Raw genomic sequence first — 57296 nt, 5'->3', positions numbered from 1 at the left:
GGATCTGGGCGTCCGCCTCGCGCTCGACGATTTCGGTACCGGCTATTCATCGCTCGGCTATCTGCAATCGGCGCCGTTCGACAAGATCAAGATCGACCAGAGCTTCGTTCGCGACGCCACCGTGCCCGGGTCGCGCAACGGCGCGATCATCGCCGCGATCGTCGCGCTGGCCGAGGCGCTCGAGATGGAAACAACGGCCGAGGGTATCGAATCGCTCGACCAGCTCGAGCTGATCCGCAAGCTGAACGTCAGCCACGTTCAGGGTTATGTCTACAGCAAGCCCGTCCCGCAGGCCGAGCTGATGGAGCATGCCGAAGTGGGATCGTGGACGATCAAGCCGTCGGGCCCCGCGCGCCAGCGCAACGACCGCTTCTCGCTGTTCCGCAAAGTCGGGGCGATCCACGACAATCATCGCTATGCCGTCGTCATCCGCAACCTGTCGACGACCGGCGCCTTTATCGAGGGCATATTGGACGTGCCCGTCGGTACGCGCTTCGTGATCGATTTCGGCGAGGGACAACTCGTCACCGCGACAGTCCGCCGCTCGGCAAAGCATCAGCAGGGCATCGAGTTCGAACAGACAATGGTCAGCGACGGCAATGGCGGGCTGTGCACGCGCCACCGTGTCTCGCCCTATCTGATCGCTGCGGCGGCGCAGCAGACGAGCGGGCTGGCGCTGCCCACCTTCACGACGACGGGCGATTGGAAAGCGGCCTGACGCCGGAACCCGTCGCCGCCTGCCCCGTTCTGTCTTCGACCCCAATCGACGGAGACATACATGACCGAGACCAAGATCTTCGCGCGGCTGAAGGCCGACCATGACCGCCATCGCGAACTGCTCGACCGGATCGACGCGACCCATGGTGACAGCGACGAGCGCCGTGCGCTGTTCGAGGCGTTTCGCGTCGAAGTGACAGCGCATGCGGCGTCCGAAGAAATGTCGCTCTATGCAACGATGCTTGCGAACCCCGACCTGCGCGACGAGGCGCAGCACAGCGTCGCCGAACATAAGGAGATCGAGGATTTCCTCACCGAATTATACGAGATGGATTTTTCGTCGAGCGGCTGGCTGACGCGCTTCCGCACGATGAAGGACCGCTATCTCCACCATATCGACGAGGAAGAGGAGGAAATGTTCCCGGCGGCTGAAAAGGAGCTTTCCGACGCGCGCAAGAAGGAACTGATCAAGATCTTCGAAAAGGAAAAGCCGAAGGAAAAGGCCAAGGCGGCCGAAGAGGAACCCTCAAGCGAAGAGGCGCGCGATTAGTCGCCGCCCTCGACTTTTGGCGCGGCGCTCGCCATAGGCGCGCGCCATGGCCGACAGATTCGCTTTTCAGATCAGCGCGACCGACGGCGCCGCTCGCACCGGTGTGATCCGCATGCAGCGCGGCGAGATTCGCACCCCCGCCTTCATGCCCGTCGGCACCGCTGCGACGGTGAAGGCGATGCGTCCCGCCGAGGTGCGTGCCACCGGCGCCGACATCATCCTCGGCAACACCTATCATTTGATGCTGCGCCCGACCGCCGAGCGGATGGCGCGGCTGGGCGGCCTCCATAACTTCATGGGTTGGGACCGGCCGATCCTGACCGACAGCGGCGGCTATCAGGTGATGAGCCTGTCGGCGCTGACCAAGCAGAGCGAAGAGGGGGTCGCGTTCAAGAGCCATCTCGACGGCTCGCGCCACATGCTCACACCTGAACGCTCGATGGAGATTCAGCGCCTGCTTGGCAGCGACATCGTGATGGCATTCGACGAATGCCCGCCCAGCGGCGTCGACGCGAAGCGCGCCGAGGCGAGCATGGAACGCTCGATGCGCTGGGCCGCGCGCAGCCGGGCCGGGTTCGATGCGGGCGAGGAGCATGCGGCCCGGTCGGCGCTGTTCGGCATCCAGCAGGGCTCGCTCGACGAAAAGCTCCGCGCGCGCTCGGCCGCGGCGCTCGCCGACATCGGCTTCGACGGCTATGCGATCGGCGGGCTGGCGGTGGGTGAGGGGCAAGAGGCGATGTTCGGCGTGCTCGACTATGCGCCGGGCCAGCTTCCCGCCGACAGGCCGCGCTATCTGATGGGGGTCGGCAAGCCCGACGATCTGGTCGGCGCGGTCGCGCGCGGGGTCGACATGTTCGATTGCGTGCTGCCGACACGCTCGGGACGCAACGGGCAGGCCTTTACGCGCGACGGCCCGATCAACATCCGCAACGCGAAATTCGCCGAGGAACAGGCGCCGCTCGACGCCGATTGTCATTGCCCGGTCTGCACGACCTGGTCGCGCGCCTATCTGCACCACCTCGTCCGTTCGGGCGAGATGCTCGGCGCGATGCTGATGACGCAGCATAATCTGCATTATTACCAGGATTTGATGCAGGGCATGCGCGACGCGATCGCTGCGGGGACTTTCGCGGCGTTCCAGCAGGGCTTCGACGCGCGCTACCGGCGCTGAAAATCAATCGAGTTTGCTCAGCAAATCCAGCAAGTTTTGGGGGATCGACTCATCGACGGTCGATTCATAGGCGCGGCGCAGGGCGCCATTAACGTCCTGCCCCTTGGCGGAAGGTTTTTTGACCGCGTCCTTTCCGGAGGCTTCGCTGCGTTGCGAACCGGTTTTAGACGACATTATCGAAGCATCCGCTGAACATGGGGCCTTTTGCTAACCGCGCATACACCAAAGCGCAATGGCGCGTTTGTTCCTTGGCCATGAAACTATTTTAGCGGTAAATCGTTCCCAAAGGTTGAAATATATCGGATGGTGACGGGGAGGCATGGGGATTGTCCCTTTTCCGGACGCGTCGGCCGCCGATTTTGGGACTATCAGGAGGTAAAATATGTCATTGGGTCAGTCGGTTGCGCCGCATCTTCCCTATCTGCGGCGTTATGGCCGGTCCATTTCCGGAAGCCAGCAGAATGGCGATGCGCTGGTCGCCCGGCTGCTCGAAACGCTGGTGGCCGATCCGGGCGCGATCGATACCGGTGCCGACCTGCGCATCCAGCTTTACCGGATGGTGCACGACAATTTCGGATTGATGGCCGAACAGGCGGCCGCGAACGACGCCGGGGCGCTGACCGACATCGCGATCGCCGACGCGCGGCTCCGCCGCATTCCCTCGCTGGCGCGGCAGGCGCTGCTGCTCACCGCGGTCGAGGGCTTCAGCGCCGAGGACACCGGGCGTATCATCGGCCGCGATGCCGAGGCGGTGCGCTCGCTGATCGCCGACGCGACCGACGAGATCGATCGCCAGACGCGCGCGCGCATCCTGATCATCGAGGACGAACCGATCATCGCGATGGACATCGAAATGATCGTCCGCGACTTGGGCCATGACGTCGTCGCCGTCGCGACGACGCACCGCGAGGCGGTCGACGAGGCGCAGAAACACCAGCCGGGCCTCGTGCTCGCCGACATCCAGCTCGCCGACAACAGCTCGGGGATCGAGGCGGTGCAGGAAATCCTGACCGACCTCAAAGTGCCGGTCATCTTCGTTACCGCCTTTCCCGAACGGCTGCTCACCGGCGACCGGCCCGAACCCGCCTTCCTGCTCACCAAACCGTACCAGCCCGCGACGCTGCGCGCAGCGATCTCGCAGGTATTGTTCTTCGACGAAAGCACGATCCCGGCCTGAATATCGGGCGAGGGGTTGATACCGCCAAGGCGGCGCGCGATAGCGGCGGTTGATGACCGCACCAGACGCTTTCGCGCGCCAGTCCGCGCTTGACCGGCTCACAGCCAACGCGCCTTTCCTCGCACGGCTCGCCGAGCTCAATCCCGATGATGTGACGCGCTTCCTTGCGGACGGAACCGACGCGGCGCTGGCCGACGTCGCGCCGCCGCCGGCGGGCGAGGACATCATGCGCGTGCTGCGGCAATGGCGCGGGCGGATGGCGCTGCTGCTTGCGCTCGGCGACCTGTCGGGCGAGCATGATGTCGCGACGACGACGCGGCTCTTGTCCGATTTCGCCGATGCGGCATGCGATGCCGCGCTCGCCGCCGCCTTTGCCGAACGCGTGCCCGATGAGGAACCGCGCGGGCTGGCGGTAATCGCGCTGGGCAAGCTCGGCAGTCACGAACTCAATTATTCGTCGGACATCGATCCGATCCTGATCTTCGACCCCGAAACGCTGCCGCGCCGTTCGCGCGACGACCCCGACGAGGCCGCGGTGCGGATTGCGCGGCGCATGGTCGAGATATTGTCAGCGCGCACCGCCGACGGCCATGTGCTGCGCGTCGACCTGCGCCTGCGTCCGCATCCCGAGGTGACGCCGATCGTGCTCCCCGAAAGCGCGGCGATTTCCTATTATGAATCCGAGGCGCTGGCGTGGGAGCAGGCGGCGTTTATCCGTTCGCGCGCCTCGGCGGGCGATCGCGCGCTCGGTGAGGATTTCCTCGCCGCAATCCAGCCCTTCATCTGGCGCCGCAGCCTCGATTTCCGGCAACTCAAGGAAATCGGCGCGATGAGCGACCGCATCCGCGACCATTTCGCGCAGGGGCAGGCGTTCGGCCCGGGCTTCGATTTGAAGCGCGGTCGCGGCGGGATTCGCGAGATCGAGTTTTTCGCGCAGGTCCACCAGCTCATCTACGGCGGGCGCGACCCGTCGCTGCGCGCGCCGGCGACGGTCGACGCGCTCGCCGCGCTCGCGGCGGCGGGGCGGATCGAGCCCGAGGTCGCGGCACGGCTGTCGGGCCATTACGCGACGCTTCGCCGTATTGAGCATCGGCTGCAGATGGTCGAGGACCAGCAGACGCACAGCCTGCCGACGCAAGCGGCGGCGCTCGATTGTGTCGCGCGGCTCGATGGCGAGGCGGACGGCGCGGCGCTGCTCGCGGCGCTCGAGCCCGTCGTCGCCGACGTCGGCAGCTGTTACGACCGGCTCGTCGCCGAGCGTGCCGCGACGACGGGCCTCCCCCGCGACGAGGGTGGGCTAGCGTCCGAATTGATGGCCGCAGGCTTCGATCCGCCCGACGCCGCGCTGCGCACGATCGCCGAATGGCGCGGCGGCAAGCTGCGCGCGCTGCGCAGCCCCGCAGCGCAGGGCGCGCTCGAGACGGTGCTGCCCGAACTGGTCAAGGCTTTGGGCGCTGCCCCCGATCCGCAAGCGACATTGCTCCGTTTCGACAAACTTGTTGGCGGGCTGCCGAGCGCGGTGGGCTTCTTTCACCTCCTCGCGGCGCAGCCCGAACTCGCCCGGATCGCAACGCGCACCCTGTCGCTCGCCCCGACGCTGGCCGACGCGCTTGGCGCGCGGGTCGAGTTGATCGAGGGGTTGATCGACAAGCGCGCGTTCGAGGCGCCGGCGACGAAGGCCGGCCTGCTCGCCGAATGGGCGCCGGGGTTGGCCGGGCTCGACTATGAGCGGCTGCTCGACCGCGTGCGCGACCGCGTCGGCGAGCGGCGCTTTGCCTATGGCGTGCAGCTGATCGCCGGCGCGAATGACCCGCTCGCCATCGCGTGCGGCTATTCCGAACTCGCCGAGGCGGCGTTGCAGGTGCTCGCCGATGCGACGGTCGCCGAATTCGTCGCGGCGCATGGCCGCATCGCGGACAGCGAGCTTGTCGTCCTGGCGCTCGGGCGCCTCGGGGGCAGGGCGCTGACGCACGCGTCGGACCTCGACCTCATCTATCTCTTCACCGGCGATCATCTCGCCGAATCGGACGGGCCGCGTTCGCTCGGCGCGACCACCTATTACAATCGCCTCGCGCAGCGTCTGACCGCGGCGATGTCGGTGCCGACCGCCGCCGGAAAGCTCTACGACGTCGACACGCGCCTCCGGCCGCAGGGCGCGCAGGGGCCGCTCGTCGTGACACTCGACAGCTTCGAGCGCTATCAGCGCGAGGAGGCGTGGACGTGGGAGCATATGGCGCTGCTCCGTGCGCGGCCGGTCTATGGTTCGGACGCCACGAAGCGCGAGGTCGAGCGCATCATCGCCGACCTGCTCGCAGCTCCGCGCAACCTCGCAAAACTGGCTGCCGACGCCGCCGAAATGCGCGACAAGATCGCCGCGCACAAACCGCCTAGAGGGGCGCTCGACGTCAAGGGCGGGCCGGGCGGTCTCGTCGACCTCGAATTCGCGATGCAGGTGTCGCAGCTTGCGAGCGGTCGGTGCCACGACCCGAGTATCGCGGCGGCGCTCGCGTGCATGAAGGCTGCGGGGCTTGTGCCGCCCGAAGTAATCGACGCGCACGGACTGCTTGCGCGCATGCTCGTCATGTTGCGCCTCACGGCGCCCGAAGGCGAGCCGCCGACGGCGGCGGCGCGGCAGTTGGTGGCAAGCCAGTGCGGCGAGCCCGGCTGGCCGCAGCTGCTTGCCGCGCACGATATGGCGCGGCAGGAGATCGCGAACTGGTGGGCATCGATTCGGCCCGCCGCCCCGGCGCAGCAGGAGATAAAGACATGAGCGCACCCGCGATCGGCGATCCGATTCCCAATGTGAAGCTTCTCGACGCCGACGGCGCGGCGATCGACCTTGCCGCGATGAAGGGCGCGCCGCTTATCGTCTATTTCTATCCCAAGGCCGACACTCCCGGCTGCACGACCGAGGCACAGGACTTCACCCGCCTAGCGCCCGAATTTGCACATCTCGACGCGCAGGTGCTGGCGGTATCGCGCGATGCGCCGGCGAAGCTCTGCAAGTTCCGCGACAAATACGGGCTCACCGTCCGCCTCGCGTCGGACGAGGATGGCGCGGTGTGCGAGGCATTCGGGACGTGGGTCGAAAAGCAGAATTACGGCCGCACCTATATGGGCATCGAACGGTCTACTTTCCTCTTCGGCCGCGACGGCAAGCTGGCGAAAGAGTGGCGCAAGGTGCGCGTGAAAGGCCATGCCGACGCTGTGCTGGAGGCCGCCAAGGCGCTCTGATGCCGACGCTGGCCGAAGCCGCGCGCGGGGTCCTGCTGACGGCGGACCCGCACGACAAACGCCGCGCGGCGCGGAGCCTAGCGCGCGCTTGGCGGCGCGGCGAGATCGAACATCGCTGCGATACGGCGATGCCCGACCGTCCGGCATGGCCCGCCGAGCCGGTGCTGCTTGCGCCCAACCAGATGCCCAAGCGCCGCAAGGGCGGGTCGGAGCGCGGCCGCATCGCGCTGCTCCATGCGCTCGCGCATATCGAGTTCGTCGCGATCGACCTCGCGGTCGATCTGGTCGGCCGGTTCGGCGGCGAATTTCCGCGCGGCTTCGTCGACGACTGGATCGGCGTCGCGGCCGACGAGGCGATGCATTTCGCGCTACTCGACCGGCGGCTGCGCCAGCTCGGCAGCTTCTATGGCGATCTGCCCGCGCATGCGGGATTGTGGGAAGCGGCTCAGCTCACCGCCGACGACGCGCTCGCGCGCCTTGCGATCGTCCCGATGGTGCTCGAAGCGCGCGGCCTCGACGTGACGCCGATGACCGTCGAGCGCTTCCGGGGTGCCGGCGACGAAGCTTCTGCGAAGATTTTATCGCGTATTTACAACGACGAAATCCGGCATGTGAGCGCCGGCACAGTCTGGTTCCGGCAAAAGTGCGATGAAATGGGATTCAACGCCGTCGAAACGTGGCACAGCCTAGTAAAATCGCGCTTTCGCGGCAGTTTGAAGCCGCCGTTCAACGACTCGGCGCGCGGGCGTGCCGGTTTAACGCAAGAATTCTACGCTGTTATTGCTTCGTAAGGATTGGAACAGCACACAGGCTTCCGCGGGGGATGAGCAATCATCCAAACCAAGAAAACCGGCGCCAAAGCCTATTTCCGGGCTTTGGCGACATGGCAAACGCGGGGTCGTTGTTTTGACTAACACTCTTCTGGCGCAAAAGTTGCACCAAGTCGCAATAATTTGCGCGGCAGCATGTTTCGGACTGGCCGCACCGGCCGTCCACGCTGCGGACACCAGCGCCGATGCTGGCATTGTCGCTCCTGACGAACCCGATGACGACAGCTTCGACGCTGGCGTTCCCTCGGCGAGCGAAGACAGCGAAGCCCGCGCGATCTTTCAGGCGTGGAAGCGCCTCGACACCGGCCTGACCGCCTCGATCGGCGTTGCCGTTCCGTCGCGCCGTCCGATCGACCAGATGTCGCTCTCGTCCTCCTACGGCATGCGCGTCCACCCCGTCACCGGCAAGGTCGCGCGCCACAATGGCATCGACATTCCGGCGCCGCGCGGCACCCCGATCTACGCCACCGCCGACGGCATCGTCGGCCGCGCCCAGCGCCTCGGCGGCTATGGCAATTATGTCGAAGTCGAACATGGCAACGCGATCCAGACGCGTTACGGCCATATGTCCTCCTACATCGTGCGCTCCGGGCAGCAGGTGAAGAAGGGCGATATCCTCGGTTACGTCGGTTCGACCGGCCGTTCGACCGGCAACCACCTCCATTATGAAGTTCGCATCGAAGGCGCACCGGTCAATCCGATGCCCTTCGTCCGTTCGGACCAGATGGCGATCGCCGCGATCACCGGCAAGAATGTCGCGATGGGCGGTCCCGAATAACAGCTTTCCTGGGTCGGAGAGGAAGGGGCGCCAGGCGGGATACCGTCGAGGCGCCCTTTTTATTTGAACCGGAGGATACTATCTAGTCCTCATGGCCACGCAGCTTTCCGATATCACCCTTTCGCCCGCCGCCGCGGCGCGCGTCCGCTGGATTGCCGACCGCAAGGGGGAGGCCGACGCGGCGCTGCGCCTCGCGGTCGACGGCGGGGGCTGCTCGGGCTTCACCTATCGCTTCGGCCTTGCCGAAAGCATCGACGCCGATGACATCGTCGCCGAAACCGACGGGGTGAAGCTGGTCGTCGATCCCGTGAGTATCGACCTCGTACGCGGTTGCATCGTCGATTTTGTCGATTCGCTCGGCGGATCCTCGTTTAAGGTCGAAAATCCCAATGCCGCCTCGGGTTGCGGCTGCGGGTCCAGCTTCTCGATCTGACGCCTTTCCCCGCCGGCTGCTTGCTGGCATAGCTGCGGCCATGAAAATTGCGACCTTTAACATCAACGGGATCAAGGCCCGTTTGCCGCGCCTCGTTGAATGGCTCGAAGAGACACAGCCCGATGTCGCCTGCCTGCAGGAACTGAAATCGAGCGACGAGACGATGCCGACGAAGGAGATCGAGGCGGCGGGCTACGGCTTCCTCTATCACGGGCAAAAGGGCTTCAACGGTGTCGCGATCCTCGCCAAAGGCATGCAGCCGGTCGAGGTGCAGCGTGGGCTGGCGGGCGAGGACGAGGATGAGCAGTCGCGTTATCTCGAGGCCGACGTCCATGGCCTGCGCGTCGGGTGCATCTATCTGCCCAACGGCAATCCGCAGCCGGGACCGAAGTTCGATTACAAGTTGCGCTGGATGGCGCGGCTGCGTGAACGCGCGAAGTTCCTGCTCGCGTCCGAAATCCCGACGATCCTGACCGGCGATTACAACGTCATCCCGCACGACGACGATGTGTGGGACCCGCGCGCGATGGCGACAGACGCGCTGATGCAGCCCGATTCGCGCGATGCCTGGTTCCGCCTGCTCGGCGACGGCTGGACCGACGCGATCCGCAGCCGCCATCCGGCGGGCGGGGTGTGGACCTTCTGGGATTATCAGGCGGGCGGCTGGCAGCGCGACCATGGTTTCCGCATCGATCACCTGCTGCTGAGCCCCGCGCTCGCCGACCGGCTGGTCGATGCGGGCGTCGACAAGGATCATCGCGGGCGCGAGAAGGCGAGCGACCATGCGCCGACCTGGGCAGTTTTGTCGTAGATTTTTCCACTGACGTGGAAAGGCGGCACCGAAGCGACCATTACGCGTCGGGATACAGCGTCTTCATCACCCGCTTGGGATCGAGTGCATAATGATGCGCGACCGCGCTCGCGATCACGCTTTCTAGGCTTCGCGTCGGCTTGAGGTCGCGGCCCTCATAGCGCGCAGCGGCAGCGAGCCCCGGCCAGTCGGCCGACACCTTGCCGCCCGCTTCGAGTCCGCCGCCGAGCAGCATCGCGGTCGATGCGGTGCCATGGTCGGTGCCGCCGGTGCCGTTGACCTCGACCGTGCGGCCGAATTCGGTTGCGACGATGACAAGTGTGTCGCTCCACGCCGGGCCGAGTCCCGTTTGCAGCGCGCCGATCAGCTGGTCGAGCCCGCGCAATTGCGCCGCGAGACGATTTCGCTGGCCGCTGTGCGTGTCCCAGCCGCCGGTTTCGACCATCATCACGCGCGCACCGTCGGCGGGGAGCATCAGCGACGCCGCAAGCGTGCCGAGTTCGGCGCCGTTGCGGCCGTTGTTGCCGCCGATGTCGCTCGCGAGTTCCTGCGTCTTCACCGCGCTGTCCCACAGCGGGTGGAGTAGAGGGTCGTCGGCGTACATCGCGGTCAGCCGTGCGATCAGGTCGGCGTCGGCCTGCGGCAGGCGGCTCGGCGCATAGGTGCCAACCTGCACCGTCCCGCGCAGCGCGAGCGGAACCGCGGGTGCGATCGCAATCGCGTCACGCTCGGCTGCAGGGAGCAGCGTGAGCAGTCGCCCCACCCAACCGTCGTCCCGGCCATAGGGGCGCGACCCGCCGCCCTCGAGCATATTCTGCCCGTCGAAATGCGACCGGTCGCGATAGGCCGTCGCGACGGCGTGCGCGAAATGCGCCTGCTTGCCGGTGTAAAGGCTTGCGGTCTGCGCAAGCGACGGATGCAGCGTGAACATGCCATCGAGCTTTGCGCCGCCCGCCGTCTCGTCGGCGATTGCGCGGCGCGCGGCAGCGAAGGCAGAATCGCCCGTCGGCGCAACGGTTGCGAGCCCGTCGGCGGCGCCGCGCTGGATGATGAAAACGAGCCGCTTCGGCGTGCCCGCGGCGGCATAGGCGAAGCCGGGCAGAGCGCCCGCAGCGGCGACGGTGATTCCCGACAGGAGGATCGAGCGGCGTGAAAGGATCATCGACTATCTCCGCAAAAAGGCCGGGCTGGCGAACAGCATCGCGAGACCTTGTCCGGGGCTGTCGGCGCGGGCGATGGCTTGAGCAGTGTCCGGGGCGAGGGCGTCGGCGAGGACGAGCGGGGCGAGTTGGCGCGCGTCTGCCCGGTCGCCAATTCGTCCCGCAATCCGGCTCGCGAGTTCGACGCGCTGCATCAGCGCCGCCGATCCAGCCCAGGTGGCGACCGTATCGTCATAGCCCTTGGGCGAACCGGGACGCCAGACCGGCTGGCCGAGCTGAGTGAACATTGCCACGATATTCTGGCGTTGACCGAGCCCCGGGACCTTCAATGCGCGCAGCATCGACACCGTCCAGTCCCACGGCGATTTGAACATCGTCGGTGCGGCGTTCCATGGCTCGGGCGAGGCGATCAGCGTGCGATAGAGCGAAGACAGGTCGCCGCCAGTTTGTTCGAAATCCTTTGCCAGACGGTCGACGAGCGTCGCGGGCGGTTCGTCACCGGTGAAGTGCCGCGCGAGCTTGATCGAGACATGGCGCGCGGTCGCGGGATGAACGGCGAGGTCGCGCAGTACCGCTTCGGCCTGTTTTGCGCCGGGCTGGTCATAGCGTTTGCCGAGGATCGTGAGCGCCCCCGGCTGATGGAGCCGGTCGACAAAGACCGTCGCGCCCGGCCGCGCGCCGGCGGGCATCAGTCGCTGTCCCGCGCCGCGGCCGAGCCCGGCGACGGTCAGCCCGGTGAGCGCCTTGGCGAAATTCGTCACATCGACCTGCGTATAGCCGGCGCGCACGCCGAGCGTGTGCAGCTCCATGATCTCGCGTGCCAGATTTTCGTTGAGCCCCGGCGCCTGCCGTTTGCCGCGATTACGCACGCGCGCCGCAAACGGACTGTCGGGGCCGAAGCTTTGCGCCTGGTCGAGGAAGAGCAGCATCGCGGGGTGGTGGACCGCGGCGGTCAAGAGATCGGCAAATTTGCCCATGACATGCGGACGGATTGCTTCATTCTCGTAATTGCCGGCGAAGCCGACGACGGTCTGCTTGTCCGCCGAGATCGCAAAATGATTGGACCAGAAATGGACGAGGCGTTCGGCGAAGGGGGTTTGCGTCGCGACCGCGGCGGCGAGGCGCGCGCTCGCGGCTTCGCCATAATGGCGGCGGAATCCCGCACGTGACATGCGGCGCATCGCCTCGACCGCATCGCCGTCGTCGTCGCGCATTTCCCCATTCTTCGCTTCACGGCGCATCGCTTGCCGCTCATCGCGATATTCAGCATAGGCGGTCGCGATCGCTTCGCGCCCCGCCAGGTCCGCGATCGCCGCAGGGGCGGGATCATAGTCGCCGATCTGGCGGATCAGCCAATCTTTCGGATCGTCCGCCGCCGGATCGTCGAAGCGGCGACCGAGCCCGAAGCGATTGGCGGCAAGATACTGGACTGCCATGACAAACCTTTCCGTGCCCCCAAACGCACGATGACGGCCATTTGTCGCAAAGCTGTCCCAGCGATCAAAGGGCCTTGTCGTAGATTTGATACACGCGGTTGACTTTGGCTTCGATCGCCTCGGCGACCGCATTCATCCCCTGATTGTCGTCGAGCACCCAGCCGATGTCGCCCTGTCTGGCGTCATAGTCGCGTACCGCGTCGCGGCGGATGAACTCGATCATCATGAAGGCGAGCGTGCTCGCCATGCGGCTGTTCTGGAGTTTTTTCGCGACGCCCATCAACGGAACACGCAAGATGCGGCTCTTGGGCTTGCGCAGCCACCAGAGCAGCCGTGCCCAGTTGAAGGGCAGCAGCGATCCGTCCATGTCGATCAAGAGCTGGTTGATGTTCGGCAGCACGATCATGAAAGCGACCGGTTCGCCGTCGACTTCGGCGACGCGGATCAGATCCTCGAACACGATATCCTTCAGCTTCTTGCCGACATAGGCGATCTCGCTGTCGGTCAGCGGCACGAACCCCCAATTGTCCGACCAGGCGTCGTTGAGCAGGCCCATGATCAGCTTTGCCTCGGCATCGAATCGCCGCTTGTCGACCTTGCGAATACGGATCCGCGCATTTTTCTCGCCCGCCGCGACGATGCGGTTGACCAGCGGCGGGAAACCGTCCGCGATGGCGACCGAATAGTTGAGGAGCTGCTTGACGGGCGCATAACCCGCATTCTCGATCCAGCCGCGATAAAGCGGGCTGTTGTGCCCGAGCATGATCGTCGGCGGCGTCTCGAACCCCTCGATCAGCAGCCCGGGCTCGTCCCAGATCGAAATCGATAGCGGGCCAAGCGCGCGCGTCATGCCTTGCCCGCGCAGCCAATCCTCGGCCGCGGCGATCAGCGCATGGGCACTTTCCTCATCCTCGGCTTCGAGCAATCCCCAGTTGCCGGTGCCCGGCCCCATGCCCTGTTCGGCGGGCTGGGCGAGCGCGAGTTCGTCGATATGCGCCGATATGCGCCCGATCGTGCGGCCGTCCTGCCGCGCGAGGAAAAATTGCGCCTTGCCATGTTCGAACCACGGATTCTTGCCCGGGGTGAGCAGGCCGTAAACCTCGCCCTTCAGCGGCGGCACCCACGCCGGATCGCCGCGGTTGAGTCGAAAGGCGAGCTCGACGAACTCGCGCAAATCATTCTTGTCCTTGACCGGGTGGATCGTGATCGGGCCGTGATTATGGGCGCTCATGCTGGTTTCCTGAAAGGGGCGTCCTATATTTGTCGCGAGGCATTAGGGCATAGATGGGGCGCTGGCGACCCGCTTTCGGCCATTTTGCTGCCATGAAAATATGATGAAGAGCCGCCTATGTTAGCGATGAACACCCTTGTCGACCGGCTGTCGGCGCCCGCGGCGGCACCGGTCCCCCCGTCGGCGGATGCCGGCAAGATGCCGAAGTCCGCGATCGCGGATGACATGGCGATGATCCGCGCTGCGTCGGAGCTGACGCGCGATCTCGTGCAGCCTTCGCCGCGCATCTATTGGACCGATTTTCTCGCTTCGACCTTCATCGGTTATGCGGGCATCGCGGCGGCGATCCTTGCACCTTCGATCGTGTGGACGCTCGTCGCGGCGGTGATCGCGGTCGTCGCGCTCTATCGCGCGGGGAGCTTCATTCACGAGCTGACGCATATCCGCAAGAATGCGCTGCCGGGTTTCCGCCTCGCGTGGAATATCCTCGTCGGCGTGCCGCTGCTCATCCCCTCCTTCATGTATGAGGGGATACACAGCCTGCACCACAACCGCACCAAATATGGCACGGTCGAGGATCCCGAATATCTGCCGCTCGCGCTGATGAAGCCTTGGACGGTGCCGCTGTTTGTCGTCGCCGCGGCCTTCGCGCCGCTCGCGCTCGTCTTCCGCTATGGCGTGCTCACCCCGCTCTCGGTTCTGATCCCGCCGCTGCGCCGCGTGGTCGTCGAACGCTATTCGGGGATGATCATCAACCCGCTGTTCCGCCGCAAGCCGCCCGAGGGCGAATTCCGCCGCCAGTGGGCGTGGCAGGAAGGCGGCGCCTGGGCGTGGGCGAGCCTGCTGATCGCTGCGGGCGTTTTCGGCTGGGTGCCCTTGCGCGCACTGGTCATCTTCGGCGCCATCGCGTCGGCGACGCTCGTGCTCAACCAGATCCGCACGCTCGTCGCGCATCTCTGGGAAAATGACGGCGAAGTGCTGACGGTGACCGGCCAGTTCCTCGACAGCGTCAACGTGCCGCCGCCGGGTCTGCTCCCCGAATTGTGGGCGCCGGTCGGACTGCGCTACCACGCGCTGCACCACCTGTTGCCGGGCGTTCCCTATCATTCGCTCGCCGAGGCGCACCGCCGCCTGAAGGACGCGTTGCCGTCGGACTCGCAATATCATGGCGCGAATTACGACAGCTTGCCGAAGCTGGTGATAAATCTGGTTGCGGGGTCGGCGCGGGGCTCGGCCGCCTGATATTTGGCTTGCGGGCGGCGTGTCGGCTCAGGGGACAACGGACGCTTCGCAATATTCGTCATCCCGGACTTGATCCGGGATCCATTCCTTCAACGCTGCGGATAGATCCCGGATCAATTCCGGGATGACGATACAAAGGACGGCGAAAAGCCTCCCTATTCCTCGGTCCTGATCAAAATCATCTCGCCGATCAGCGCGAACAATATGAACGGACCCCATGCCGCGAGGAAGGGCGAATAGGCGCCGAGATCGCCCATTGCGAGCGCGAAATTGTCGGCGACGAAATAGGCGAAGCCGAGCCCCATGCCGATGATCGCGCGTACGAACAGCTTGCCCGAGCGTGCGAGCCCGAACGCCGCGACTGCACCCAATAGCGGCATCAATATCGCCGAGAGCGGCCCCGAAATCTTGTGCCAGAGCACGCCCTTCAGCGCGCCGACGGGGCGGCCCGCGGCCTCGAGGTCGGCGATCGCCGAACGGAGCTGGAGGAAGGGCAGTTCGTCGCCGTCGACCTGCGCGAGCGTGAACTGGTCGGGGCGTACATTTTTCGCCGCGACGATCGTGCCCAGCGGTTCGACGGTGCCCGAGCGGCGGATGAAGCGCCGCGCATTCGTCAGTTCCCAGCCGCCGCCCGCGACCGCGCGCGCGCTGTCCGCCGACAGCATCGACGACAGCACCCCGCCGGTGCGCTCGTAAATCGTGACATAGCCGAGGGTGATCGCCGGGCCGCTGGTATCGACCGTCGTCGCGTTGATCAGGTCGTCGCCGTCGCGAACCCAGATATTGGTGCGGATACCGCTGTCCTTGGGGACCTTTTTATATTCGACCTTCTGCCAGGCGCTCAGCGCCGCGGTCGAACGCGTGACGATGCGTTCGTTGAACGCAAAGCTGATGCCGGCAACGAGCAGCGCGGCGAGGAACAGCGGCGCGAGCACCTGATGCGCCGACATGCCTGACGCCTTCATCGCGATCACCTCGCTGTTCTGGTTGAGCGTCACCATCGTCAATATCGTGCCGAGCAGTACCGAAAAAGGCAGAAAGGTCTCGATGATCTGCGGCAGCCGCATCCCGACATAGCGCCACACGTCGGCATCGCTGTTGCCGGCGACGCCCAGGATCTTGCCGCTTTCGCCGAGCAGGTCGAGCGTCTGGAGGATCAGTACAAGCGCGAAGAGGATCGAGAAGGAGCGGACGAGGAACAGGCGGCCGACATAGATCGCCATCGTGCGCGACGGGAAAAAATGGAGTTGGTGCATCAGGTAAGCCGCTGCTTGCGCTGGAAGACGGCGAGGGCCGCACGGATTTTTTGCGCCGCCTTGGCGGCGACGCGTTCGAGCGCGCCGATCGGCTGGCCGCCGGGAACGTGCGCGATCGTATAATACATCCAGATCGCGAGCGCGGCGAAGAGGAGATAGGGCACCCAGAGCGCGATCAGCGGATCGATCGTCCCGCGCGCGCCCAGATCCTCGGCATATTGGTTGATCTTGTGCTGGGTGACGAGCAGCACGATCGACAGGAAGACGCCGAGCGACGAGGTCGATCGTTTCGGGGGCACCGCGAGCGCGACGGCGATCAGCGGGATCAGGAACATCGACATCACCTCGACGATGCGGAAGTGGAAATTCGCTCGCGATTCAAGCCGCGTCTGTTCGGGCTGGCTGCTGTCCTTGCCCGCGACGAACAGTTCGGGGATCGTCATCTCGCGGTCGGCGCCGCCGCGCAGGCGGAACGCCTCGATCTTGGGGAGCGGGATCGGCAGATCGTGATTGTCGAAGGTCAGCACGCGCGGCACTGAGAATTTGGGCGATTCATGGATCAGCACGCCCTGCGACAAGCGCAGGATGATCGTGTTGGGGTCGTCGGTCGCGAGGAACTGCCCGCGCGCCGCGGTCGCCGACACGCGCTGCCCGTCGCGCTGGTCGCCGCGCACGAAGATGCCGCGCAGGGATCGCCCGTCGTTATAGCTTTCCTCGATGCGTAGCGTCATGCGGTCGCCCAATTTGGTGAATTCACCGACCTTGATCGACGCCCCGAGCGCGCCCGAACGCAATTCGAACTGCAGCCCTTCATAGGCGTAGCGCGCGACGGGCTGGATGAAGCCGACGATCGCCAGATTGAGCGCCGCAAGCGCGATCGCATAGGCGAATGGAATACGCATTAGCCGCCCGAAACTCATGCCGACGCCCTTGAGCACGTCGAGCTCGCTCGACGTCGCAAGCCTGCGGAAAGCAAGGAGAATCCCGAGCATCAGGCCGATCGGAATACCGAGCGAGAGATATTCGGGGATCAGGTTGGCGAGCATGCGCCACACGACGCTGACCGGGCCGCCCTCGGTCGCGACGAAGTCGAAGAGGCGCAGCATTTTTTCGAGCACGAGCAGCATCGCCGACAGGACGAGCGTGCCGAGCATCGGGAAAAAGATGAGCCGCGCGATGTAGCGGTCGATGGCAGGAAGCTTATTCAATCTTTCGTCGCCCCATCACCATGATTTGGCCGCAGTTGTTTCCGATATGCCGATTCAAGGGCGACAGGGACCCACGTCGGCGCGCGCTTAGCGTGTGCGGATGTGGCTATAGCCTCTGGAGGTTTTGAGGTCATGTCGAAATTTGTATCCGCGCTGCTTGGCGTTTCCGTGCTGGCTGTCGCCGCGACGGCGCAGGCGGAAGGCCGGGTCATCTCGAACGATCTGTCGCAATGCAAGAGCGGCCCGTCGACGCTGGTCCGCATCAGCGGCGTCAAGGCGTCGACCGGCAAGATTCGCGTGCAAAGCTATCGCGGCACGGCGGCCGACTGGCTCGAGAAGGGCCGCTGGCTCGCGCGCATCGAAGTGCCGGCGCGTGCCGGAGCGATGACCGTCTGCGTGCCGCTGCCCGAAGCGGGGGTGTACGGCATCGCCGTGCGCCACGACGTCAACGGCAACGGCAAGACAGACATCTCGCGCGATGGCGGAGGGATGTCGAACAATCCGAGCATCAACATCTTCAACCTTGGCAAGCCGAGCTACAAGAAGACGGCCTTTTCGGTCGGGGATGCGCCCAAGACGATCTCGATCACGATGAAATATATGTAAAGATATGGCCAGCGTCGCGCTCCTTTCGAATCCACGTTCGACGGGCAACCGCGCCCTGTTGCCGCGGGTTCGCGAATATTGCGCGGCGCACCCCGATATTTTCCATTACGAGGTCGAGGACGTCGATCAGATCGGCGAGGCGATCCGCACGATGGCGATGGTCAGCCCGCGCATCGTCGTCATCAACGGCGGCGACGGCACAGTGCAGGCGGCGCTGACCGAACTTTATTCGGGCGGCCATTTCGGCGGCTCGCCGCCGCCGGTCGCGGTGCTCCCGAACGGCAAGACCAATTTGATCGCGCTCGACCTCGGCGCCGAGGGCGATCCGATCAAGGCGTTGCAGCGCGTCGTCGATCTGGTCGGGAGCGGCCGGCTCGAGGATCATGTGATCGAACGCCAGCTGATCTCGCTCGACAGCGGCGACGAATCGCGCCCGGTGCTGGGCATGTTCCTAGGCGGCGCCTACCTCGCCGACGTGATGCTCTATTGCCGCAATCGCATCTATCCGCTCGGCCTGCCCAACGGAATTTCGCATTTCCTCGCGGCGATGCTCGCGCTGTTCGCGATCATCTTCGGTGTCGGCGGCGGGCGCCTGCCGCCCAAGCCCGAACCGATGACCGTGTCGCTGATCCGCCAAGGCGAATTCAAGGGCAAATTCTCGCTGCTGATCGTGACGACGCTCGAGAAACTGCTGCTCAGCATCCGCACCAGCGAAGCCTATGGCACGAACGGCAATATGAAGCTGCTCGCGACCGACAGCAGCGTCGGCGCGCTGTTCCGCATGCTCGGCGCGACCTGGCGCGGGACGCTGGGGCAAAAGCAGCTCGAAGGCGTGCATTTCCAGCAGGGCGACGAGATTCGTATCGAGGGCGAGCGTTCGAACGTCATTCTCGACGGCGAAATCTTTCAGGCGAAGAACGGCATGCCGATCATCCTGACCTCGACGCAGCCGGTGCCCTTCCTGCGCCTCGCCGCATAAGTCACAAGTTTGATATTCCTCCGTTCGCTTCGATCCCCTCGACTGCCATGGCAGGCGCGCAGGATAGACTTCGGGCTTTGGCCGAAGTCGAGATGCCCCTCCGGGTCGCGACTTCCGATGAGTGTCTCGACTTCGCTCGACACGAACGGGTATCGTAAGGCGGTTTAGTCATGTCTGCGATTTCCGAACTCGTCCGAGAAGAGCTTGCGATCCCCGTCGACCCGCGCGTCACTGCGATGGCGGCGGCGATCGCGGCCGACTATCCGGGCAGTGCGCGCGCGGTGCTCTTTTATGGCAGCTGCTTGCGCGAGAGCGAACTTGACGGGCTGATGCTCGATTTCTATCTGATCGTCTCAGACTATGGCGACGCTTATTCCAAAGGCTGGATGGCCGCCGCGAACCGGTTGATTCCGCCCAATGTCTTTCCGTTCCAGCACGGCGGACTGATCGCCAAATATGCGGTGCTGAGCGAAAGTGATTTCGACCGGCTGAACGGTCCCGAGACCCGCAACGTGTCGGTGTGGGCGCGTTTCGCTCAGCCGTCACGGCTCGCATGGGCGGTGGACGACACAGCGGCGAGCCGCGCGGTCGCCGCGGTGGCGCGCGCCGCGCCGACCTTGCTAGCGGCGGCGGGACAGGTCGAGGGCGAAGCGCCGCTCGACTGGTGGCGGCGCGCCTTTTCGCTCACCTATTCGGTCGAGCTGCGCGCCGAACGCGCGGGCCGGGCGCAGTCGGTCGTCGATGCCGATGCGGCGCGTTACGAACGGTTCGGTGGCCCCGCGATCGCGGCGATCCCGGCAGGCGTTCGCGCGGGCGGCTGGGCGCGCCGGCGGCTGGAAGGCAAGCTGCTCAGCGTTGCGCGGCTCGCCAAGGCCAGCCTGACCTACGCCGGCGGGATCGATTATCTGGCGTGGAAGATCAATCGCCACGCGGGCACAAAGATCGAGATCAAGCCCTGGCAACGCCGCTGGCCGCTCGTCGCCGCGCTGACGCTGGTGCCGCGGTTGATCCGGGGCGGCGCGATCCGCTAACTCGCGAGCCGCTGGCCGTCGGGCCGCGTTTCGCCGCTCCGCCGGATCGCGCGGTCGAGCGCGCTGAGCGTGAAGGGCTTGCGTAGCACGTCATGATCACCAAAGGCTGCGTCCTCGCTCGCATCGCCAGCATAGCCGGTGACGAACAGCACCGACAGTTCGGGCCAGCGCTGTTTCAGCTGCGCGACCATTTCGGGGCCGGTGAGTTCGGGCATCAACACATCGGACAGGATCAGGTCGAACCCGCCGCGGCCTTCGGCCAGCCGCCCTTCGACCAAAGCCTCGGCCTCCAGCGGATTGCCGCACGCGACCACCGTATGGCCGAGTTCGCTGACCGCGTCGACCGTCGCGGCCAGGACGCGCGCGTCGTCCTCGACCACCAGGATGCTGAGTGCGTCGGCGGGCGCCGCAGGTGCTTCGGTATCGCCGGGTACCACTTCGTCCGCGTCGCTGGTCAGCGGCTGGGCGACGGGCAGCAGCATCGCGACGCTCGTGCCTTCGCCCTCGGTCGACGAAATCTGCACCTCGCCGCCCGATTGGCGGCAGAAGGCGAAGACCTGGCTCATGCCGAGCCCGGTTCCCTGGCCCGCAGGCTTGGTGGTGTAAAAGGGATCGAAGACGCGTTCGAGCACCTCGGGCGACATGCCGCAGCCCGTGTCGATCACCTGCACTGCGAGCGCCGCAGCCCTGTTCTCGCCGTCGCCCAGCGTCCGGATCGTCAGCGACCCGTGGCCGTCCATCGCGTCGCGCGCATTGACCGCGAGGTTGAGCAGGGCATTTTCGAACTGCTGCCGATCGACCCAGCAGGCAAGGTCGTGGGCCTGAAGGTCGAGGGTAAGCGCGATCCGGTCGCCGATCGTGCGCTCGATCAGCTGCGCAAAGCTCGCGATACATTCGTCGACCGGGGTCATTTCGGGGCGCGCGGGCTCCGAGCGGGCGAAGGTCAGCAGGCGGCGTGTCAGGTCGGCGGCGCGATTGGCGCCGTCGAGCGCGTTGGAAAGGTGGCGCTGCGCCTTGTCCGGCGTATCGGGAAGCCAGCGCTGCGCCAGTTCGAGCCCGCCGACGACGACCGCGAGCATATTGTTGAAATCATGCGCGATGCCACCGGTCAGCTGGCCGACGGCCTCCATTTTCTGTGCCTGGCGTAGCTGCGCCTCCGCCGTCTCGCGGTCGGTCATTTCGCTGCGCAGCGCCGCGTTCGCCTCGGCGAGTTCGGCGGTCCGCTCCTCGACCGCCGCCTCGAGCTGCGCCGCGCGGTCGCTTTCGACCAACTGCTCGCGCCGGGCGAGGCGCCGTTCGCCCTCGGCACGGATCAGCGAGAAGGTCGCGCCGATCGCAATGACTGCCGCGGCGGCACCGAGCAGCGAGAAGAGCAGGATCGCCTGGTTGAGACTGGCGCGGTCGGCGGCCGCCAACCGGTTGCGCTCGCTCAGCAGCGCACGTTCGTTGGCGATGATTTCGCTGAGCAGATTGTCGATTCGGGCCAGCCCGTCACCCTGACCGGCGGCGTAAAATTTGGAAATAGCGGCGACGGTCTGGTTATAATTGGCGCTGAGCGCCGCATCGCCCAGCTGTTCGCCGCGGCTGTCCATCTCGCGCGCCAGCTGCTCGACCAGCGCGATTTGTTTGGGATTGTCGCGCACATTGCGCTGGAGCCGCGTCATGAACTGGCGCGCGCGGCCCCATTGATATTCATAGATGCGCCCATCCTCTTTCTGCAGGCCCACCGCGAAGCGGCCGAGCGCCGCCTCGGCGCGTGCGATCGCGGCGTCGACCGAGCGCGTCTGCGAGATGACCTCCATGCTCTGCGTTTGCCAGCCGAGCGATCGGTCGTAATTATCGTTGGCGCGCGCGAGCAGCAGGACGAGCGCGCCGACCACACCGGTCAGGATCGCGCCGAGGACGATCGTCGACCAGAAGCGAATACGCTCCCGCCGGCCGTCATTTTCGCTGTCGATATCCCGCTCGAACACGCGCATCTCTTACCGGACAAGCGGGGCGCCGCAAAGCACCGAAGGTCGCGCGGCTTCAATTCGCCGCGAAAAGGAATCCGCTGGTCGGCGTGAACGCTCGGTTCAGCCGATAATCTGCGTGCGCTTGCCCGCGCGTTCGAAGCGGCCGAGGATTTCGCCGACCTGCTCGCTCGAATGCTCGGCGCAAAGCGAGCAGCGCAGCAGCGTCATGCCCGCGGGGGTCGCCGGCGGCCGCGCGAGGTTCACATAGAGTCCTTCTTCGAGCAGCGCTTCCCACATCATCGCGCCCCTTTCGAGGTCGGGCATGATCACCGCGATGATCGCCGACTGCGGCTCGTCGGTGCCGAGCGTGAAGCCGAGATCCTTGAGCCCCTGGTGGAGCATCTTCGAATTTTCCCACAGATGCGCGCGCTTGTTCGACCCGTGCATCAGCTTGCGGATGCTCGTCGCCGCGGTCGCGACGACGCTCGGCGGCAGCGAGGCGGTGAACACATAAGGACGGCAGACGAGCCGCATGATCTCGAACTTCGGGTGGTTCGAAACGCAGAAGCCACCGACGGTGCCGACGCTCTTGCTGAAGGTGCCGATGATGAAGTCGACGTCGTCGATCACGCCCTGCGCTTCGGCGACGCCGCGGCCATGCTCACCGATGAAGCCCATCGAATGCGCTTCGTCGACCAGCACCATCGCCCCATTTTCCTTGGCGATGCGGACCATTTCCTTGAGCGGCGCGATATCGCCGAGCATCGAATAAACGCCCTCGAGCACGACGAGCTTGCCCGCATCGACGGGCAGACGCTTCAGGCGCTTCTCGAGCGCCTCGATGTCGTTGTGACGGAAGGCGACGATCTCGGCGTCGCCCATCTTGCACCCGTCATAGATCGACGCGTGGCTGTCGATGTCGAGGATGACATAGTCGCCCTTGCCGGCGATCGTCGAAATGATGCCGAGGTTCGCCTGATATCCGGTCGAAAACACCATGGCATGATCCATGGCGTAAAATTCTTTCAGTGCGTCCTCGCACTCCTTGTGCCCCTGATAGGTGCCATTGAGGACGCGGCTGCCGGTCGTGCCGCTGCCGAACCTGTCGAGCGCGTCCTTGCCCGCGGCGATGACATCCTCGTCGAAGGTCATGCCCATATAGTTGTAGGTACCGAGCAGGATCGTCTCGCGCCCATTGCAGATCGCAACGGTCGGCGAGATCACCTTTTCCATCACGAGGCTGAACGGATCGGTGACGCCGGTCGCGAGCAGCGCCTCGCGCTGCTGGATCAGCGGGTCGAATTTGGAAAAGAGGTCGGTCATCGTGGTGGTCAGCCCTGCAGCTTCTCGACCGCGGCGACGAGCTGGCCGACGGTTTCGATCTCGGCCTGCATGTTCATGCTGATGATGATGTCGAACGTATCCTCGACCTCGGCGACGAAGTCCATCACGGTCAGACTGTCCCATTCGAGATCGCCGGCAAAGGTCGTCGCGTCGGTCAGTTCGACGCCCTTCTTGTTGAAGGGTGCGATCAGACCGTAAATCTGGTCCTTGATGGCGGTGCTCATATACTGTGTCCTATAGCGGAATAAGTTGCGCGCGGGCATGCCGCGAAGCCTCCCGATTGGCAAGCGAATGCGGCGGGAACAGGGCAGCATCTTGCCGCTCGCGGGACTTCATGCCATCCCTGTCGCGGGTCGCCAGCAGGGGCAGCTTGGCATGGACAGCGCAGAATCAGAGGTATCGCGGGACCCGCCGGCGGTCTCCTATCCGCCGAACGCGGTGCATCTCGTGCGCACCAACCAGCAGTTGACGATGCAATTGTCGCAGATGGCGGATCAAAAGGCGTCGATCCTGATGGGCGCGACCTTCGTCGTCTTCACCCTCGCGATCGGACAGGCGCGGTCGGGCGGCGGCGCGCTCGCGATGCCGCTCGCCATCCTCGCGACCTTTTCCTTCCTCTCGGCGCTGCTCGCCGTTTCGGCGGTGCTCCCGCGCGTCGGCAAAGGTCTGCCGGTCGTCTACAAAGACGGTAAGGATCACAGCAACATTCTCTTCTTCGGCCGCTTCGCCCAGATGGACGAGGATGAATTTATCGCCGAGGTGAAGAACCGGCTGCGCAGCGAAGAGGATCTGTATGAGACAATGCTGCGCGACACCTATCAGAACGGCGTCGTCCTGGCGCGGCGCAAATATCGCTATCTCGCTTATGCCTATCGGTTGTTCGTCGTCGGGCTGACGCTGACCTTCGTGGCGTTCGGCGTGGAGATGGCAAGGCTGTGGGGTTCGTGACGCAATAATCCTCCCCGTGGTTGCGGCACCGGGAGGCACTGGATCGGCCCGCTGTTGCCTTTCTGCCACCCCCGCCAACAATCGTGTTCCATTCCGTCGACCACGCTTGAACCGAGATATTCGCGCGCTTATCCGGGCCGGCTATGCTGCACCAGCCCGTCCCCGCTACCGCGCATCATGCGCAGGGTTTTCGCGCCGAATTTCGCGCGACGCTGGCGCTTGCCTGGCCGCTGGTCCTGACCAACCTGACCATGTCGCTGATCGGGGCGACCGACGTCCTGATGGTCGGGTGGCTTGGGCCGACGCAGCTTGCCGCGGCGTCGCTCGGCTTCAACCTCGCGATGCTGCTCGGCATTTTCGGCATGGGGCTGGTGATGGGGGCATCGCCGCTGATGGCGAGCGAGATCGGGCGCCGGGCCAATTCGGTGCGCGATATTCGGCGCACCTTTCGCCAGACCTTGTGGCTTGTCGCGGTCGTTGCGGTGCCGATGATGCTCATTCTGTGGAATACCGGCGCAATCCTGAACATGCTCGGACAGGACCGGGTGCTCGCCGCGCTCGCGCAGGACTATGTGCGCGCCTATATGTGGTCGATCCCGCTGTTCCTGGCGACGCTGGCGTTCCGCAATTTCCTCGCCGCGCTCGAACGGCCCATGTGGTCGCTGATCGTCGGGGTGATCGGCGTCGCGGGCAACATCATGTTCAACTACACGCTGATTTTCGGCAAGTTCGGCCTTCCCGCGCTCGGTCTCGTCGGTGCCGGGGTGGGCAGCGTTCTAACCAATATGGTCATGCTGCTGCTGATGGTCGGCGTCGTCTATCGCGACCGGCAGTTCCGCCGTTATCACCTGCTCGGCCGCTGGTGGCGCAGCGACTGGCCACGCTTTTTCCAGATGACGCGCATCGGCACCCCGATCGCGATCAGCCACGCGTTCGAGGCCGGCGTTTTTTCGGCCGCCGTCATGCTGATGGGCTGGATTTCGACCGCAGCGGTCGCGGCGCACGCGGTCGCGCTGCAACTCGCCTCGCTCACCTTCATGGTGCCGATGGGGTTGGCGCAAGCGGCGACGGTGCGAGTCGGGATCGGCTATGGCCGCGCCGACGCCGACCATATCCGGCTTGCCGGCTGGACCAGTTTTGCCATGGGCACGGGCTTCATGGCGGTGATGGCGCTCATCATGCTCGCGATCCCGGGAACGCTCGCCGGATTTTTCATCGACCGCACCAATCCTGCGAACGCCGAAGTCGCCGAGCTTGCGGTCAGCTTCCTGATCATCGCCGCGCTGTTCCAGATTGCCGACGGCGCACAGGTCGTGGGGCAGGGGATGTTGCGCGGCCTGCACGATACGTTCGTCCCCATGCTGTTCGCGCTGTTCGGCTATTGGGTGATCGGCATCGGGGTCGGCGCGTGGCTGGCGTTCGAGCGCGACTGGGGCGGCGTCGGCATCTGGACCGGCCTGGCGACGGGGCTTGCCATCGTCGCGGTGCTTATGATCGCGCGCTGGATGCAGCGCGAGCGGCTGGGGTTGCTGGGCGCGACGGCACCCTTGCGCGCGGCGGCCACGCAACCCATCTGAAGATCGTCGGCGGGCGCCCAAAATTTTCGCGCGCCTGTCTTGACGCTGTCACACCCTGGACCCATATCCCCGCCTGTTAGCACTCACGCCCTGTGAGTGCTAAGCGACATCCATTGCACTATTGGAGGGATATCCATGCAATTTCGTCCGCTGCACGACCGCGTGCTCGTTCGCCGTATCGAAGCCGAAGAAAAGACGGCTGGCGGCATCATCATCCCCGACACCGCCAAGGAAAAGCCGCAGGAAGGCGAAGTCGTCTCGGTCGGTTCGGGCACCCGCGCCGACGACGGCAAGGTCACCCCGCTCGACGTCAAGGCCGGCGACCGCATCCTGTTCGGCAAGTGGTCGGGCACCGAAGTCAAGGTCGACGGCGAAGAGCTGCTGATCATGAAGGAATCGGACATCCTCGGCGTCATCGCCTGAGCGATTTCATCGAATCGAGAGTGAAGTTGCGCAGTTTTCTGCGCCTTTGAAAGGAACAAGCACATGGCTGCTAAAGACGTCAAATTCTCGCGCGACGCGCGCGAACGCATTCTGAAGGGTGTCGACACCCTTGCCGACGCGGTGAAGGTGACCCTTGGTCCCAAGGGCCGCAACGTCGTGATCGACAAGAGCTTCGGCGCTCCCCGCATCACCAAGGACGGCGTCACCGTCGCCAAGGAAATCGAACTCAAGGACAAGTTCGAGAATATGGGCGCCCAGATGCTGCGCGAAGTCGCATCGAAGGCGAACGACAAGGCCGGCGACGGCACCACCACCGCGACCGTGCTCGCCCAGGCGATCGTGCGCGAAGGCATGAAGTCGGTTGCCGCCGGCATGAACCCGATGGATCTGAAGCGCGGCATCGACCTCGCGGTGACCAAGGTCGTCGAGACGCTGAAGGCGCAGTCGAAGCCCGTTTCGGGCACCTCGGAAATCGCGCAGGTCGGCATTATCTCGGCCAACGGCGACACCGAAGTCGGTGAGAAGATCGCCGAAGCGATGGAAAAGGTCGGCAAGGAAGGCGTGATCACCGTCGAGGAAGCCAAGGGCCTCGATTTCGAACTCGATGTCGTCGAAGGCATGCAGTTCGACCGTGGTTACCTGAGCCCCTATTTCATCACCAACCCGGAAAAGATGCTCGTCGAGCTGTCGGATCCGTACATCCTCATCTTCGAGAAGAAGCTGTCGAACCTCCAGTCGATGCTGCCGATCCTCGAAGCGGTTGTGCAGTCGGGCCGTCCGCTCCTCATCATCGCCGAGGACATCGAAGGCGAAGCGCTCGCGACCCTCGTCGTCAACCGTCTGCGCGGCGGCCTGAAGGTCGCGGCCGTCAAGGCGCCGGGCTTCGGCGATCGCCGCAAGGCGATGCTGCAGGACATCGCGATCCTGACCGCCGGCGAAATGATCAGCGAAGACCTGGGCATCAAGCTCGAGTCGGTCACGCTGAACATGCTGGGCCAGGCCAAGCGCGTCACCATCGACAAGGACAACACCACCATCGTCGACGGTGCGGGTGAAGCCGATGCGATCAAGGGCCGAGTCGAGCAGATCCGCGCGCAGATCGAGACCACGACGTCGGACTACGACCGTGAAAAGCTGCAGGAACGCCTGGCGAAGCTCGCCGGCGGTGTGGCCGTGATCAAGGTCGGCGGCGCGTCGGAAGTCGAAGTGAAGGAACGCAAGGACCGCGTCGACGACGCGCTGCACGCGACCCGTGCGGCGGTCGAGGAAGGCATCGTCCCCGGCGGCGGTACTGCGCTTCTCTATGCGACCAAGGCGCTCGACGGCCTGACCGGCGCGAACGAAGACCAGACCCGCGGCGTCGACATCATCCGTCGCGCGCTGCAGGCTCCGGTCCGCCAGATCGCCGAGAACGCCGGCTTCGACGGCGGCGTCGTGGCGGGCAAGCTGTTCGACCAGAACGACAGCAACTTCGGTTTCAACGCGTCGACCGACGTCTATGAAAACCTGGTGGCCGCCGGCGTGATCGACCCGACCAAGGTCGTGCGCACCGCGCTGCAGGATTCGGCCTCGGTCGCCGGCCTGCTCATCACCACCGAAGCGGCGGTGAGCGAACTGCCCGAAGACAAGCCCGCCATGCCGATGGGCGGCGGCGGCATGGGCGGCATGGGCGGTATGGACTTCTAAGTCCTCCGTTCAGGCGCTCAGCCGATGAGAAACGGGGCCGGGGGAGCAATCCTCCGGCCCTTTTTCTATTTGTCCCGATGACGAAATAGGGGAGTCGGGACATTGCCAGTTCAGCCCGGGCGACATAGCTAAGCATCAATGATGCTTGTATTCGCCCTTGCCATGCTCGCTGAGCCGGTCGCAGCGACGCCCGCCCCGCCGCCGGTCGAACGCTGCGGCTATCGCATCATCAAGACCTTCCCGCACGACACGTCGTCCTTCACCCAAGGCCTCTTCTGGCACAACGGGCATCTCTATGAAGCGACTGGCCAATATGGCCGGTCGCGCGTCGCCCGCCTCGATCTCGACACCGGAAAAGCGATCGCCGAAACGAAACTGCCATCGAACCAGTTCGGCGAAGGGATCACGCGCTGGGGCGACCAGATCATCGGCGTCACATGGCAGGGCGGTCTCGGTAATCGCTGGTCGATCAAGGATCTGAAGCCCGTCGGCACCTTCGAATATGAAGGCGAGGGCTGGGGCGTGACGATGGTCGGTGACAGTCTGGTGCTGAGCGACGGCACGCCCGAGCTGCGCTTTTTCGACCCGGCGACGATGAAAGAGCAGAAGCGTGTGACGGTGCGCTTCGCCGGCCGGCCGATCCCGATGCTCAACGAGCTCGAGACGATCGACGGACAGGTCTGGGCGAATGTCTGGATGACCGACTTCATCGTCCGCATCGACCCCGCGACCGGCAATGTCGCATCGCTGCTCGATCTCACGACACTCAAGACCGATGCGGGCGCGAGCGGCACCGACAGCGTGCTCAACGGAATTGCGTGGGACTACGAAGGGAAGCGCCTGTTCGTGACGGGCAAGAACTGGCCCAAGCTATATGAGATCGCGCTCGCCGACTGTCGCTAGGCGCGCAGCGCCGCCTCCATCCGCGCCGCGGCCGTATCATATACGCGCGCCTTCAACCCCGCGGTTACCGCCTCGGGCGCGCGGTCGGGATGGCCGCCGGCGAACGGCGGGGCGGGGTCATATTCGATCGCGAGCTGGATCGCTTGCGCCACGGCATCGCCTTTCAGCCGCGCGATCAGCGTCAGCGCGAAATCGAGCCCCGAGGTCACGCCGCCGCTGGTCACGACATTCCCATCCTCGACGACGCGAGCGTTTTGATGGCTTGCCCCGACGAGCGGGAGCAGATGCGTATAACCCCAGTGCGTCGTCGCGCGCTTGCCTTGCAGTAACCCGGCGCGGCCGAGCAGGAAGGCGCCGGTGCACACGCTCGTCACCCACCGGGCGTCGGCAGCCTGCCGCCCGACGAAGTCGATCGTCGCCGCATCGTTCAGTGCCTCGGTCACGCCGTGCCCGCCGGGAATGCAGAGGATGTCGGCCTGCGGCGCGCTCGCAAAATCATGGGTCGGCAGAATCGCGAAACCGCTGTCGGTTGCGATCGGATCGAGGCGCGCCGCCGCGCCGGACAGCACCGCGCCGGGCATCCGGCACAACGCCTGCGCGGGCGCGGTGAAGTCGAGCTGGGTGATGCCCGGAAAAAGCAGGAAGACGATGGTCGTTGCAGCGGTGTTGGTCATGGGATGGTGTCCTCGCATCGGCAGTGGATCACCCAGGCGCGCGGCTCGCATCGGTACCGCTCCCCGATGGATATCCATCTTCAGCGCCAGTCGCGGTACGGCCTCTTTTTACTCCTCGCAGCGCGGCTAGGAAAGGTTATTCGGCTGTTTCGCTTGCCGACGCTTGGTCTGCGGGGGGCGTGCTGTCGCGGCTTTCGAGCATCTCGGCGGCATCGTCGAGCGCCTTGGCTTCGCTGACGGTCACGCCGCCGGGCCCCGGTTCATTGTCGGTGCGGCTGCATCCGATCACGAGCAGGCCGAGCAGGGCCGCGGCGGGCACGAGGTTTCGCATCATTCGTCTTCCACAAAAAAAGGGCTCCACCCGTCCGGATGGAGCCCCTCCTTAGCAGCCCAAGGGCGTGCCGACGACTTATTGCTTGTCGTTGGCTTCGGCCTTCTTGGTTTCCTCGGCGATCTTGTCGCCGGCCTTGTCGGCGGCGTCGCCGGCGGCGTTCACCGTGCCTTCGACGGCATTGCCGGCTTCGGCGGCGGCATCCGCGGTCGCATCAGCAGCGTCGGCGGCGCCTTCGGCCATTGCGTCGCCGGCGGCGGCGGCATCGTCAGCCATGGAATCGGCGGTTTCACCGGCGGCGTCCTGCGTCTTTTCCGAGCAGGCGGCGAGGCTGAAGGCCGCGGCGGCCATCGAGGCGATGATGATCTTGCGCATGGGTATTCCTTTCGAATGCAATGACCGGGTGGCCGGCCATGGGAAGAGAGTTAACCGGCGATCAGGGGCTTTGCAACCGCGCTGCGACGCCTGTCCCGAAAAGGAAAGGGGCCGCCGGCAAGCCGTCGACCCCTTCCTGTTTCTTCGGCCCCGAAGAGGCCGGAAAGAAGCTTACTTCTTGGCTTCTTCCATCGCGCCCTTGGCGGCGTCGGCGGCTTCCTGGGCAGCGCCGGCAGCTTCGGCCGCCTTGTCGGTGGCGGTGGCGGCGTCGCCGGCAGCGGCGGCATCGCCAGCAGCGTCGGCGGCGGCGCCGGCTTCGCCAGCGGCGGCGGCGGTCGCGTCGGCAGCGCCTTCGGCAGCTTCCATCGCGCCGTCAGCAGCGCCTTCGACGGTCGCGGCTGCGTCTTCGGTCGTGGCGGCCGTGTCGTCGGCGGCCTTTTCGGCGCAAGCAGCGAGGCCCATCGAAGCGGCGAGGACGAGCGACAGAGTGATCGATTTCTTCATGTGGGAATACCCCTCTCAATTTGGACTGATCGACCGGCACAGGAACTGATCGATCCCGGACATTGCCAATCGCGCGCAGAATTACCCACTCGCCAAATGGCGTGCAACCGTCCTTTTGACGATTGGCCCCGCGGTTGCGTCGCAATGCCGCGACGACCGCGGCGCGCACCGCAGAAAATCGTGGCACGGCGCTTGGTTGACCAGATATAAAGAAAGCTTTATATGTCCTTTGGTGAGTGAGCTTATCGACATTTTCCGCGCTCTCGCGGATCCGACGCGACTGCGAGTCGTCGCGCTGCTGCGCGAGATGGAGCTTGCGATCGGCGAACTCGCGATCGTTCTCGACCAGAGCCAGCCGCGCGTATCGCGCCATGTCCGTATCCTTGTCGAGGCCGGAATCGTCGAGCGGCGGCGCGAGGGAAGCTGGGTTTTCCTGCGCATCGCCGGCGAAGGGCCGGTCGCCGAGATTATTGGTCAGGCGGAGAAATGGCCTTTCTCCGCGCGCGAAACGCGCGTCATCGCGCATGATGCTCGGCGGCTGGCGGCGGTGCGCGACGAGCGTGTCGCGGCGGCGGAACGCTATTTCGCCGAGCATGCCGCCGAATGGGACGCGATCCGGTCGCGCCATATCGCCGAGAGCGAAGTCGAAGCCGCAATGCTGGCGATGATGCACAACCGCCGCCTCGGTCATTTGCTCGACATCGGCACCGGCACCGGCCGGATGGCGGAGATTTTCGCGCCGACCGCGCGCCGGATCACCGCGCTCGACCGCAGCCCGGAAATGCTCCGTATCGCGCGCACGAAGCTGGAGCGGCAGCCGGTGCCCGTCGATCTGTTGCAGGGCGATTTCCTCGACCTGCCGGTCGCCGATGCCAGCATCGACAGCATCGTCATCCACCAGGCGCTCCATTTCGCGCACGAGCCCGACCGCGTGATCGCCGAGGCGAGCCGCGTGCTGCGCGGCGGCGGCCATCTACTCGTCGTCGATTTCGCGCCGCACGAGGACGAGGAACTGCGCGCGCTCGCCGCGCACGCGCGCCTCGGATTTTCGGATGCGCAGATCCGCGGCTGGTTCGCCTCGGCGGGCCTGCTGCTCGAAACCACCCAGACGCTCGAAGGCGGGGAGCTGGCCGTGAAGCTGTGGCTCGGCCGCCGTCGCAGCGATGAAGATCAACCCCCCGTTAGCGAAAGCGGGCAAAGTAAAAGGCTTGCGGCATGACGTCGAACTTGAACTCGCTGGCGGAAGCGCGCCGCGCTGCGGCGTCGCCGCTCTTCGCCAATCTCGAAGGCGATATCGGCGTCAGCTTCGAATTTTTCCCGCCGAAGACCGAGAAGATGGAAGCGCAGCTGTGGGATACGTTCCGCACGCTCGAGCCGCTGGCGCCCAGTTTCGTATCGGTCACCTATGGTGCGGGCGGGTCGACGCGCGAACGCACCCACGCGACTGTCGCGCGCATTGCTGCCGAAAGTCGCGTGCCGCCCGCGGCGCACCTGACTTGCGTGGAGGCGTCGCGCGTCGAGATCGATGAGGTCGCGCACGCCTATTGGGATGCGGGCGTGCGCCATATCGTCGCGCTGCGTGGCGACGTCCCGGGTGGCGAGCCCTATCGGCCGCATCCGGATGGCTACGCCAATGCGATCGAGCTGGTCGCGGGGCTGAAGGCGATTGCGCCGTTCGACATCTCGGTCGCCGCCTATCCCGAGGTGCATCCCGATGCCGATTGCCCGCAGGCCGACCTCGATAATCTGAAGCGCAAGCTCGACGCCGGCGCGACGCGCGCGATCACGCAATTCTTCTTTTCGCCCGACAGCTTCCTGCGCTTTCGCGATGCGGCGGCGGCGGCGGGGATCGACGCGCCGATCATTCCCGGCATCTTGCCCGTGTCGAACGTGTCACAGACGCGTCGCATGGCCAACATGTGCGGCACCGCAATCCCGGCGTGGATGGTGTCGCTGTTCGACGGGCTCGACGATCACCCTGCCGCGCGCCAGCTCGTCGCGGCGACGATCGCCGCCGAAATGTGCCGCCGTCTTTACGCGGGCGGCGTGCGTGATTTCCACTTCTACACCCTCAACCGCGCCGAGCTCAGCTATGCGATCTGCCATCTGCTGGGTCTGCGGCCGGTTTCGACCGTAAAGGATCAGGCAGCATGATGAGCGCACGCGAAGCCCTCGCAGCGGCGGCGAAGGAGCGCATACTCCTGACCGACGGCGGCTGGGGCACCCAGATCCAGCTCAGGAAGCTGGTCGAGGGCGACTATGCCGGATCGCTCGGCTTGTCGCACGACCAGAAGGGCAATAACGACATCCTCGCGCTGACGCGGACCGACGTCGTTACAGCGATCGGCGAAGCCTATCTGGCGGCGGGGTCGGACATTGTGTCGACCAATACGTTCAGTGCCAACCGGATCAGCCAGGCCGATTATGGCGCCGAGCATCTCGTCGCCGACATCAACCATGAAAGCGCGCGGCTTGGCCGCGAAGCCGCCGACAAATATGAGGCGCTCGACGGGCGCCGCCGTTTCATTGCGGGCGCGGTGGGGCCGACGAACAAGACGCTGTCGCTTTCGCCCGACGTCAACAATCCGGGCTATCGCGAGATCGATTTCGACGAATTGAAGGACGTCTATCTCGAACAGGTCGTCGCCCTGGCTGAAGGCGGCGCCGATTTCATCCTGATCGAGACGATCTTCGACACGCTCAATGCCAAGGCGGGGATCGCCGCGACGATAGAGGCCGAGGGAAAGGTCGGACGCGAATTGCCGCTGATGATCTCGATGACGCTCACCGACCTGTCGGGACGAAATCTGTCGGGGCATACGGTCGAGGCCTTCTGGTACGCGGTCCGCCACGCCAAGCCGCTCACGATCGGGCTCAACTGCTCGTTCGGCGCGTCGCAGCTCCGCCCGCATGTGAAGGTCTTGTCTGAAATCGCCGATGCCCTGGTGATGGTCTATCCGAACGCGGGGCTTCCCAACGAACTCGGCGAATATGACGAGATGCCCGACACGACGGCGGGTCTCGTCCGCGAATGGGCCGAGCATGGACAGGTCAACATTCTCGGCGGCTGCTGCGGGTCGACCCCCGCGCATATCGCGGCGATGGCGAAGGCGGTCGACAGCCTCGCACCGCGGCATATTCCCGACGTTCCGGTGCGCACGCGGCTTGCGGGACTCGAACCCTTCACGATGGCGGCGTAATTCCCCTCGCGCTTGCGGGAGGGGGTAGGGGAGGGCCTGTTTCCTTCCTGAACGCCGCCCGAGATTTGCTACAGACCTTCCCCCGACCCCTCCCGCAAGCGGGAGGGGAGCAAGATGAGCAAGATGACCGAAACCAACGCCTCTTCCAGCTTCGTCAATATCGGCGAGCGCACTAACGTCACGGGTTCCGCGGCGTTCAAGAAACTCATCCTCGCCGATGACTATACAGCGGCGGTCGAAGTTGCGCGCCAGCAGGTCGAGAACGGCGCGCAGGTCATCGACGTCAACATGGACGAGGGTCTGCTCGACGCCGAATATGCGATGACGACCTTTTTGAAGCTGATCGCCGCCGAGCCCGACATCGCGCGCATCCCGGTGATGATCGACAGCTCGAAATGGGATGTGATCGAGGCAGGGCTGAAGTGCGTTCCCGGCAAGCCGATCGTCAATTCGATCAGCATGAAGGAAGGCGAGGAGCAATTTCTCGATCACGCCAGGAAGTGCATGGCCTATGGCGCCGCGGTCGTCGTGATGGCGTTCGACGAGGTCGGGCAGGCCGACACCAAGGACCGCAAGATCGAGATTTGCGAGCGCGCCTACAAGCTGCTCATGACCATCGGCTTCCCGCCCGAGGACATCATCTTCGACCCCAATATCTTCGCCGTCGCGACGGGGCTCGAAGAGCATGATAATTATGCCGTCGACTTCATCGAGGCGGTGAAGGAAATTCGTGTCCGCTGCCCGCACGCGCATTTTTCGGGCGGTCTCTCGAACCTGTCCTTCGGCTTTCGCGGCAACGAGACGGTGCGCCGCGCGATGCACAGCGTTTTCCTTTACTATGCAATCCCCGCCGGGCTCGACATGGCAATCGTCAACGCCGGGCAGCTCGATGTCTACGACACGATCGACCCCGAACTGCGCACTGCGTGCGAGGATGTGATCCTCAACCGCAAGGTCGAAGGCGAAGAGCTAAGCCCGACCGAGCGTCTCATCGCGCTTGCCGAACGCTATAAGGGCACGAATGCGGCGCAGGAAAAGGCGGCCGAGGAATGGCGCGGCTGGGCGGTCGAAAAGCGGCTCGAACATGCGCTGGTCAAGGGCATCGACGCCTATATCGTCGGCGATACCGAGGAGATGCGCCTCGCGATGCCGCGCCCGATCGAAGTCATCGAAGGGCCGCTGATGGACGGAATGAACGTCGTCGGCGACCTGTTCGGGTCGGGAAAGATGTTCCTGCCGCAGGTCGTCAAATCGGCGCGCGTGATGAAGAAGGCGGTGGCGCACCTCTTGCCCTTCATCGAGGCTTCGAAGGAACCCGGCGCGAAAGGCAAGGGCAAGGTCGTGATGGCGACCGTCAAGGGCGACGTCCACGACATCGGCAAGAATATCGTCGGTGTGGTGCTTCAGTGCAACGGCTTCGAGATCGTCGACCTTGGCGTGATGGTGCCCTGGTCGAAGATCCTCGAGGCGGCGAACGAGAATGACGCCGACATGATCGGCCTCTCGGGCCTGATCACCCCCTCGCTCGACGAGATGGTGACGGTGGCCGAGGAAATGCAGCGCGCGGGCATGACGATGCCGCTGCTGATCGGCGGTGCGACGACCTCGAAGGTCCACACCGCGCTGCGCATCGACCCGGCCTACAAGGGCCCGGTGCTCCACGTCCTCGACGCGAGCCGCGCGGTCGGCGTCGCGACGGCGCTCGTCAGCGACACCGGGCGCGACGCCTATGTGCAGGGTTATAAGGACGATTATGAGCATGTCCGCGATGTGCGCGCGGGCAAGGGACAGAGCGTGTTGCATACGCTCGAAGAGGCGCGTGCCAATTATTACGACGCCTATCTCAGCGACAAGCCGGCGCCGCCGTTGCAGCCCGGGCTGCACCGTTTCGACGACTGGTCGCTCGAAGATCTGCGCGAATGTTTCGACTGGACGCCCTTCTTCCGCGCGTGGGAGCTGCACGGCACCTATCCGTCGATCCTCGACGACGAGGTGGTCGGCGAGACGGCGCGGGCGCTCAAGGCCGACGCCGATGCGATGCTCGACAAGCTGATCGCCGAAAAATGGCTGACCGCGCGCGGCGTCTGCGCCTTCTGGCCGTGCGCGCGCGACGGCGACAGCGTCACGATCCACCTCGCCGAAGAGGAACGGCATGTGACGCTTCCCTTCCTGCGCCAGCAGATCAAGAAGAGCCGCGACCGCGCCAATATGTGCCTCGCCGACTTCATCGATCCCGCGGGCGACTGGATGGGCGGCTTTGCGGTCGGCATCCACGGTATCGAACCGCATTCGGAGCGTTTCCGCGCCGACAAGGACGATTATTCGGACATATTGCTGAAGGCGCTCGCCGACCGCTTCGCCGAGGCGTTCGCCGAGCGGCTGCACCAGCATGTTCGCACGACGCTCTGGGGCTATGCGCCCGGCGAACAGCTCACCAACGAGGCGCTGATCAAGGAAGAATATCGCGGCATCCGCCCGGCCCCCGGCTATCCGGCCTGTCCCGACCATAGCCTGAAGCCGATCCTGTTCGACCTGCTCGCCGCGGGCGAGAATGCTGGGCTGGTGCTCACCGAAAGTTTTGCGATGCTGCCGACCGCAGCGGTTAGCGGCTTCTATTTCGGCCACCCCGAAAGCCAGTATTTCGGCGTCGCGCGGATCGGGAGCGACCAGCTTGAAGATTATGCGCAGCGCCGCGGGGTCGATATCGAAACCGCGACGCGCTGGCTGCGTCCCAACCTCGATTAACGCGCTTGCCGGCGGCTGTCCGATAAGGGGACAGCCGCCGGATTAACCAGCTTCGCCGACGACGGGCGCGCCAAAAGCCGCTATGGGCGGCACATGTTTACCTCGATCCTTCGCCGGCCCGTGCTGCCGCTGCTCGCCCTTCCGCTGCTTCTGGCGCCGATGCCGCTTCCCGCTCAGACGGGCGGCGCGCCTTACAGTGTCGACGGCCGGGGCTTTTCGCGCTTGCAGGACGCCGTCGATGCGATCGGCGAGGGCGAGGGGACAATCCGTATCGCCCCCGGCTATCACCGCGATTGCGCGGTGCAGACCGCGGGGCGCATCGCGTTCGTCGCCGCCGAGCCGGGCCGCGCGATCTTCGACGGGGTGACGTGCGAGGGCAAGGCGGCGCTTGTTCTGCGCGGCGCCGGGGCGCGCGTTGACGGTGTCGTCTTCCAGAATATGCGCGTTCCCGACGGGAATGGCGCGGGCATCCGGCTCGAAACCAGCGATCTCGACGTCGTGAACGCGATGTTTCGCAATAGTGAGGAGGGCATTCTCACCGCGGACGATCCCGACGCGACGTTGACGATCGACCGTTCGACCTTTTCGCGCCTTGGCCGCTGCGACCGCGGATTGAGCTGCGCGCATAGCGTCTACACCGGCATCTACGGCCGCGTTGCCGTCACCCGCTCGCGTTTCGAAAAGGGCAGTGGCGGCCATTATCTGAAGACCCGCGCGGCTGAGGTCGACGTCAACGACAACAGCTTCGACGATACGCAAGGGAAGGCGACCAATTATATGATCGACCTGTCCTCGGGATCGGTCGGGCGGATTTCGAACAATCTGTTCGTGCAAGGGCGCGACAAGGAAAACTATTCTGCTTTCATCGCCGTCGCGGCCGAAGAGCGCAAGAATCCGTCACGCGGACTCGTTATCGAGGGCAATCGCGCGAGCCTGCCCGCGGGTATCGATCGCCGGTCGGTGTTCGTGGCCGACTGGAGCGGCGAGGCGCTGGCGATCGGGCCGAATGAACTGGGCACAGGGCTGACGAAGTTCGAGAAGCGGTAACGCACCTCACCCGGGGGAAGGAGGGGGTTAAGCCTCGCCGCGCGTCTCGATGAGCGACGCTGCGAGCGCCTCGGCCGGGGTCTTGCCGCCCCAAAGCACGAACTGGAACACCGGATAGAAGCGTTCGCATTCGTCGATTGCGCTTTCGATGAGCGTCTCGGTCAGGTCGAGCGACAGCCCCGCATCGGCGCCGACTAGCATGCCGTGGCGGAAGAGGATCGTGCCACTGTTCGACCAGAGCTCGAAATGGCCGAGCCAGAGCTGCTCGTTGATCATCGCCAGCGCCTCGTGCGCCACCGTGCGCTTGTCCTCGACGACACGGATGTCGGGAAAGGCGAGAAGCTGGATCACCCCGTCATCGGGACGCCACACCGCGCGCAGCTCGTAGGTCGTCCAGCTGCCCTGCGCGGTCGCGACGATCTCATCTTCGCCGACCATCTCGTGCGGCCAGTCGTGCGCGGCGAAATAGGACGCCAGCATCTCCATCGGCGCCGCGTCCTGGCCGTCATCGTCGTCGTATAGATCGTCACTCATGCGCGTCGCCCTAGCCGTTCTTGCGCGAAGTAGCGAGTCTGCAGGTCTCACCGCCAATCGTCATCCTGGCGAATGCCCGATCTCGACGGTGCAGCCGAAGGCGAGGTCGAGACCCCGGCTTTCGCCGGGGTGACGATCATTTCTTGGGAGCGGCCTTGGGTTTCGCCGCGGGCTTGGCAGCGGGTTTCGCGGTCGGCTTGGTAGCGGCGGGCTTTGCCGCGACCTTCGGGGCAGCGGCCGGCTTCGCGACTCCTTCAAGCTTGTCGAGGCGCGCTTTCAGCGCTTCGGCTTCGGCGCGCGCGGTGGCGGCCATCTGCTTCACCGCCTCAAATTCCTCGCGGCTGACGAAATCCATGCGACCGACAAATTCCTTCGCACGGTCGCGCATCGCGGCTTCGGCTTCGCGGCCGGCGCCCGCGACGGTCCCGGCAATGCCGTTCACCATCTTGGCGAGGTCGTCGAAAAAGCGGTTTTCGCTCTGCATGTCTGATATTCCTTCGTCGGGGGTGGCCCCCAGGTGGTCCCTTGCGCCTTCACCTTATCTGGGTGCTGGCGGCGGCGGGGACAAGGGTTTCGGCGTCGGGATTGCGCTGATCGATCTGAAAATTGAGGATCGCGGCAAAGCTGAGCCAGACCATATAGGGCACGAGAAGCCATGCGGCTGCCTTGCGGATCGGCGCAAAGGCAAAGGCGGTCGCGATCGTGACCATCAGGATGAAGATGATGAGATAGAGCGCGGTCGTCACCTGATGCTGGCCGAAGAAGAGCGGCGACCAGGCGAAATTGGCAATCAGTTGGACGAAGAAGAGCAGCAGCGCGAAGCCGCGTCCCTTGGCGCCGCGCGCATGGAGGATCATCGCGAGCGACAGGCCGAGGCAGATATAGAGGATCGGCCATACCGTGCCGAACACCCAGCCTGGCGGCGTGATCGACGGCAGGTCGAGCGCGGCGAACCAGCGATTGCCATAACCGCTGTTCGACAAAAGCCCCATCAGGCTGCCGATCAGCACGATCGCCGGCACGGTGACGAGCGCCCAGCGCAAATAGGACATGCGAAGCTGCCCGTGTGTCGCGATTTCGGTCATGTCCGCAATATCCCCCAAATGCGAATCCGTTGCATTTGTGTCGCGATTGCGCGGCGCAGCGTCAAGCGGCTCGATTCACCGCCGCAATCAGAAATTCGACATTGCCTTCGGGTCCGGTGATCGGGCTTTCAACGAGGTCGGCGACGTCCCAGCCTTCGCTTTGCAGCCAATCTCGCACCTCGGCGCAAACGCGCGCATGCACCTCGGCATCACGCACCACCCCCTTTTTGCCGACTTCGCGACGCTCGGCCTCGAATTGCGGCTTGATCAGCGCGACCATGCGGGCACCGGGTTTCGCGAAGCTCATGGGCACCGGCAGCACCTTCGACAGCGCGATGAAGCTCGCGTCACAAACGATCAGGTCGACGGACTCGGGGATATGGTCTGCGGTCAGGATGCGCGCGCTCGTCTGTTCGTGAACGACGACCCGCGCGTCCTGCCGCAGTTTCCACGCGAGCTGGTTGGTGCCCGAATCGACGGCGTAGACGCGCGCGGCGCCGCGGCTGAGCAACACGTCGGTGAACCCGCCGGTCGACGATCCGACATCGATCGCAACCGCGTCGCTCACGTCCCAGCCCAGATGCCTGAGCGCATGGTCGAGCTTGATCCCGCCGCGCGACACCCATGGGTGATCGCGGCCCTTGACGCTGATCTCGGCATCGTCGGCAATCTGCTGTCCCGCCTTGTCGATCTTGCGGTCGCCGACGAAAGCAAGCCCGGCAAGGATCAGCGCCTGCGCGCGTGTCCGGCTTTCGGCAAGGCCGCGGTCGACGAGCAACTGGTCGGCGCGCTGTTTCGCCATCAACCGCCCACCTTGTCGGTGAGCAGACCAGGCGTCAGGATCTGCGGCAGGATTTCGGGTTTTGCCGAGCCGGGGGCATACCAGAGATAGAGCGGCACGCTGTTTCGGCCATGCTCGGCGAGCGTGCGCGTGATCACCGGATCGCCATTGGTCCAGTCGCCGACGAGCGTCACGACGCCCGCTTTGTCGAAAGCCTTTTGCACCGCGTCGCGCTCGATCGCGCCGGCTTCGTTCGCCTTGCACGACAGGCACCAGTCGGCGGTGAAATAGACGAAGACGGGCTTCCCAGTCTCGCGCGCGCTGGCGAGCGCCTCGGGGGAGAAGGTCGATCCCGTGCCGCTCGTCGTGCGCTCGGCTTCAGCCACTTCGGTTACCGTGCCCGCAAGGCTGACGACGAGCAGCAGGCCTGATGCGATCAACAGCCACGACCGCCGGTCGCCGCGCTGGATCGCGCCGTAGTGGGTCAGGAGGACGAGCGCCATCGCGACGGCGAGGATGGGCCAGAGAAGTTGTTCGCCGCTGCCGAGTTGCCGCCATAGAAGCCATGCCAATGCCAGCGTAGTCAGCCCCATCGGCAGCGCCATCCATTTGCGGAACCGGTCCATCCACGGGCCCGGTTTGGGCAGGCGGCGTCGCAAGGCGGGAACGAAACCGATCGCGAGGAAGGGCAGGGCCAGCCCCAGGCCCAATCCGCCGAAGATCGGCAGCGCCGCCCACGCTGGCAGCACCAATGTCGCACCGAGTGCTGCGCCGAGCAGCGGCCCGCTGCACGGGGTGGCGACGAAGGCGGCGAGCGCACCGGTCCAGAAGCCGCCCGCCGCGCCGCCCTTTTCGGCGAACGCCTGCCCGCCGCCGAAGGACGGCAGTTCATAATATCCGAGCAGGTTCAATGTGATCGCGAGCGAGAGGATCAGCAGTGCGAGCACGCTCACCGGATGCTGCAACTGAAAGGCCCAGCCGACCTGCTCGCCCGCCGCGCGGAGCGCAAGCAATGCGCCGCCGAGCAGCAGCGCGGTGACGACCGCGCCGGCGGTGTAGGCGAGCGCCTCGACCCTGGCGGCCTTTGCGTCGCCACCCGACCGCGCGAGGCTAAGCGCTTTGAGGCTGAGGATCGGAAAGACGCAGGGCATCAGGTTGAGAATCAGCCCGCCGAGGATCGCGCCGCCGAGTGCAGTCCAGAACAACGTGCTGTCGATCGCGTCCGACGATCCGGCGATCGCCTCGCCCGCGGCCGGCACGGTGCCGGGTTCGAGCTTGACCGACAGGCCGCGTCCGCCGCCGAGCTTCAACAGCGCCGAAATCGGCCCAGTCTTTTCGCCCTTGGCGCGCATCTCGACGATGATCTGATCGCTGTTGCGGCTGAACTGCTGGGGCGCGGCATAATCGACCACATCCTGCGTCTCGACGAACAGATGCGGCGCTTCGACTTGGGTGCTGGCGGGCAGGGGAATGGCGAAGCGCACCATCTCGCCGCGCCGCTCCCAGCTGCCGTGCCGGTCGAGCGGCTGCGGAAGCAGCGCGCGCCAGCCGTCGAATTGTTCGCGTGACGTGGCGGAGACGGCTCCGTCGCCCGCTTTGAGCGCGACCGAGATCACCGCCCTTTCGGGAACGCACACCTTGTCGGTGCAGGCGAGCCAGTTGGCGATCCCCGACAGCGTCAGGTCGGTGCCCGGCGCGATGCCTTTGTCGACCTTCACCTCGGCGAGCAGCGCATAGGGATGTTCATAGACATGGTTCATCATGCCGAAGAGGATCAGCGCATCGGGAACGGGGTAGTGGAAGGGCGCAATCGTTACCCCCTCGGGCGCGTTCCATTCCACCGACAGGCCGAAGCCCGCATCGCCGCCATTGACCCAATAGCCGTGCCACGTCTTGTCGGGCGTCATTGTGAGCGCGAGCGTCGTCGTGCCGCCCGGGATCGGCGCGGCCGACTCTGCAACGAGCTTGGGCTGGATATGCGTCGATTGCGCGTGCGCGGGGGTGAAGGCGGCGACGGTCAAAGCCAGCAAGGCCAATACCGCGCGCGCTACCCGTGTCACAAAAGCCTCACTCTGCAAATTCATGGCTATGCTCGCGCCTGTTCGTCGTTCGAAGGCTTGCCATATAGGCGGCTTTGGTCGAGAGGACAGCCCGCGCTTTCAGGGCCCGACCCGCCCCTTCTTATGGAGAAGCCGTCCGTGAAGCTGAAATATCTGTCCGCTGCCCTTGCCACCGCGCTTTGCCTTGCTACCGCCGGAACCGGCTTTGCGCAGGATTCGGCGTTTCCGACGCAGAAGGTTACAGCAGCGACCCCGGCGCCGAAGCTGGTGGTGATGATCGCAGTCGATCAGTTTTCGGCCGATCTTTTCGCCGAATATCGCGGGCGGTTTACCGGCGGGCTTGCGCGGCTGGCTTCGGGTGTGGTTTTCCCGTCGGGTTATCAAGCGCATGGCGCGACCGAAACCTGCCCCGGCCATTCCACGATCCTGACCGGCAACCACCCGGCGCACACCGGCATCGTCGCCAATAATTATTTCGACCTGTCGGCGGCACGCGCGGACAAGCGCGTCTATTGCGCCGAGGACGAGAGTGTTGCCGGAACGACATCGAAGGGTGGCGAATATGCGCCGTCGGTGAACCATCTGCTCGTCCCGACGCTCGGCGACCTGATGAAGGCGCGCGACCTGAATGCGCAGGTCGTCTCGGTATCGGGCAAGGATCGTTCGGCGATCATGATGGGCGGGCGTCAGGCCGACGAGCTGATGTGGCTCGTGCCCACCGGCCTCACCAGCTATCGCGGTACCACGCTGTCACCGGCGGCGCAGCAGGCGAGCGCCGCGATCGCCGCCGCGATCGGCCAGGCGCGCCCGGCGCTGGCGCTGCCCGCCGAATGCGCGCCGCACGACATCGCGATCCCGCTCGACAAGGGCGGCTCGGTCGGAACCGGGCGGATGGCGCGCGACGCTGGCGATTTCCGCCGTTTCATGGCCTCGCCCGAAGCCGATGGAGCAGTGCTCGCGACCGCCGCGGCGCTGCGTCAGGTGCGCAAGATGGGTGAGGGCAGCAGCACCGACCTGCTGATCGTCGGGCTGTCGGCGACCGACTATGTCGGCCACAGCACTGGCACCGAGGGCAGCGAGATGTGCATCCAGATGGCGGGGCTCGACCGCGAGCTTGGCGATTTCTTCGCGCGGCTCGACGCGACGGGGATCGACTATGTCGTTGCTTTGACCGCCGACCACGGCGGCCACGACCTGCCCGAGCGCAACCGCCAGAACGCCTGGCCCGATGCGCAGCGCGTCGACAAGGCGCTCGATCCCGAGGCGATGGGCAAGGCCGTCGCCGAAAAGCTCGGCCTGCCGCAGCCCGTAATTTATGGCGACGGCGGCGACTATTATCTGGCGAAGACGCTGACCGCGGCGCAGCGCAAGGCCGTACTTGCCGAACTGCTTCCGCGCCTTCGGGCACATCCGCAGATCGAGGCGGTGGTGACGCGCGAGGAGCTCGAAGCGCATCCGATCTCGAAGCGCGCGCCCGATACCTGGACGTTGATGGACAAGCTGCGCGCCTCCTATCATCCGCAGCGGTCGGGCGATTTCATCATCGCGTTGAAGCCCCGCGTCACCCCGATCCCCGAATCGGGCGTCGGCTATGTCGCGACGCACGGCTCGGTGTGGGATTACGACCGCCGCGTACCGATCCTTTTCTGGCGCAAGGGGCTGGCGGCGTTCGAACAGCCCAACGCCGTGATGACCGTCGACATCATGCCGACGCTGGCCTCGCTGATTGGCTTGACGGTGGATGCAAACAAGATCGACGGCCGCTGCCTCGACCTGATCTCGGGTCCGGAAAGCAGTTGCCGGTAACTAAGAAGAACCAGGGACCATGACGAAGAATTTGAAGAATTTTCCCGGCCGGATGCTGCTCGTGGGGTGCGGCAATATGGCGGGAGCGATGCTGGATCGCTGGCTGAAGGCGGGGCTTGATCCGGCCGCGGTGACCATCGTCGATCCCTTCGCAGCGCCGCGCGCGGGCATCGCGCAATATGGGTCGCTTGCCGAATGGCTTGGTGCGGGCGCCGCCGCCGAGTGGATCATGCTCGGCATGAAGCCGCAGCAACTCGGCGAAGTCGCGGCCGATCTCGCCGAGGCCGTCTCGGGTAAAACGCATCTGCTGTCGATCCTCGCGGGGGTTTCGCTCGCCGATCTCGCGGCGCGCTTCCCGGCGGCGCGGGCGCAGGTCCGCATCCTGCCCAATCTCGCCGCGCGCATCGGCGCCGGCGTGTCGGCGGTCGCGAGCAACGGCAACGCCGACGAGGCGGCGATCGACAATCTGCTCGATCCGCTCGGCACGGTGGTCGCGCTCGCCGACGATGGAGCGATGGACCTCGTCACCGCCTTTACCGGCAGCGGCCCGGCGTTCGTCTTTCGCCTGATCGAATCCTATGCCGCTGCGGGTGAACGCCTCGGCCTGTCACCCGAGGACGCGCTGAAGCTCGCGACCGCGACCTTCGGCGGCGCGACCGCGCTGCTCGCCGACAGCGGCGAAAAACCCGGCACGCTGATCGCGCAGGTCGCGAGCAAGGGCGGCACAACGCAGGCTGGGCTCGACGTGCTCGACAGCGACGGCCAGCTCGCGGCGCTGCTCACCAATGTGCTGCGCGCGGCGCGCGATCGCGGGCGCGAACTCGCGGATATCGCGCGCGGCGAGGGCTGATCTAGGGTCCTGTCCCTAACCGGGCTCCTTCCCGAGCTCCGCAATCCGGCGGCGCTCGCGCACCGGGACGAGCGCCTCGCTGACCTGCCAGAAGCCCGTCACCGCCTGTTGTCCCGCATGGGTATAGGCGCGACTCATCGTATCGCGCAGCGCCGCGAATATCTCGCGTTCGGCCGCGCGGCCGGCGTCGGTCAGGCGCAGCTCCTTCGCGCGCCGGTCGCGATTTCCCGGCCGCGTCGTCAGATATTCGCGCGCATCGAGCTCCTTCACCACCCGCCCCAATGATTGCTTGGTGATGCCGAGCAGCGCGAGCAGATCCGAGATCGTCAGTCCCGGTTGCCGTGCAATGAAATAGAGCGCGCGGTAATGTGCGCGTCCCAGCTCCTTCTCAGCGAGCCGCGCGTCGATCGCGCGCCAGAGCGAGGCGTGCGCGAAAAAGAGGAACTCGATGCCGCGGCGCACCTCCTCTTCGCGCAAGAAAAGGGCAGAGGCAGCAGGAACTTGTGAAAGAAAATTTTCATCCGGCATAGTCGCCACCGTTGCGCGCGATGCCGCTCTTTGGCAAGAGGCGCGCTCCCGAAACCAGTAAAGCAAAGGTGTTTTCGCATGTCCGCTCCCGCCTTCACCCATCTGCCGCATCCCAACCCGGTCGCGGACGATGTACGGGCGGCGGCGATTGCGGACCCGGTTTTCGGGCGCGTCTTCACCGATCATATGGTGTCGATCCGCTATACCGAGGGGCGGGGTTGGCACGATGCGCAAGTGATGCCGCGCGGCCCGCTGACGCTCGATCCCGCGACCGCGGTGCTCCACTATGCGCAGGAAATTTTCGAGGGGCTGAAGGCCTATCGCCTCGACGACGGCTCGATGGCGCTGTTCCGGGTCGAGGCCAATGCCGCGCGCTTCAACGCCAGCGCGCGCCGCATGGCGATGGCCGAACTGCCCGAGGCCATGTTCATTGCGGCTGTGAAAGAAGCTGTTGCCGCCGACGCCAAATGGTTCCCGCCCGTCGATGGCGGCGCGCTGTACCTGCGCCCTTTCATGTTTGCGAGCGAAGTGTTCCTCGGCGTCAAGCCGGCTTCCGAATATCAGTTCCTCGTCATCACCTCGCCGGTCGGCAATTATTTCAAATCGGGTGCGCCCGCGATCTCGCTCTGGGTGTCGGAGGATTATACCCGCGCTGCGCCGGGCGGCACGGGCGCCGCCAAATGTGGCGGCAATTATGCCTCCAGCCTCGTCGCGCAGCGCGAGGCGATCGCCAAGGGGCATGATCAGGTCGTCTTCCTCGACGCGGCGGAGCATCGCTGGATCGAGGAGCTGGGCGGCATGAACATGTTCTTCGTGTTCGACGACGGCAGCATCGTCACCCCGCCGCTGACGGGCACGATCCTGCCCGGCATCACCCGCGACGCGATCATCACGCTCGCGAAGGACGCGGGCCTGATCGTGCGCGAGGAACCCTATGCGATCGACCAGTGGCAGGCCGATGCAGAGAGCGGCAAGCTGACCGAAAGCTTCGCCTGCGGTACCGCCGCGGTGGTCACCCCGGTCGGCAAGGTGACGCGCGGAGAGGCGAGCTTTACGATCGGCGCCGGCGGTCCCGGGCAGGTCACGGAAATGCTGAAGAGCAAGCTCGTCGACATCCAGTGCGGCCGCGCCGCCGACCCGCACGGCTGGGTCACGCGCCTCTGATCCGACCCGCCTTGCATTAGGTCGCGACGCGCTATAGAGCGCGCGTCGCACTATCGGCCGTTGGGGCGTAGCCAAGCGGTAAGGCAGCGGTTTTTGGTACCGCCATGCGCAGGTTCGAATCCTGCCGCCCCAGCCAGCCGGTGCTTAAGCTATTTATTTTGCTGACTTTACGAAATCGCCGGTCAAAATTGTGCACGTGGGTGTGCCAATCCGCTGTCCGCGGTGACAGTTTGAGTGCTGCCGCGTTGCGCATGTCGCAACGCCGCTCTCCGCTCGAGCAATAATGTTCTGCTGCGTTGCGTTCATAGACTGGGCCCGAAATTCAGGAGGGCCGCTTTGATGAAATATGCAGTGTCAGTGGTGGGGATGGCGATGCTGACGTGCGGCGCCGCGCTGGCGCAGACCGAAACACGGCTGGACCCGGACGGTGAGATGATCGTGACCGGAACGCGCGTATCCGGCCGTGCGGCATTGGAATCGTCCGCGCCGGTCGATGTCGTCAGCGGTGAAACGATCGCGGACACCGGCTTTCCCGACCTTGCCGCGCGTCGAACTTCCTGCGGCCACCGGTCAATTTCGCGCGCGCCACCACCGCCACTGCACATGAATCATCGCGCAGCCGGATTGTCAGATATGATTTATCTCATTATACCGTCGTCCAAGCGCGTTGGTCCAATGACGCGCTACAAGGATGGGAACGGATGATGAGCAAGGCGTCTAAAGCTGTCGTGTCGGTGTCATTGTTGCCGCTCGTGGCGGGTCTGATGATTTCCGACGCAGCCGCATCGGACGGACAGCCGCACCCGTCCGAAGCGATTTCGGGCGATGCGGTTTCATCGACGGGACAAGCAAATGCCGATCCGCAGCCCGCCGGTTCGGACGCGGAAATCGTGGTCACCGGAACGATTCGCCGGAGCCTGGAGGCGGCGGCCGAGATCAAGCGCGATTCGGTTCAGGTCGTGGATTCGATCGTGGCCGAGGAGATCGGCAAATTCCCGGATCCGACGACGGCAGCGGCGCTTCAGCGCGTGCCGGGCGTGCAGGTGACCGTGGGCGCGAACAACGAGATCACGGGCGTCGTGATCCGCGGGCTGGGCGATATCCTGACCACCCTCGACGGCCGCGAGTTCTTTTCCACCACCGGCAGAACCTTTTCCTTTCAGGATCTTCCCGCCGAAGCCTTGTCGCGGGTCGACGTCATCAAATCCGCGACGGCCGACCTCATCGAGGGCGGGATTGCAGGAAACACCGACCTTCAGTTGAACAAGCCGTTCAAGTTCCGCGACCCGACGGTCGTCGTCACCGCCCGCGGGAACTACGCCACCAACGTCGAAAAGCTCAATCCGCAGTTCGGGCTCCTTGCCACCGATCGCTGGGACACCGGCATCGGCGAGATCGGCGCGCTGTTGAACGTCTCTTGGAGCCGCACCGACTATAACCGGCCTTATCTCTATGCTCCCGTCCGCCGTTCCACTGCGACGGCGCCGTTCAACTTGCCGGGCTATGCGTCGCAGAACGTCGCGGGCGGGCTCAACGAATATGGCTATTTCGAACGTCCGCAAGCGAATGCGGCGATCCAGTGGCAGGCGACGCCCGAACTCGAAATCTATTTCGACGGGCTTTACGCGGGCTATCGTGCGAAGCAGCAGTCGGCCTTTGTCGAGGCCCAGTTGTTCAGCCCGGGCACCACGATCTCGAACCCCGTTACGAACGACAACTGCTTCCGCGCTCGCGTGAACCGTCAGGGCTTCAACCCGACATCAACTGAGGTTGCACTGGGCGAGATCACGCCCGATCGCCCGACGGGCGGGTATTTCTTGCAGGATTTGTGCGAGCTCGACAGCGCGACCTATGGCAACACCACTTCGTTCGTCAGCACCCAGGCGCGCGATCAAAAGACCGACAATTACCTCTTCGGCGGCGGCTTCATCTTCGAGAGGGGGCCGGGCCGTGTAAAATTCGACCTCGCATATCAGGAATCGACCTTCATCAATGAAGTGGTGATCGTCGACGTCGGCAAGCGGCTCGCGGAAGTCGTGGTCGAAAGCAACGCCGGCATCGGGGCGCGGTATGAATTCACCGGCAATCCGCTGAACGACCCCTCGGATTTCAGGCTTCGGAACGGGCTGAACCAGAATTTCAGTCGCGCGGACGGGTCGCTGTTCCAGGTACGCATGGACGCCGAGTTTGAGGTGGGCGGCCTGCTCGACCAGCTTCAGCTGGGCCTTCGCTTCGCCGATCGCGGCGCGACGTCCAACCAGGCGCTCGTCAACCGCGCGGCGCCCGGCGGCGATTCGAATACGCTGCTCAGTTCACTGGATCTGCCGTCCGACTTCCTCATTGAGGTCCCCGGCATTCCGCGGCTGAACGGCGGAGCTCCGCGTTTGTCGCCTAACCCCGATTATCTGCGATCGGCCGAGGGGCGCGATCGGCTGCGCGAAATTTACGGCGTCGCGCTGGGCGACCCTGCTTACCAGCCGGAGCGGCGCTTCGACGCAAAGGAACGGACCTTCGCCGGCTATATTCAGGCGAAATATGAAGTCGAGCTGGGCGGACCGCTCGTCCTCGACGGGGTCATCGGCGTGCGGCCGACGCTGACGGACCGGCAGATCGAAGGCGCGGGCGTGGTCAGCGGCGTGGTTACTCCGGTTCGTGCGAAGACGTCGGATATCGATATACTTCCCAACGCCAGCGCGCGTATCCAGTTCGGCGGCGGGCTGCAGGCCAGGGCGACCTATTCGAAAACGATCCGCCGCCCCGATTTCGGCTCGCTCAATCCGGGTTTGAGCTACATTGTGGCGACCAACCCGAACGTCCAGAATTCGGGATCGGCGGGCAACCCGGATCTGCGACCGCAAAAGTCCGAAAGCTTCGATGCGACGCTCGAATATTACTGGAAGAGCGGTTTCGTCGCCGTTGCAGGCTATTACCGTGACATTACCGATCGCGTCATCAGCGCCCCGTCGCTCGAATTCATCGACGGCATCGGATATAATATCACGCGTCCCCGCAACGTGGGCGAAGCGAAGCTCAAGGGCGTCGAAGTCAGCGGTCAGACCTTCTTCGACTTCCTTCCCGGTGCTCTGTCCGGCTTCGGCGTGTCGGGCAACTTCACCTATGCCGATTCCGAAGTCGGCGGCGACGACCGGCTTGCTGGCCTGCCGCTCCAGGGCGTCAGCAAATATAATTTCAACGCCGGCCTGTTCTATGACAAATTCGGTTTGTCGGGGCGTCTCGTCTACACCTATCGGTCGAGCTATTATGACGGCGACACGACGGGGCTCAATCTGGTTCGTCCCATCACCGACGCCGAACTGGCGGCGGGTATCACCCCGACCAACCTGAACTATGTCCGTCCGGGCGGGCGGCTCGATTTCGGGATCGGCTATGAGCTGAACAAGAATCTGCGGGTCGACGTCGGCGGCACCAATATCCTGGGAAATAAATATCGCAGCTATTTCAACCCGACCGGGTTCAACCGCGATATACGGTGGGACGACACTATCTACACCGCCGGGATCCGGGCGCGCTTCTAAAGCCGCATGCTCCGAGGGGGGCGCTGATCCTTCAGGTGCTTGTTCCAATCGCAAAGATAAGGCGAGGCACTTGGAGCATCCCCGTTCAGGGTGGGCCGAATAGCCGTTGCACCATTCGCAACATTTCTTTTCAGCGTGGCGCCGCTCATGAATCGCCAGCCTTCGTCATCCTGGTCCGATCGCCTTGCGCCACGACAGCGACTGACAGCTTCTCCATCTTCCTGACGGGAAGCTGGCAGTCGGCCGTCGACCACGCTCTGTCAAACCCGAGAGTCGGGTGATGCGGGCGAAGAGGTTGCGCCTGCACGGCGAGTAAGATAGCCCCGCACGCCCGGCTTGGTCATGTGGATCGCCATTACCTGCTATTTGTAAGGACTTGGAGCCACCCTTGACGACATTTTCCGATCAAATATGTCGGCTGCGACCCGCCCTTCATGCGGCCGCAATTACCCGATTTTCATTCCCCTATCCTGTTCGCGCAACCCCGCCGCTAATGACGGAACAACATCCATTCGGGCTCTGTCGGACCTGTTGCAGCCCTATTGCGAGCCCGTAATGAGCGACGGAGGACTCGTCCAGCTGTTCGGCGAATTGCGCCCGGCGCTGGCGCGCTATCTGCTGGCGCGCGGTGCGTCGGCCGACGAGGCGGAGGACATCCTCCAGGACGTCCATATGAAGCTGCTGGCGGATGATGTCGGGCCGGTATCGCAGGCCCGCGCCTATCTCTATCGCATGACCAACAATCATTTCCTCATGCAGCGCCGCACCGCGGGCCGGCGGGTCCGCCGCGAGGAGGATTGGGTTCAAGTCAACGGCGGGCGCGACGGCGAGGCCGATGAACGGCCGTCGATCGAGAACGAACTCATCGCGAGGGAACAACTCGCGATCCTGCAGCGCGTGCTCGACGATCTGCCCGAACGCAGCCGGATCATCTTCCGCCGCTTCCGGATCGATGGCGAACCTCAGCGCCGGATAGCGGAGGAATTGGGAATCAGCGTGAGCGCCGTCGAGAAACACCTGGCGCGGGCCTATGAAGCGATTGCTTCGGCGCGGCTTCGATGGAGTGAGGATCGTCCCGACCGTCGGCATCTCACAGGTGAAAGAAACCGCCATGCCACGTGAGTCACAGGACAGCATCCGCGCGCGCGCGATCGAGTGGCATATCAGGCTGCGCGACGGCGACGATGCGGCGTGGGAGGCATTTACCGAGTGGCTCGCCGAAGATGCGCGCCATGCCGAGGCTTATGATGCGGTCGAAGCGGCCGATCAGGAAATCGATCCCCTGTTGCCGCACGTCGTCATCCGTGAAGCCGCGAACGACCTCGACGAGCCGGTGCAGCCGCCGGCGAAGCGCCGCTGGCGCCGGAGTCTTGTCGGCGGGGCGATCGCGGCGTCGGTCGCCGCGGCGGTCATGTGGTTTTCCGGCCCCGCGCCGAGCCGCTACGACGTCGTGACGGCACCCGGCGAACGGCGAGTGGTCGCGCTCGACGCGACAACCGAAGTCACGCTCAACGGCGCAACGCGAATGACCTTCGACCGCAACGACCCGCGGTTCGCTTCGCTCGCGTCGGGCGAGGCGCTGTTTCGGGTCCGGCACGATGTGCGGAACCCGTTCCGGCTCGAAGTGGGCGCCAATATCGTCGAGGATGCGGGAACGGTCTTCAACGTCGTGCACGAGCAGGACGAGGTCCGCGTCGCGGTCGCGGAAGGGAAGATCGTCTATAATCCGGGCGCGCGCGCGGTATCGCTCGATGCCGGTCAGAGCCTCGTCGATCGCGGCGGCGCGGCGCGCGTCAAGGTGAGCGACGTCCCGATCGCGGCGGTCGGATCGTGGCAGAGAGGATCGCTCGTCTATGCGGGGGCGCCGCTGTCGCGCGTCGCCGACGAACTGGGCCGCGCGCTCGGAGTGCGCATCACCGCTGTGCAGTCGATTGCCGACCGGCCGTTTTCGGGAACGATCGCTCTTGACGACAGCGGCGCGGGGCAGCTGAGACGGTTGAGTCCGGCGCTGAACGTCGCGGTCGAAGAGGGGCCGGACGGATGGGTTATGAAGCCGACCGCTAGTGCCGCGCCATAGGTGGACGGCGGCGGCGGTCGCACTGCTCTGCCTCTTGGCGACCGACCCCGCCCATGCGCGATCGTTCGACATCGCACCGGGTCCGCTTGGCGAGGTGGCGGGGCGGATCGGCGCGCAGGCGGGGATCACCATCGCGATCACCGATCCCGATATCGCGGCGCGCCGGTCGCCGGGGGTGCGGGGCGATTTTCCGGTTCGCGTGGCGCTCGACCGAGCCTTGCGGGGCACCGGCGCGAAAGCGATATTTTACGATCGGGCGACCGTGCGCATCGTCCGCAGCCGGGCGGAGCGAAAGCGGCCGCCGCGGCCGAAACCGGCGCCGCGAAAGGCGATCGCGGTACAAATCGACCCGATCGATATCGTCGTCACCGCGAGCAAGCAGAATATGGCGCTCGACCATTTTCCGGGTTCGGCGAAAATTGTAGGACTCGATTCCGATTGGCTGGCACGCAGCGCGCCCGACGGAACCGCGGCCATCACCGCCGTGCTTCCGACGCTCAACGCTACGAACCTCGGCCGGGGACGCAACAAAATCTATGTGCGCGGGATCGCCGACAGCAGTTTCAACGGCCCGACGCAGGCGACTGTGGGGCAGTATCTCGGCGATGTCCGCCTTTCCTACAACGCCCCCGATCCCGACCTCAATCTTTACGACCTCGATCGCGTCGAGGTCCTCGCGGGGCCGCAAGGGACGTTATACGGTGCCGGTTCGATCGGCGGGATCGTACGGCTGGTGCCCAACGGACCCGACAGCGGCTCGGCCTATGCGAGTGCTTCGGCCGGGATCAGCGCGACCCGCTTCGGCGGGGTTGGCGGTGATGTCGCCGCGATGGTCAACCTGCCGCTGGCAGAGGGGCGAATGGGGCTGCGCGCCGTCGTCTATGGCGCGCGCGAGGCCGGTTATATCGACGATTCGGGCCGAAACCGGCGCGATATCAATGACGGCCTTCATTTTGGCCAGCGGCTGATCTGGCGCATTGACGATGTCGCTGGATGGACCGTCGATGTCGGCGGGGTCCATCAGCGGATCAGCGCCGATGACGGGCAATATCTGCTGCGCGGCGAGCCGCCGCTCGAACGTCGCAACAGTCTGTCGCAGCCGTTCCGGAACGACTATCGCCTCGTCTATGTCACCGCGCGGCGACCGATGGGCAGGGGCGAGCTTGTCTCGACGGCTTCGGTCGCCCGGCAGGACCTCTCCACGGTGTTCGACGCGACGGGGCCAGATCCCACGGCGGCGCTGCGGCGCTTCGAAGAACAAAATGACATCACCTTCTGGTCGCATGAAACGCGGCTTTCGGGGGGCGGCGCGAAAACACCTTGGGTCGCAGGCTTCGCGGCGATCCATAATGTCAGCCGTGTGTCGCGGTGGCTCGGACCGCCGGAGGCGCCCGCGCAGATCGCGGGGGTCCGCAACCGGCAACTGGAGTTCTCGCTCTTTGGGCAGGCGACGCTTCCGGTCACGCGTGCGCTGCACCTGACGATGGGTGGGCGCCTCTCCGTCGGGCGCGGTGCGGGGCGGCTCGTCGGCGAGGGGGCAGACGGACCCGAGGAAACCTCCAAGCGGCGGGTGCAGTTCGCGTCGACCGTCGCGCTCGACTGGCGCCTCGGCCCGTCCCTGTCGATCTATGCCCATTATCAGGAAGGTTTCCGGGCCGGCGGCTTCGCGGTGGCGCCCGCCGGATCGGTGACGGACAGCCAGGAATTCCTGCACGATGAACTGGGTCAGATCGAACTGGGCGTCCGGTGGCGGGACAAGGATCGCGACCGCTTGTCGCTTCGCGCCGCCCTGTTCGCGGTCGACTGGAACAATGTCCAAGCCGACCTCGTCGACGAGGCAGGCCTGCCTTATACCGCGAATATCGGCAACGGCCGGATATACGGGCTGGACGGCGAAATACAGTGGCGCGCGACGCCTTCGCTGACCTTGACCGCGTCGGCATTCCTCAACCAGAGCTTTCTTTACGACGTCCCGCCCGAATTCGGAGAGCCGAACAAGAACACGCTTCCCAATATCCCCGACGACGGATTGCGGATCGGGGTGGAATGGCGCAGGCAATTGGCACGGAAGATTGGCCTGACATTCAATGCGTCGTTTCGCGGTTTCGGCAAGTCGAACCTCGGCGTTGGGCCCTTGCTCGACGTCTCGCAAGGCAATTACGGGGTCGTCGGCATCGGCGCGCGGCTCGCCTTTCCCCGTTTCGGCCTGTCGCTCGACATTGCGAACCTGGGCGACACGCGCGCGAACACCTTCGCATTCGGCAATCCTTTCGAACTGGCGGGCCGGAACCAGATAACCCCCGTGCGCCCGCGCACGATCCGTCTGGGGATCGACGCCCGTTTCTGACTTCCCGGGCTGGAACGGTAGGCTTTTCCGCCCTTTTTGCTTTCCGGCGCAGTCATCAGCAATTTTTTGATGAGGAGCGACTTCCCCCTCGGCGTCTCAGAGGGGAAGGAGACGCCGCCGATGGCCGACGAACTGACGCCGCTGGAAAAACAAGTGATCGCCCTGGCGCTCGGCGATACGCGCTCGAGCCTGATGCCGCGCCGCAACATCTTTTTCTGGCTTTTCGGGCATCGCGCGACGTCGCTTCCGCTCGCCAATCCCCGGCTCGAGGCGTTGCGGCGCTATGCGATCCTGCGCCGGACCTCGAAGCAGGCACTTCCCCAAGACGAATGCGATCGCCTTTGCCGCGCGGGGTATGATTCCCGGCAGAAGGAAACGATCGACCGGCTGGTCGCGCCGAACCACATGCAAAACCATTTTCGCGTCCGCACCGGCTACTTTGTCCGGCGTCGTGCGAAAGACCGGGCGCCGGGCCTCCTCCCCCCAACCACGATCCCGGCGTCCGGTCCCTCCCACCTCCTGACTCCCCCCAGCATAGCGAAGGAAAATATGCTCAACTTCTCCACTCCCCGAATGCGTTCGCCCCTCCTGCTCGCGATGCTGCCGCTCGCGATGGCGCCCGCCGCCGTCCAGGCGCAGCCGCAGCGGCCGCTCCAGGGGCCGTCGGACACTCCCGATGGTAGCGATGATCACATCGTCGTCGGTGTCGGCGGGCTCTATGCGCCAGCCTATCAGGGCGCGGACGATTACAGGTTCCAGCCGCTGCCCATGGTCGACCTGAAATGGGGCCGTTTCTTCGTCAATCTTCAGGACGGTATCGGCGCCAATCTTTTCGATTCCGAGCATGTGACGGTTGGCGCGGGGCTCACTCCGGTCGGCGGCTACCGGGCAAAGGATACGCCGGATGGCATCGGCAAACTGTCGCTGGGCCTCGGTGGGCGCGGTTTCGTGAAGTTGCGGCAGGGCGGCTTCGAAGCGACGCTCGGCGCGACCAAGATCATCACCGGCAACACCGAAGGCATTATTGCGGACGCCAGCCTCGCCTATCGCGTCACGGCAAGCGACAAGCTGATGCTGATCCCGTCGATCGGCACCACTTGGGGAAACCGAAAGCACAACAATCGCTATTTCGGCGTCACCGCAGGGCAATCGGCCGCATCGGGGCTCCCGCAATATCGCGCGGGCAGCGGGCTTGCCGATGCGAAGGCCGAACTCGCAGTCGTCTACCGCCTGACCGATCGCATCGGTGTGATGGCGGTGGGGGGCGTGTCCTCATTGCTTGGCGATGCCAAGGACAGCCCGATCGTCTATCACAAGACGCGTCCTTACGGGATCTTTGCGATCACCTACCGTTTCTGACGCCGCAACCATAAAGCCGCGATGCTCGACGACCGCTACGAGCAGTGCAACGATCTTTCCCCCTCGGAAGCTCTCAATTCCGTCGGTACGATGGCAGCTTTTGCTAACCGGCCGCCAAAAGCTGCCGGGCTGAAATCGGGAAGATCAGACCGGCAAAGAATGTGATCGCGCCGACTATCGCTTCTTTGTCCTTGGCATAATCGGCGATCGCGCCGGTGGTGTGCCCCCGCTTCCTTCGCGATATTGCGCAGCGAAGCGGGGGTACGGCCATCACCCTGATTTCCGGGGGCAGCAGTTCGCAGCCTGTGGTCACGCGAAATTGGCAGTTCGTTCCCGCCGGTTCGGGTCACTTCGTCCTGAACCGGATTCCGACGCGGAACTGGCGGCCGAGAAGGTCCGAATAGGTGCTGTTCGCAGCCAAGCCGGTTTCAGGTAGGAGCAGCGGATCGGCGTCGAACAAATTGGTCACGTTGAAAAAGAGTTCGGCCTGCGATCCACTCTGCATCCGGACCTTCTGCGTCAGATTGAGATCGACGTAGAAGGTGCCCTTGACGTGGTTGTTGTCATAGGTCGGCGCCTGGCTGGTCGAAGTCGGGCAGCCGCTCGTGCATTCGATGGCGTTTGCCAGATATTTGCCCGAACTGACGCCCCGACCGGTAATCGTGCCCGAGAAAGCCGGATTTTCATAGATGAGGCTGCCGCGAAAGATCCATTTCGGCGTTGCCGACTGGCTGCCGTTCGCGCCTACGGTATTGACCGGCGTTACCCCGGCAATGCCGGTGTCCGACAGATTCTCGATATAGCGCGTCGCGTTACCCCGCAGCGTGATGCTGCTTTCTCCGCCGACCGGCAGTCGGTAGGCCGCGTCGAAGTCGATGCCGCGCACCAGCTTGCTGACGAAATTGAAGGGCTGGCTGCGGATCAGGAGATAGGGGACGCGCGGCGGCCCCGGTTGTTCGCGCGCCGGATCCTCGGTGATCGCGTCGCAATATTCCTGTCGCCCTTCGTCGCAGCGGTTGACGATTTCCTGTGCTGAGATCGTGTCGATGGCATCTTCCAGGTCGATGCGGAAATAATCGACCGATGCACTGAAGCCGGGCAGGAAACGCGGCGTGACAACCGCGCCGATATTCCATGAATCGGCTTTTTCCGGTTTCAGGTCCGGATTGCCCGTTGTCAGGCCCGAATAGGGGAAGAATTGCGGGCCGCTGGTCGGGTCGCCTTGAACGAACGCCGGGTTGCGCACCGAATCGCTGTTGGCGGTGCCCGCCTGGAACAGTTCGTTGAGGTTGGGGGCGCGAATGTCGCGCGACCGCGTGACACGAAAGCGGATATCCTCGATCGGCGCCCAGGTTGCGCCAAGCTTCCATGTGGTAACATAGCCCGAGGTCGAATAGTCAGTCGCGCGGACGGCGCCGTTGAATTCGAGGCCAAGGCCCAGCGGGACCACGGTCTCGAGATAGGCTTCCTTCACATTATAGCTGCCCTTGAACGGCAGATAGTTGCCGACCGACCACCGGTTCGACGTCGTTCCGTCGGCGTTGCGGGCGGGCTGGAACTCTTCTGGCACGCTGCCGCGAATCTTC

The 57296-nt window shown here is 64.9% G+C and carries 53 protein-coding genes, 1 tRNA gene and 1 riboswitch (2 of these 55 running past the window's edge); of the genes, 34 read left to right on the top strand and 20 right to left on the bottom strand.

The window, feature by feature from the left end; all coding sequences use genetic code 11:
- The 3 genes in view from E5675_RS17045 to tgt are tightly spaced (at most 60 nt apart) and all read left to right on the top strand, a layout consistent with a single transcriptional unit that may run on beyond the window.
- Positions 1-718 carry the final stretch of an EAL domain-containing protein gene (locus E5675_RS17045; protein WP_136175542.1) on the top strand. Its footprint begins 1472 nt before the window's first position, so only the last 718 of its 2190 coding nucleotides appear in the window; its start codon lies beyond the left edge, outside the window; the stop codon is at positions 716-718.
- A gap of 60 nt (positions 719-778) precedes the next feature.
- Complete coding sequence (locus E5675_RS17040; RefSeq protein ID WP_136175541.1) at positions 779-1267, top strand: hemerythrin domain-containing protein; 489 nt, start codon at positions 779-781, stop codon at positions 1265-1267.
- A gap of 46 nt (positions 1268-1313) precedes the next feature.
- On the top strand, positions 1314-2438 hold the full coding sequence (tgt, locus tag E5675_RS17035; RefSeq protein ID WP_136175540.1) for a tRNA guanosine(34) transglycosylase Tgt: 1125 nt from the start codon (positions 1314-1316) through the stop codon (positions 2436-2438).
- 3 nt (positions 2439-2441) lie between these two features.
- Here the strand turns inward: tgt and E5675_RS21570 are convergent, their stop codons facing one another.
- A complete protein-coding gene (locus tag E5675_RS21570; protein ID WP_168707915.1) occupies positions 2442-2612 on the bottom strand; it encodes a NepR family anti-sigma factor in 171 nt (56 codons plus the stop codon).
- 208 nt (positions 2613-2820) lie between these two features.
- On the opposite strand from E5675_RS21570, the gene E5675_RS17030 reads away from it, so the two are divergent.
- From E5675_RS17030 to xth, 7 genes are all read left to right on the top strand, one after another.
- Entirely contained in the window at positions 2821-3615 is a 795-nt protein-coding gene (locus E5675_RS17030; RefSeq protein WP_136175539.1) for a response regulator, read from the top strand.
- A gap of 52 nt (positions 3616-3667) precedes the next feature.
- Positions 3668-6385, top strand: a complete 2718-nt coding sequence (locus E5675_RS17025; RefSeq protein WP_136175538.1) for a bifunctional [glutamine synthetase] adenylyltransferase/[glutamine synthetase]-adenylyl-L-tyrosine phosphorylase — start codon at positions 3668-3670, stop codon at positions 6383-6385.
- On the top strand, positions 6382-6849 hold the full coding sequence (locus E5675_RS17020; protein WP_136175537.1) for a peroxiredoxin: 468 nt from the start codon (positions 6382-6384) through the stop codon (positions 6847-6849). The genes E5675_RS17025 and E5675_RS17020 overlap by 4 nt, the downstream gene beginning before the upstream one ends.
- On the top strand, positions 6849-7640 hold the full coding sequence (locus tag E5675_RS17015) for a ferritin-like domain-containing protein (protein ID WP_136175536.1): 792 nt from the start codon (positions 6849-6851) through the stop codon (positions 7638-7640). The genes E5675_RS17020 and E5675_RS17015 overlap by 1 nt, the downstream gene beginning before the upstream one ends.
- Before the next feature lie 142 nt (positions 7641-7782).
- Positions 7783-8457: a M23 family metallopeptidase gene (locus E5675_RS17010; protein ID WP_247594664.1), complete on the top strand. Its 675-nt coding sequence runs from the start codon at positions 7783-7785 to the stop codon at positions 8455-8457.
- Between the two features lie 91 nt (positions 8458-8548).
- Positions 8549-8890, top strand: coding sequence for an iron-sulfur cluster insertion protein ErpA (gene erpA, locus E5675_RS17005; protein WP_136175534.1), 342 nt, complete (start codon positions 8549-8551; stop codon positions 8888-8890).
- Positions 8891-8930: 40 nt separating this feature from the next.
- Entirely contained in the window at positions 8931-9701 is a 771-nt protein-coding gene (gene xth / locus E5675_RS17000; RefSeq protein ID WP_136175533.1) for an exodeoxyribonuclease III, read from the top strand.
- A 40-nt stretch (positions 9702-9741) separates the two neighbouring features.
- On the opposite strand, the gene E5675_RS16995 is transcribed toward xth, so the two are convergent.
- The 3 genes from E5675_RS16995 to E5675_RS16985 all read right to left on the bottom strand — a co-directional run bounded on the left by E5675_RS16995 (position 9742) and on the right by E5675_RS16985 (position 13528).
- Entirely contained in the window at positions 9742-10863 is a 1122-nt protein-coding gene (locus E5675_RS16995; protein WP_136175532.1) for a DUF1501 domain-containing protein, read from the bottom strand.
- A gap of 3 nt (positions 10864-10866) precedes the next feature.
- Positions 10867-12297 carry a DUF1800 domain-containing protein gene (locus E5675_RS16990; RefSeq protein WP_136175531.1) on the bottom strand — a complete coding sequence of 477 codons (1431 nt, stop codon included), beginning with the start codon at positions 12295-12297 and terminating at the stop codon, positions 10867-10869.
- A 64-nt stretch (positions 12298-12361) separates the two neighbouring features.
- Positions 12362-13528, bottom strand: coding sequence for an N-acetyltransferase (locus E5675_RS16985; protein ID WP_136175530.1), 1167 nt, complete (start codon positions 13526-13528; stop codon positions 12362-12364).
- A 117-nt stretch (positions 13529-13645) separates the two neighbouring features.
- Here E5675_RS16985 and E5675_RS16980 point away from each other — a divergent pair, with 117 nt between their 5' ends.
- Positions 13646-14770 (top strand): fatty acid desaturase, encoded by a 1125-nt coding sequence (locus E5675_RS16980; RefSeq protein WP_136175529.1) that lies wholly within the window; start codon positions 13646-13648, stop codon positions 14768-14770.
- A 155-nt stretch (positions 14771-14925) separates the two neighbouring features.
- Here the strand turns inward: E5675_RS16980 and lptG are convergent, their stop codons facing one another.
- A complete protein-coding gene (lptG, locus tag E5675_RS16975) occupies positions 14926-16026 on the bottom strand; it encodes an LPS export ABC transporter permease LptG (RefSeq protein ID WP_136175528.1) in 1101 nt (366 codons plus the stop codon).
- Entirely contained in the window at positions 16026-17180 is a 1155-nt protein-coding gene (lptF, locus tag E5675_RS16970; protein ID WP_247594898.1) for an LPS export ABC transporter permease LptF, read from the bottom strand. Before lptF ends, lptG begins: the two co-directional genes overlap by 1 nt.
- Before the next feature lie 186 nt (positions 17181-17366).
- Between lptF and E5675_RS16965 the strand changes: the two genes are divergently transcribed.
- The 3 genes from E5675_RS16965 to E5675_RS16955 all read left to right on the top strand — a co-directional run bounded on the left by E5675_RS16965 (position 17367) and on the right by E5675_RS16955 (position 19850).
- The gene (locus E5675_RS16965; RefSeq protein WP_136175526.1) at positions 17367-17840 is read left to right on the top strand and encodes a DUF2141 domain-containing protein; all 474 of its coding nucleotides are present in this window, start codon (positions 17367-17369) and stop codon (positions 17838-17840) included.
- 4 nt (positions 17841-17844) lie between these two features.
- The gene (locus E5675_RS16960) at positions 17845-18819 is read left to right on the top strand and encodes an acylglycerol kinase family protein (RefSeq protein WP_037554109.1); all 975 of its coding nucleotides are present in this window, start codon (positions 17845-17847) and stop codon (positions 18817-18819) included.
- 170 nt (positions 18820-18989) lie between these two features.
- On the top strand, positions 18990-19850 hold the full coding sequence (locus tag E5675_RS16955; RefSeq protein WP_136175525.1) for a hypothetical protein: 861 nt from the start codon (positions 18990-18992) through the stop codon (positions 19848-19850).
- Here E5675_RS16955 and E5675_RS16950 read toward each other — a convergent pair.
- The 3 genes from E5675_RS16950 to E5675_RS16940 form a co-directional block, all read right to left on the bottom strand.
- Complete coding sequence (locus E5675_RS16950) at positions 19847-21829, bottom strand: ATP-binding protein (protein ID WP_247594663.1); 1983 nt, start codon at positions 21827-21829, stop codon at positions 19847-19849. The genes E5675_RS16955 and E5675_RS16950 overlap by 4 nt on opposite strands.
- Before the next feature lie 96 nt (positions 21830-21925).
- Positions 21926-23128 carry an aminotransferase class I/II-fold pyridoxal phosphate-dependent enzyme gene (locus E5675_RS16945; RefSeq protein ID WP_136175523.1) on the bottom strand — a complete coding sequence of 401 codons (1203 nt, stop codon included), beginning with the start codon at positions 23126-23128 and terminating at the stop codon, positions 21926-21928.
- 8 nt (positions 23129-23136) lie between these two features.
- On the bottom strand, positions 23137-23373 hold the full coding sequence (locus E5675_RS16940; protein ID WP_136175522.1) for an acyl carrier protein: 237 nt from the start codon (positions 23371-23373) through the stop codon (positions 23137-23139).
- A 151-nt stretch (positions 23374-23524) separates the two neighbouring features.
- Here E5675_RS16940 and E5675_RS16935 point away from each other — a divergent pair, with 151 nt between their 5' ends.
- The 5 genes from E5675_RS16935 (at position 23525) to E5675_RS16915 (ending at position 28707) form a co-directional block, all read left to right on the top strand.
- Positions 23525-24097, top strand: coding sequence for a Pycsar system effector family protein (locus E5675_RS16935; protein WP_136176547.1), 573 nt, complete (start codon positions 23525-23527; stop codon positions 24095-24097).
- Positions 24098-24240: 143 nt separating this feature from the next.
- Positions 24241-25674 carry an MATE family efflux transporter gene (locus tag E5675_RS16930; protein WP_136175521.1) on the top strand — a complete coding sequence of 478 codons (1434 nt, stop codon included), beginning with the start codon at positions 24241-24243 and terminating at the stop codon, positions 25672-25674.
- 135 nt (positions 25675-25809) lie between these two features.
- Positions 25810-26097 carry a co-chaperone GroES gene (groES, locus tag E5675_RS16925; RefSeq protein ID WP_037554105.1) on the top strand — a complete coding sequence of 96 codons (288 nt, stop codon included), beginning with the start codon at positions 25810-25812 and terminating at the stop codon, positions 26095-26097.
- A gap of 63 nt (positions 26098-26160) precedes the next feature.
- Positions 26161-27804, top strand: a complete 1644-nt coding sequence (groL, locus tag E5675_RS16920) for a chaperonin GroEL (RefSeq protein WP_136175520.1) — start codon at positions 26161-26163, stop codon at positions 27802-27804.
- A 138-nt stretch (positions 27805-27942) separates the two neighbouring features.
- Entirely contained in the window at positions 27943-28707 is a 765-nt protein-coding gene (locus tag E5675_RS16915) for a glutaminyl-peptide cyclotransferase (RefSeq protein ID WP_136175519.1), read from the top strand.
- On the opposite strand, the gene E5675_RS16910 is transcribed toward E5675_RS16915, so the two are convergent.
- The 4 genes from E5675_RS16910 to E5675_RS16895 form a co-directional block, all read right to left on the bottom strand.
- Positions 28704-29381, bottom strand: coding sequence for a DJ-1/PfpI family protein (locus E5675_RS16910; protein ID WP_136175518.1), 678 nt, complete (start codon positions 29379-29381; stop codon positions 28704-28706). The genes E5675_RS16915 and E5675_RS16910 overlap by 4 nt on opposite strands.
- Before the next feature lie 23 nt (positions 29382-29404).
- A riboswitch (ZMP/ZTP riboswitch) is annotated at positions 29405-29485 on the bottom strand.
- A gap of 32 nt (positions 29486-29517) precedes the next feature.
- Positions 29518-29715: a hypothetical protein gene (locus E5675_RS16905; protein WP_247594662.1), complete on the bottom strand. Its 198-nt coding sequence runs from the start codon at positions 29713-29715 to the stop codon at positions 29518-29520.
- A gap of 75 nt (positions 29716-29790) precedes the next feature.
- Positions 29791-30087 carry an entericidin EcnAB gene (locus tag E5675_RS16900; RefSeq protein ID WP_136175517.1) on the bottom strand — a complete coding sequence of 99 codons (297 nt, stop codon included), beginning with the start codon at positions 30085-30087 and terminating at the stop codon, positions 29791-29793.
- 171 nt (positions 30088-30258) lie between these two features.
- Positions 30259-30591, bottom strand: coding sequence for a hypothetical protein (locus E5675_RS16895; protein ID WP_037554099.1), 333 nt, complete (start codon positions 30589-30591; stop codon positions 30259-30261).
- 232 nt (positions 30592-30823) lie between these two features.
- On the opposite strand from E5675_RS16895, the gene E5675_RS16890 reads away from it, so the two are divergent.
- The 5 genes from E5675_RS16890 (at position 30824) to E5675_RS16870 (ending at position 37583) form a co-directional block, all read left to right on the top strand.
- Positions 30824-31810, top strand: a complete 987-nt coding sequence (locus tag E5675_RS16890; RefSeq protein ID WP_136175516.1) for a metalloregulator ArsR/SmtB family transcription factor — start codon at positions 30824-30826, stop codon at positions 31808-31810.
- Positions 31807-32745: a methylenetetrahydrofolate reductase gene (metF, locus tag E5675_RS16885; RefSeq protein ID WP_136175515.1), complete on the top strand. Its 939-nt coding sequence runs from the start codon at positions 31807-31809 to the stop codon at positions 32743-32745. Before E5675_RS16890 ends, metF begins: the two co-directional genes overlap by 4 nt.
- Positions 32745-33791 carry a homocysteine S-methyltransferase family protein gene (locus E5675_RS16880; protein ID WP_136176545.1) on the top strand — a complete coding sequence of 349 codons (1047 nt, stop codon included), beginning with the start codon at positions 32745-32747 and terminating at the stop codon, positions 33789-33791. Before metF ends, E5675_RS16880 begins: the two co-directional genes overlap by 1 nt.
- A gap of 123 nt (positions 33792-33914) precedes the next feature.
- The gene (gene metH, locus E5675_RS16875) at positions 33915-36536 is read left to right on the top strand and encodes a methionine synthase (RefSeq protein WP_210727687.1); all 2622 of its coding nucleotides are present in this window, start codon (positions 33915-33917) and stop codon (positions 36534-36536) included.
- Positions 36537-36629: 93 nt separating this feature from the next.
- Entirely contained in the window at positions 36630-37583 is a 954-nt protein-coding gene (locus E5675_RS16870) for a right-handed parallel beta-helix repeat-containing protein (RefSeq protein WP_136175513.1), read from the top strand.
- A 27-nt stretch (positions 37584-37610) separates the two neighbouring features.
- Here E5675_RS16870 and E5675_RS16865 read toward each other — a convergent pair whose 3' ends face one another.
- From E5675_RS16865 to E5675_RS16845, 5 genes are all read right to left on the bottom strand, one after another.
- Positions 37611-38117 (bottom strand): YbjN domain-containing protein, encoded by a 507-nt coding sequence (locus E5675_RS16865; protein ID WP_136175512.1) that lies wholly within the window; start codon positions 38115-38117, stop codon positions 37611-37613.
- 136 nt (positions 38118-38253) lie between these two features.
- Complete coding sequence (locus E5675_RS16860) at positions 38254-38601, bottom strand: accessory factor UbiK family protein (RefSeq protein WP_136175511.1); 348 nt, start codon at positions 38599-38601, stop codon at positions 38254-38256.
- A 49-nt stretch (positions 38602-38650) separates the two neighbouring features.
- Positions 38651-39202 (bottom strand): TspO/MBR family protein, encoded by a 552-nt coding sequence (locus E5675_RS16855; protein WP_136175510.1) that lies wholly within the window; start codon positions 39200-39202, stop codon positions 38651-38653.
- 61 nt (positions 39203-39263) lie between these two features.
- Positions 39264-40004 carry a TlyA family RNA methyltransferase gene (locus E5675_RS16850; RefSeq protein ID WP_136175509.1) on the bottom strand — a complete coding sequence of 247 codons (741 nt, stop codon included), beginning with the start codon at positions 40002-40004 and terminating at the stop codon, positions 39264-39266.
- Positions 40004-42043 (bottom strand): thioredoxin family protein, encoded by a 2040-nt coding sequence (locus E5675_RS16845; protein ID WP_348769810.1) that lies wholly within the window; start codon positions 42041-42043, stop codon positions 40004-40006. The genes E5675_RS16850 and E5675_RS16845 overlap by 1 nt, the downstream gene beginning before the upstream one ends.
- Before the next feature lie 138 nt (positions 42044-42181).
- On the opposite strand from E5675_RS16845, the gene E5675_RS16840 reads away from it, so the two are divergent.
- Entirely contained in the window at positions 42182-43849 is a 1668-nt protein-coding gene (locus E5675_RS16840; protein WP_247594661.1) for an alkaline phosphatase family protein, read from the top strand.
- Positions 43850-43868: 19 nt separating this feature from the next.
- Positions 43869-44699, top strand: a complete 831-nt coding sequence (gene proC, locus E5675_RS16835) for a pyrroline-5-carboxylate reductase (protein WP_136175506.1) — start codon at positions 43869-43871, stop codon at positions 44697-44699.
- Between the two features lie 15 nt (positions 44700-44714).
- Here proC and E5675_RS16830 read toward each other — a convergent pair whose 3' ends face one another.
- A complete protein-coding gene (locus E5675_RS16830) occupies positions 44715-45227 on the bottom strand; it encodes a MarR family transcriptional regulator (RefSeq protein WP_136175505.1) in 513 nt (170 codons plus the stop codon).
- A gap of 78 nt (positions 45228-45305) precedes the next feature.
- On the opposite strand from E5675_RS16830, the gene E5675_RS16825 reads away from it, so the two are divergent.
- The 8 genes from E5675_RS16825 (at position 45306) to E5675_RS16790 (ending at position 55710) form a co-directional block, all read left to right on the top strand.
- Entirely contained in the window at positions 45306-46391 is a 1086-nt protein-coding gene (locus E5675_RS16825) for a branched-chain amino acid aminotransferase (RefSeq protein WP_136175504.1), read from the top strand.
- Between the two features lie 61 nt (positions 46392-46452).
- A tRNA-Gln gene (locus E5675_RS16820) sits at positions 46453-46527 on the top strand.
- A gap of 203 nt (positions 46528-46730) precedes the next feature.
- Entirely contained in the window at positions 46731-47096 is a 366-nt protein-coding gene (locus tag E5675_RS16815) for a hypothetical protein (RefSeq protein WP_136175503.1), read from the top strand.
- Positions 47093-49927: a TonB-dependent receptor gene (locus E5675_RS16810; protein ID WP_136175502.1), complete on the top strand. Its 2835-nt coding sequence runs from the start codon at positions 47093-47095 to the stop codon at positions 49925-49927. Before E5675_RS16815 ends, E5675_RS16810 begins: the two co-directional genes overlap by 4 nt.
- A 591-nt stretch (positions 49928-50518) precedes the next feature.
- Positions 50519-51049 carry a sigma-70 family RNA polymerase sigma factor gene (locus E5675_RS16805; RefSeq protein WP_168707914.1) on the top strand — a complete coding sequence of 177 codons (531 nt, stop codon included), beginning with the start codon at positions 50519-50521 and terminating at the stop codon, positions 51047-51049.
- Positions 51039-52004: a FecR domain-containing protein gene (locus E5675_RS16800; RefSeq protein ID WP_168707913.1), complete on the top strand. Its 966-nt coding sequence runs from the start codon at positions 51039-51041 to the stop codon at positions 52002-52004. The genes E5675_RS16805 and E5675_RS16800 overlap by 11 nt, the downstream gene beginning before the upstream one ends.
- Positions 51991-54351, top strand: coding sequence for a TonB-dependent receptor (locus tag E5675_RS16795; RefSeq protein WP_136175499.1), 2361 nt, complete (start codon positions 51991-51993; stop codon positions 54349-54351). The genes E5675_RS16800 and E5675_RS16795 overlap by 14 nt, the downstream gene beginning before the upstream one ends.
- Positions 54352-54471: 120 nt before the next feature.
- Entirely contained in the window at positions 54472-55710 is a 1239-nt protein-coding gene (locus E5675_RS16790) for a MipA/OmpV family protein (protein WP_168707912.1), read from the top strand.
- A 346-nt stretch (positions 55711-56056) separates the two neighbouring features.
- On the opposite strand, the gene E5675_RS16780 is transcribed toward E5675_RS16790, so the two are convergent.
- Positions 56057-57296: the 3' portion of a TonB-dependent receptor gene (locus tag E5675_RS16780; protein WP_247594660.1), read on the bottom strand. Its footprint extends 1763 nt past the window's final position; the window shows 1240 of its 3003 coding nt (coding positions 1764-3003); its start codon lies off the right edge, out of view; its stop codon occupies positions 56057-56059.

This window comes from Sphingopyxis sp. PAMC25046 (assembly GCF_004795895.1).
In the GTDB taxonomy this organism is placed as follows: Bacteria; Pseudomonadota; Alphaproteobacteria; order Sphingomonadales; family Sphingomonadaceae; genus Sphingopyxis.
This window is presented reverse-complemented; position numbering and strand designations above follow the sequence as displayed.

Bases quoted from the DNA above. Each gene is read 5' to 3' on its own strand.
- E5675_RS16950 (WP_247594663.1), bottom strand. From the start codon at position 21,829: ATGCGCGTGTTCGAGCGGGATATCGACAGCGAAAATGACGGCCGGCGG.
- E5675_RS16945 (WP_136175523.1), bottom strand. From the start codon at position 23,128: ATGACCGACCTCTTTTCCAAATTCGACCCGCTGATCCAGCAGCGCGAG.
- E5675_RS16830 (WP_136175505.1), bottom strand. From the start codon at position 45,227: ATGCCGGATGAAAATTTTCTTTCACAAGTTCCTGCTGCCTCTGCCCTT.
- E5675_RS16930 (WP_136175521.1), top strand. From the start codon at position 24,241: ATGCTGCACCAGCCCGTCCCCGCTACCGCGCATCATGCGCAGGGTTTT.
- E5675_RS17040 (WP_136175541.1), top strand. From the start codon at position 779: ATGACCGAGACCAAGATCTTCGCGCGGCTGAAGGCCGACCATGACCGC.
- E5675_RS16910 (WP_136175518.1), bottom strand. From the start codon at position 29,381: ATGACCAACACCGCTGCAACGACCATCGTCTTCCTGCTTTTTCCGGGC.
- E5675_RS16990 (WP_136175531.1), bottom strand. From the start codon at position 12,297: ATGGCAGTCCAGTATCTTGCCGCCAATCGCTTCGGGCTCGGTCGCCGC.
- E5675_RS16790 (WP_168707912.1), top strand. From the start codon at position 54,472: ATGGCCGACGAACTGACGCCGCTGGAAAAACAAGTGATCGCCCTGGCG.
- erpA (WP_136175534.1), top strand. From the start codon at position 8,549: ATGGCCACGCAGCTTTCCGATATCACCCTTTCGCCCGCCGCCGCGGCG.
- E5675_RS16980 (WP_136175529.1), top strand. From the start codon at position 13,646: ATGTTAGCGATGAACACCCTTGTCGACCGGCTGTCGGCGCCCGCGGCG.
- E5675_RS16940 (WP_136175522.1), bottom strand. From the start codon at position 23,373: ATGAGCACCGCCATCAAGGACCAGATTTACGGTCTGATCGCACCCTTC.
- proC (WP_136175506.1), top strand. From the start codon at position 43,869: ATGACGAAGAATTTGAAGAATTTTCCCGGCCGGATGCTGCTCGTGGGG.
- groES (WP_037554105.1), top strand. From the start codon at position 25,810: ATGCAATTTCGTCCGCTGCACGACCGCGTGCTCGTTCGCCGTATCGAA.
- tgt (WP_136175540.1), top strand. From the start codon at position 1,314: ATGGCCGACAGATTCGCTTTTCAGATCAGCGCGACCGACGGCGCCGCT.
- lptG (WP_136175528.1), bottom strand. From the start codon at position 16,026: ATGCACCAACTCCATTTTTTCCCGTCGCGCACGATGGCGATCTATGTC.
- E5675_RS16815 (WP_136175503.1), top strand. From the start codon at position 46,731: ATGAAATATGCAGTGTCAGTGGTGGGGATGGCGATGCTGACGTGCGGC.
- E5675_RS16860 (WP_136175511.1), bottom strand. From the start codon at position 38,601: ATGCAGAGCGAAAACCGCTTTTTCGACGACCTCGCCAAGATGGTGAAC.
- E5675_RS16935 (WP_136176547.1), top strand. From the start codon at position 23,525: ATGGACAGCGCAGAATCAGAGGTATCGCGGGACCCGCCGGCGGTCTCC.
- E5675_RS16955 (WP_136175525.1), top strand. From the start codon at position 18,990: ATGTCTGCGATTTCCGAACTCGTCCGAGAAGAGCTTGCGATCCCCGTC.
- E5675_RS16995 (WP_136175532.1), bottom strand. From the start codon at position 10,863: ATGATCCTTTCACGCCGCTCGATCCTCCTGTCGGGAATCACCGTCGCC.
- E5675_RS17030 (WP_136175539.1), top strand. From the start codon at position 2,821: ATGTCATTGGGTCAGTCGGTTGCGCCGCATCTTCCCTATCTGCGGCGT.
- E5675_RS16870 (WP_136175513.1), top strand. From the start codon at position 36,630: ATGTTTACCTCGATCCTTCGCCGGCCCGTGCTGCCGCTGCTCGCCCTT.
- E5675_RS16865 (WP_136175512.1), bottom strand. From the start codon at position 38,117: ATGAGTGACGATCTATACGACGACGATGACGGCCAGGACGCGGCGCCG.
- E5675_RS16880 (WP_136176545.1), top strand. From the start codon at position 32,745: ATGAGCGCACGCGAAGCCCTCGCAGCGGCGGCGAAGGAGCGCATACTC.
- lptF (WP_247594898.1), bottom strand. From the start codon at position 17,180: ATGCTCGGCACGCTCGTCCTGTCGGCGATGCTGCTCGTGCTCGAAAAA.
- E5675_RS17020 (WP_136175537.1), top strand. From the start codon at position 6,382: ATGAGCGCACCCGCGATCGGCGATCCGATTCCCAATGTGAAGCTTCTC.
- E5675_RS16985 (WP_136175530.1), bottom strand. From the start codon at position 13,528: ATGAGCGCCCATAATCACGGCCCGATCACGATCCACCCGGTCAAGGAC.
- E5675_RS16810 (WP_136175502.1), top strand. From the start codon at position 47,093: ATGATGAGCAAGGCGTCTAAAGCTGTCGTGTCGGTGTCATTGTTGCCG.
- groL (WP_136175520.1), top strand. From the start codon at position 26,161: ATGGCTGCTAAAGACGTCAAATTCTCGCGCGACGCGCGCGAACGCATT.
- xth (WP_136175533.1), top strand. From the start codon at position 8,931: ATGAAAATTGCGACCTTTAACATCAACGGGATCAAGGCCCGTTTGCCG.
- E5675_RS21570 (WP_168707915.1), bottom strand. From the start codon at position 2,612: ATGTCGTCTAAAACCGGTTCGCAACGCAGCGAAGCCTCCGGAAAGGAC.
- E5675_RS16825 (WP_136175504.1), top strand. From the start codon at position 45,306: ATGTCCGCTCCCGCCTTCACCCATCTGCCGCATCCCAACCCGGTCGCG.
- metH (WP_210727687.1), top strand. From the start codon at position 33,915: ATGACCGAAACCAACGCCTCTTCCAGCTTCGTCAATATCGGCGAGCGC.
- E5675_RS16895 (WP_037554099.1), bottom strand. From the start codon at position 30,591: ATGAAGAAATCGATCACTCTGTCGCTCGTCCTCGCCGCTTCGATGGGC.
- E5675_RS17025 (WP_136175538.1), top strand. From the start codon at position 3,668: ATGACCGCACCAGACGCTTTCGCGCGCCAGTCCGCGCTTGACCGGCTC.
- E5675_RS16905 (WP_247594662.1), bottom strand. From the start codon at position 29,715: ATGATGCGAAACCTCGTGCCCGCCGCGGCCCTGCTCGGCCTGCTCGTG.
- E5675_RS16855 (WP_136175510.1), bottom strand. From the start codon at position 39,202: ATGACCGAAATCGCGACACACGGGCAGCTTCGCATGTCCTATTTGCGC.
- E5675_RS17015 (WP_136175536.1), top strand. From the start codon at position 6,849: ATGCCGACGCTGGCCGAAGCCGCGCGCGGGGTCCTGCTGACGGCGGAC.
- E5675_RS16965 (WP_136175526.1), top strand. From the start codon at position 17,367: ATGTCGAAATTTGTATCCGCGCTGCTTGGCGTTTCCGTGCTGGCTGTC.
- E5675_RS16850 (WP_136175509.1), bottom strand. From the start codon at position 40,004: ATGGCGAAACAGCGCGCCGACCAGTTGCTCGTCGACCGCGGCCTTGCC.
- E5675_RS16960 (WP_037554109.1), top strand. From the start codon at position 17,845: ATGGCCAGCGTCGCGCTCCTTTCGAATCCACGTTCGACGGGCAACCGC.
- E5675_RS16900 (WP_136175517.1), bottom strand. From the start codon at position 30,087: ATGCGCAAGATCATCATCGCCTCGATGGCCGCCGCGGCCTTCAGCCTC.
- E5675_RS16800 (WP_168707913.1), top strand. From the start codon at position 51,039: ATGCCACGTGAGTCACAGGACAGCATCCGCGCGCGCGCGATCGAGTGG.
- metF (WP_136175515.1), top strand. From the start codon at position 31,807: ATGACGTCGAACTTGAACTCGCTGGCGGAAGCGCGCCGCGCTGCGGCG.
- E5675_RS16915 (WP_136175519.1), top strand. From the start codon at position 27,943: ATGATGCTTGTATTCGCCCTTGCCATGCTCGCTGAGCCGGTCGCAGCG.